The organism is Promicromonospora kroppenstedtii (genome assembly GCF_044389675.1).
GTDB classification, from domain to species: Bacteria; Actinomycetota; Actinomycetes; order Actinomycetales; family Cellulomonadaceae; genus Promicromonospora; species Promicromonospora kroppenstedtii.
This window is the reverse complement of sequence record NZ_JBIRYI010000004.1, coordinates 242,478-298,522: the sequence shown is the minus strand read 5'-3', so window position 1 is coordinate 298,522 and position 56,045 is coordinate 242,478. Positions and strand designations below refer to the sequence as shown.

Here is a 56,045-nt window from a genome sequence, read left to right as displayed (position 1 = left end):
GTACGTGATCTCGGAGATCTTGAGACCACTGTTACCGAGGTACCGATAGTTGACCATGAAGGCACCCTATGCCAGGCCCTCGAATCGAATCGAGCCCCGGCCCGGGGTCAGTGCCGGTCGGTCAGGCCCGTCGGCGCCAGCCACCGCGCAGCCACCTGCACCACCGGGCCGACGCCGAAGGCGAACACGACCGTGGCCCAGCCGAACGTCCCGCCCAGCAGCACCCCGACCACGACCACCGTGACCTCGATGACGGTCTTCACCAGCCACACGGGCCAGCCGGTGCGCTGCACGACGCCGGTCATCAGCCCGTCGCGCGGGCCGGGCCCGAGGCGGGCCCCCACGTAGGCCGCGGTGCTCACCCCGAGCAGCACGGTGCCGCCCAGCGCCAGCGCGATCCCGGCCGGGAGCCCCGGGTGCGGCACCAGCCGTTCGAGCACCCACAGGGCCGGGTCGATGACGAGGCTGATCACGATGATGTTGGCGATCGTGCCGATCCCCGGCTTCTGGCGCAGCGGGATCCAGGCGAGCATCACCAGCAGCCCGACGCCGAGCACCACCCAGCCGTACGCCAGCCCGGTCCGGTCCACGATGCCCTGGTCCAGGACCGCCCATGGCATCGCGCCCTGTCCCGAGTGCAGCATCATCGCGGTCGCGACGCCGAAGCCCACCAGCCCGAGCAGGAGCTGCAGGCCGCGACGCCAGGGGCGCATCAGGACAGGCGCGGCGGCGGGTGCCAGAACCGGGGTGGTGCCGGTCGCGGCGTCGGCCGCGAGGTCGGGGGCAGGCTCGGCCGGGCGGCCGGTGGTCGTCGTCATGCACCCATGGTGCGGGACCATTGGCCTTGTCATCCAGGGCCAATCGCGCAAGAGTGGCCCCTATGTCCGCCGCGACCCCGACCGTGCTGCGTCAGCTCTCCCCCGCCACGACCGCCCGGCTGCTGGGTTCGTGGCACGCGGGCGGGCCGGCGTACATCGCCCTCGCCGACGCCCTGCGGGCCGCCGTCCTGTCCGGCACGCTCGCGCCCAACACCCGCCTGCCCAGCGAGCGCGAGCTGGCCGCGACGCTGCGGGTCTCGCGCACCACCACCTCCGGCGCGTACGCGCGGCTGCGCGAGCTGGGCTTCGCGGTGAGCCGCGTCGGGTCGGGCACGGTCGCCACGCTGCCGCAGCGCAGCGCCGAGCCCGCGCCCGGGCGCCCCGCCGGCGGCGACGCACCCGTACCCGACGACGCGCTGCGGGCCGCGACGCCGGCGGGGGCCGCGTCCGGCGCCGGGCACCTGGACCTGTGGCAGGCGACGCCGCCCGCCCCGCCCGAGCTGCACGAGGCCTTCGCCCGCGCCCTGGAGCGGCTGCCGGCGTACCTCGACTCCGGCGGGTACGAGCCGCACGGGCTGGCGCCGCTGCGCGAGGCGGTCGCCGCGCGGTACCGCGAGCGCGGCGTGCCGACCACGGCCGACCACATCCTCGTGACCACCGGCGCGCAACAGGCGATCGCCCTGCTGGCGCACACCCACCTGCGGCCGGGTGACCGCGCGGTGGTCGAGTCACCGACCTACTTCCACGCCATGGAGTCCATGCGCGACGCCGGGGGCCGGGTGGTCGGCGTGCCCACGGGGCCGCTCGACGTCGACCTCCTGGCCTCCACGGTGCGGCGCGCCCAGCCGCGCCTGGTGTACCTGGTACCGGACTTCCAGAACCCGACGGGGTTCGTGCTGTCCGCGGACGAGCGTGCGGCGGTCCGGGAGATCGCGGACCGGTTCGGCGTCACCGTGGTCGGGGACGAGACGCTCGTCGAGCTCAACCTGTCGGACGAGGCGATGCCACCCGCGTTCGCCGGGGACGGCACGTCGCCGCACGTCGTCTCGGTGGGGTCGGCGTCCAAGGCGTTCTGGGGCGGCCTGCGGGTCGGCTGGGTCCGGGCGCACCCGCAGGTGATCTCGCACCTCGCGCGGGCGCGGCAGTCGGCGGACATCGCGACGGCCGTCCTGGAGCAGCTCGCCGTGGTCGAGCTGCTCGGGCGCCACGAGCAGGTCATGGCGGGCCGGCGCCGCATGCTGCGCGAGCGGCGGGACCTGCTGGTCGGTCGCCTCCGGGAGGTGTTCCCATGGGACGTGCCGACGCCGCAGGGCGGGCTGTTCTGCTGGGCCGACCTGGGCCGGCCCGTCGCGCAGGCGTTCGCCGCGGCGGCGGCCGCCGAGGGCGCCCTGGTCGCGGCCGGGCCGATCTTCAGCCCCGAGAGCACCGGGGCCGCGTCCCGCGTGCGGCTCACCTTCACGCGGTCGCCCGCCGAGCTGACCGAGGCGGTGCCGCGGCTGGCCCGGGCGTGGGCGCGAGTGGCGCCGTCGGGCAGGACGAGGCGCTGACCGCGCCCCTGGCGCGGCTCCGGGCGAGCCTCAGTGGGTCCGCAGCTCCACGCCCGGCGCGGCCTGCGTGCCGTCGTGCAGCAGGCTCGCCTGCACGGCACCGGCCGCCGCGAGCTCGCGCCAGTGCTCGCCGAGCCACTGCTCGGCGTCGTACTGCGCCGTGAAGACGGGCGTGACGGGCTCGGTCAGGCGGCGCCCCTCGGCGTCGTCCAGGGCCCACTCCCACTGCGGACGGATCACTCGTACCTCCCACTTGCCGTGGAGCCCGCCGAACGGGTCAGGGCGCGGTTGATCTCCGACGCCCACAGCGGCCCCTCGTAGACGAACGACGTGTACCCCTGGGTCAGGTCGGCCCCCGCGCGCAGGTACGCGCGGACGTCGTCGGCCCGGGTGATGCCGCCCACGCCGATGATGACGGGTCCGGTGCCGAGGCGCTCCCGCAGGCGCGCGACGACCTCGATGCCCCGGCCCAGCAGCGGCGGGCCGGACAGCCCGCCCGGCCCGCGGTCGTGCCCGATCGTGGTGTTGACGGCGACGACACCGTCCAGGCCCAGCTCCAGCACGAGGTCGGCGACGGCGTCGACGTCGTCGTTCGCGAGGTCAGGCGCGATCTTGACCAGGAGCGGCACCCGCCGCCCGGTGCCGCGGCCGGCGGCCGTGCCGACCGTGGCCTCGTCGGCCGCGGCGCGGACGGCCTCCAGGATCGGCCGCAGCGACTCGGTCGCCTGCAGGTCGCGCAGGCCCGGCGTGTTCGGGGAGGAGACGTTGACCACCAGGTAGTCCGCCCAGGGGGCGAGCAGCCGGGCCGACGTCGCGTAGTCGCCCGCCGCGAACTCCGGCGGCGTCACCTTGGACTTGCCGATGTTGGCGCCGACGACGATCGCGCGGCCCGCGGCGGTGCTCCGCAGCGCCCGCAGGCGCTCGGCGGCGGCCGCCGCGCCCTCGTTGTTGAAGCCCATCCGGTTGCGCACGCCCCGCACGTCGAGCTCGCGCCACATGCGCGGCTTCTCGTTCCCGGGCTGCGGGCGGGCGGTGACGGTGCCGATCTCGACGAACCCGAAGCCGAGCATCGTCAGGCCCCGGATCGCGCGGGCGTTCTTGTCGAACCCGCCGGCCAGGCCGAACGGCGCCGGCACCACGCGGCCGAAGAGGCGCACGCTGCCCGGGCCGCCGGCCCGCTGGCCGAGGTACGGGGCCAGCGCCCCCTGCGCGACGTCCCGCAGCACCGGCACCTTGCCGGCGCGCTCGATCAGCGAGAACGCGAGCTCGTGGGCCCGCTCCGGATCCATCCGGCGGAAGACGCCGTTGAACAACAACGAGTACGGCCAGCTCATGCGGTCCTCTCCTCGGACGTGCTGCGCGACGTCCGCCACAGCCACCACAGCCCCACGAACGGCAGGACCAGCGGCACGTAGCCGTAGCCCTGGCCGAAGCCGGACCAGACGGTCGACTCACCGAACACGCCGGGGTCGGCCAGCGACAGGGCGCCGATCGTGACGACGCCCACCGCCTCGATCCCGACGGTGATCCATGCGGTCACGCGCCAGGCGGGCGTGCCGATCGCGAGCGCGAAGGTCGCGACCACGTACACCGCGGCCGCGAGCGTCGACAGCGTGTAGGCGACGGGGGCCTCGCCGAACTTCACGACGAGCTCGTAGGACGACCGGCCCAGGGCGGCGAACGCCAGGATGCCGTACACGGTCACCAGCACGCGGCCGAAGCCCCGCCCGGTCCGCCGTGCGGCCGTCTTCCCGGTCGGTTCGGTCGGTTCGGTCATCACGCCCCCATCCAGATCTGCCACATGCGCCACTCCAGGAAAGCCACCGTCAGGGACGCCACGAGCAGCACCACCGAGCTCCATCTGGTGCGCTCGGCGAAGGCCCACGCGGCGGCGACCGGCAGGATCACCAGGGTCGTGGCGAAGTAGCCCCAGAACAGCAGCGGATCGCTCGCCCCGCCGCCGCCCGCACCCTGCACGACCGCGACGACACCCTGCACGAGCAGCAGGACCTCGATCGCCGCGCCGCCCCACAGCTGGTTCAGGATCACGGCGCGGTCGCGGGCGACGAACCAGCCGGCCCACCCGGCCAGGGCCACGCAGAGCGCGACCACGAGGAGCAGGAGGCCAAGGATCACGTCCGCAGACTACCGGGCGGCACCGTCCCACCGGCAATCGGATCGTGCGTGACCTGCGCCTCGATCGGCCCGTCCGAGGGTGCTGGGCAGGCCGCCCGCCCGTCCGCTCGGCTGTCCACGGACCGGCGGTCAGAGGCGCGGGATACGATCGGCTGCGTGACCGACGTGACCCTCTCCAGCAAGAATCCCACCGCCGTGAAGGCCGAAGCGCTCGTGGTGGCGACCGCCCAGACGTCGGACGGCGTAGCCGTCGTGTCCGACCAGCTCCCCACCGACCTGCTCACGCAGCTCGAGACGCTCGCCCCGCAGCTCGGCGTCACCGGGGCGCGTGACGAGGTCCGCAAGATCCCCGCCGGCGACAAGCTCGCCGCCGACGTCCTGGTGCTGACCGGCCTGGGCGAGCGCACCGAGGACGGCACGTTCACCGTAGAGACCCTGCGCCGCGCCGCCGGTGCCGCGACCCGCGAGCTCGCGGGCCTCGCCTCCGCCGCCATCGCGCTGCCCGCCTCCGACGACGCGGAGATCACCGCCGTCACCGAGGGTGCGCTCCTGGGCGCCTACGCGTTCAACCGCTACCGGACCTCCGGCAAGGCCACGAAGGACGGGGCGAAGGACGCCAAGGACGCGAAGAACGGCGCCCGGAACGGCAAGGACCCGGTCGCCGCGATCGAGATCCTCACCCCGCTGCACAAGAACGCGAAGGCCAAGCTCGCCGCCGAGCGCGCCGAGATCCTCGCCGCGGCCGTGCACGCCACGCGTGACCTGGTCAACACCGCGCCCAACGAGCTCTACCCGGCCACCTTCGCCGACGCCGCCAAGGCCGCGGCCAAGGACGTCAAGCACCTCAAGGTGACCGTGCTCGACGACAAGCAGCTCGCCTCGGGCGGCTACGGCGGGCTCACCGCCGTGGGCCAGGGCTCGTCACGCGGCCCGCGCCTCGTCAAGGTCGCCTACACGCCGGCCAAGCCGACCGCCAAGGTCGCGCTCGTCGGCAAGGGCATCACGTTCGACTCGGGTGGCATCTCGATCAAGCCGGCCGCCGGCATGGAGGCCATGAAGTCCGACATGGCCGGCGCCGCCGCCGTCCTGTCCACGGTCGTCGCCGCGGCCAAGCTGAACCTGCCGGTCGCCGTCACCGGCTACCTCTGCCTCGCGGAGAACATGCCGGGCGGCAACGCGCAGCGCCCCGCCGACGTCATCACCATCTACGGCGGCAAGACCGTCGAGGTGCTGAACACCGACGCCGAGGGCCGCATCGTCATGGCCGACGGCCTGGTCTCCGCCGTCGAGGACGGCCACGACGTGGTGCTCGACATCGCGACGCTCACCGGCGCGCAGATGGTGGCGCTCGGCAACCGCACGTCCGCCGTCATGGGCACCGACGCGGTGCGCGACGAGGTCAAGGCCGCCGCCGACGCCTCGGGCGAGCTGTTCTGGCCGATGCCGCTCCCCGAGGAGCTCAAGACGAACATCAAGTCCAAGGTGGCCGACGTCGCCAACTCCGGGCCGCGGTGGGGCGGCATGCTCAACGCCGGCCTGTTCCTGCAGACCTTCGTGGGCGACCACCCGTGGGCCCACCTGGACATCGCCGGGCCGGCCTTCAACGAGGGCGGCGCGCACGGCTACACCTCGGGCGGCGGCACCGGCGTGGGCGTGCGCACGCTGCTGAGCTTCATCGAGGGCCGCGCGGCCGCGGCGGCTCTCCCCGCGAAGTAGGACTCCGGCGAGGTACGACTCTGGCGAAGCAGCGGTCGCTGCTTCGCCAGAGTTCTACCTGCATGGGTTCTATCTGCATGGGTTCTATCTGCATGGGTTCTATCTGCATGGGTGCCGTGTCTGCGGGATCACTTCTTGCGCTGCGCGCTGTTCCAGTCGCGCATCCGCTGCGGGTAGCCGGTGAACCGCACGTTGTAGACAGGCACCCCGAGCTGGTTCGCGATGTCGAAGGCGGTGCGCTCGTCGGGCACCCGGCGGCGTGTCCACTCCCCCGTGCTGGCGACGAGCAGGATGGTGCTGGGGATGTCGGTGGTCGGCGGCTCCACGTAGGCCTCGACGCCGATCCGTGAGGAGATGAACTCACCGAGGTGTGCCAGGGTCTGGCGACGCGCGTCGTTGCCGGTCGGGCGCGCGCCGCTCCCGGGCGTGGAGCGCCGCTGGAAGAAACGCGCGAGCGAGCTACGGGACTGGCGGGGCATGCACCGAGGGTACTAGCGAGAACGGCAGTGTCCTAGGCATCTCCACGCACATCGCAGGAAACTCGCACTTCCGAGCCGCCCGCCTTTTCACAACGGCGTCATTTGCGTCAATGTCGCCACGGTCACACCCGACAAGCCGGGTACACGATTGGGGCCACGCCCGCTGAAGTGTCAAGATGGCATGCGGCGCCAACCCGCGCAGCAGACGCAGTCACCTCCGCCATCCATGAGGAGCCAGCACTTGCCTACGCATGACAACCCGGACACGTACGACGTCGTCGTGCTCGGTGGAGGAAGCGGCGGCTACGCGGCCGCCCTCCGCGCCGCGCAGCTGGGCCAGAGCGTGGCCCTCGTGGAGGAGGACAAGCTCGGCGGGACCTGCCTGCACGTGGGCTGCGTGCCCACCAAGGCGCTCCTGCACGCGGCAGAGGTGGCCGACGCCGCCGCGCACGGTGCGCAGTTCGGCGTCCGCACCTCGCTGGACGGCATCGACATGCCCGGCGTGCTCGCCTACAAGGACTCCGTGGTCGCGGGCCTGTACAAGGGTCTGCAGGGGCTGATCGCCTCCCGGAAGATCACCGTCGTCGAGGGGCACGGCACGCTCGCCTCCCCCGGCGTCGTCGAGGTCACCGCGCCCGGCGGGGCGACCACCCGCGTCACCGGCACCCACGTGGTGCTCGCGACCGGCTCGTACGCCCGGTCCCTGCCGGGCCTGGAGCTCGGCGACCGCGTCATCACCTCCGACCAGGCGCTCACCCTGGACACCGTGCCGAAGTCCGTGGTGGTGCTCGGCGGTGGAGTGATCGGCGTGGAGTTCGCCAGCGTCTGGAAGTCGTTCGGCGCCGACGTGCAGATCGTCGAGGCGCTGCCCCACCTCGTACCGAACGAGGACGTCGCGCTCTCGAAGGCGCTGGAGCGCGCGTTCCGCAAGCGCGGCATCAAGTTCTCCCTGGGCGACCGCTTCGCCCAGGTCAAGCAGTCCGACGACGGCGTCAAGGTCGAGCTCGAGTCGGGCGCCACGTTCGACGCCGAGCTGCTGCTCGTCGCCGTCGGACGCGGTGCCCGGACCGCCGACCTCGGGTACGAGGCCGCCGGCGTGCGCCTCGACCGCGGTTTCGTGCTGACCGACGAGCTGCTCCGCACCGGCGTCACCACGCCGACCGGCGGGCAGGTCTGGGCGGTCGGCGACATCGTGCCGGGCCTGCAGCTCGCCCATCGCGGGTTCGCGCAGGGCATCTACGTGGCCGAGCAGATCGCGGGCCAGTCGCCCGCGCCGATCGACGAGGCGGCGATCCCGCGCGTCACCTACTGCGAGCCGGAGGTGGCGTCGGTCGGCGTCACCGAGGCGAAGGCCGCCGAGCTGTACGGTCCGGACCAGGTGGAGACCATCGAGTACAACCTCGCGGGCAACGGCAAGAGCAAGATCCTGGGTACCCAGGGCTTCGCCAAGCTGGTGCGCCGCAAGGACGGACCCGTGGTCGGTATGCACCTGATCGGCTCGCGTGTGGGCGAGCTGATCGGCGAGGGCCAGCTCATCGTGGGTTGGGAGGCGTTCCCTGAGGACGTCGCCTCGCTCGTCCACGCACATCCCACCCAGAACGAGGCACTCGGAGAGGCACACATGGCACTGGCCGGCAAGCCTCTGCACGCCCACAACTGACCATAACGACAAAGGAGACCTCACAGGTCATGTCTGAGAACGTGCAGCTGCCGGCCCTCGGCGAATCCGTCACCGAGGGCACTGTCACCCGCTGGCTCAAGGCTGTCGGCGACGAGGTCGCCGTCGACGAGCCGCTGCTCGAGGTGTCGACCGACAAGGTCGACACCGAGATCCCGTCGCCGATCGCCGGCGTCCTCGAGCAGATCCTCGTCCAGGAGGACGACACCGTGGAGGTCGGCGCCACCCTCGCCGTCATCGGTGACGGCTCCGGTTCCGGTGCCGCCCCGGCGGCCCCCGCGGCCGAGCCCGCCGCCGCGGAGGCCCCCGAGCCCGAACCGGCACAGCCGGCCGAGGCCACGCCCGCCGAGGCGCCTGCCGCCGAGGCCTCCGCGCCCGCCGCCGCTCCGGCTCCGGCCGGTGGCGGCACCGACGTGCCGCTGCCCGCCCTGGGCGAGTCGGTCACCGAGGGCACCGTGACGCGCTGGCTCAAGGAGGTCGGTGACGACGTCGCCGTCGACGAGCCGCTGCTCGAGGTGTCGACCGACAAGGTCGACACCGAGATCCCGTCGCCGGTCGCCGGCAAGCTCCAGGAGATCCTGGTCAAGGAGGACGAGACCGTCGAGGTCGGCGCCATCCTGGCCCGCGTCGGCTCCGGCGCGGCCGCTCCGGCGGCCGAGGCTCCGGCTGCTCCCGCCCCGGAGGCGCCGAAGACCGAGGCTCCGAAGACCGAGGCTCCGGCCGAGGCCACCCCGGTGCCGGACCCGGCCGCGGACTCCCCGGCGCCCGCCGAGGCCGCCTCCCCTGCTCCGGCTGCCCCGGCTCCCGCCGCGCCCGCACCTGCCGCTCCGGCTGCCCCGGCTCCCGCACCTGCCGCTCCGGCTCCTGCCGCACCGGCTCCCGCCGCGGCCGCCGGTCGCGCCGCCGGCTCGTACCTGACCCCGCTCGTGCGCAAGCTCGCGGCGGAGAAGGGCGTCGACGTCGCCACGGTGACGGGTACCGGCGTCGGCGGCCGCATCCGCAAGGAGGATGTGCTCGCCGCGGCCGAGGCGAAGGCCGCTCCGGCCCCCGCCGCTGCCGCAGCGCCCGCCAAGGCCCCCGCGGCCAAGCTCGAGGTGTCGCCGCTGCGTGGCACCACCGAGAAGATGTCGCGCCTGCGGAAGATCGTCGCCGAGCGCATGCTCGAGGCGGTACAGACGCAGGCCCAGCTGACCACGGTCATGGAGGTCGACGTCACGCGCGTCGCCAAGCTCCGGGCCAAGGCCAAGGAGTCCTTCGCCGCTCGCGAGGGCGCCAAGCTGACGTTCCTGCCGTTCTTCACGCAGGCCGCCGTCGAGGCGCTCAAGGCGTACCCGAAGATCAACGCCACGATCGACACCGAGAAGGGCGAGATCACCTACCACGGTTCGGAGAACGTCGGCATCGCCGTCGACACCGAGCGTGGCCTGGTGGTCCCGGTCATCAAGAACGCGGGCGACCTGAACCTCGCCGGCATCGCCCGGCAGATCCAGGACCTCGGTGCGCGCACCCGGGCCAACAAGGTCACGCCGGACGAGCTCTCGGGCAGCACGTTCAACATCACGAACACCGGCTCGGGCGGCTCGCTCATCGACACGCCGATCGTGCCGCTGGGCCACGCGGCCATCCTCGGCACGGGCACCATCACCAAGCGCCCGGTCGTGGTGACCGACGCCGAGGGCAACGAGAGCATCGCGGTGCGCTCGATGTCGTACATCTTCCTGTCCTACGACCACCGCCTGGTCGACGGTGCGGACGCCGCGCGCTTCCTCACCGCGATCAAGAACCGCATCGAAGAGGGCGCGTTCGAGGCCGAGGTCGGTCTCTGACCAGGGTCTCCGGGTCGGCCGGGTAGCCTCGCGCGCCCGACGTCGACCAGCAGGTAGAGCGCTGTGGCCGGTCCCGGTTCGGGGCCGGCCACGGTCGTTCCGGTGACCGCTGCGTTCGGCCCGCGGGTCGTCGGGCAGGCTAGATTCGCGGGATGGACGTAGTGGTGGCCGGGTCCCACGGTCTCGTCGGTTCCGCGCTGGTCGCGGACCTCGTGGAGCGGGGTCACGGTGTGCGGCGCCTGGTGCGCCGGGGCGGGGAGTCCGACGGCGACCCGGCAGCCAGGGCGGTCCCCACCGGGGACGACGGCGCCGTCCGGCAGGTGCTGTGGGACCCGCGGACCGGGGAGCTCGACCCGGCCGCGCTGGAAGGCGCGGGCGCCGTCGTGAACCTGGCCGGGTCCGGGATCGGCGACCACCGCTGGACCCCCGCCTACAAGCAGAAGCTCCTGGGCTCACGCACCACCACCACGAGCCTGCTGGCCCGCACGATCGCACGGCTGGACGAGCCGCCGGTCCTGGTCAACGCCTCCGCGGTCGGAGCGTACGGGGACCGCGGGGACGAGCTGCTGACCGAGGCGTCGGCGCGCGGGGACGACTTCCTGGCGCAGCTGGTCAAGGCGTGGGAGAACGCCACGGCTCCCGCCGCGGAGGCCGGCGCACGGGTGGTCTGGCTGCGCAGCGGCATCGTGCTCGCGCCGTCGGGCGGGGCGCTCGGCCGGATGCTGCCGCTCCTGCGCCTGGGCGTGGGCGGGCCGCTCGGCGGCGGTCGACAGTGGTGGAGCTGGATCACGCTGGCCGACGAGGTCGCGGTGATCCGGCACGTCATCGACGCGAACGTCCGCGGGCCCGTGAACGCCGTCGCGCCCGAGCCCACCACCAACCGGGAGCTGACCAGGGCGCTCGCCCGGGCCCTGTCCCGGCCCGCAGGGCTGGCGGTGCCGCGGTTCGCGCTACGGATCGCGCTCGGGCAGTTCGCCGACGACCTGCTGGCCTCGCAGCGCGTGGTGCCCGCCGTGCTGAACCGAACGGGGTTCACCTGGACACACGCCGAACCGGAGGCGGCGGCCCGCTGGGTAGCGGGCCGCCCGGCCACCGGCGCCTAGCTGCACTGATCGTGCGGACCGTCGACCGCGCGGCCCGCTGATCACGTAGACGGCTGACCGGGTCAGCGGACCTCGCTGACCCGCCAGCCGCCCGGGGTCCAGACCAGCGTCAGGTCCGCCGACTCCTTCGAGGCGGGCACGGCCGTCTCGCCGCCGTCGGACACCTGCATGTGCGCCGTGATCGTGTACTCGATCCGGACGACCGCCTCGATCGGCACCCGCTTGTTCGACGCCTTGCTCTCGCCGGAGTCCGACGTCTGGGTCGTCTTGTTCGACGTCGTGGTCGCGCTCTGCACTGCCGACGCGGCGCCCGGGCCCTGCGTCACGACCTCGGTGGAGCTGATCTCGGCGGAGGCGCCGACCACCTGGGCCTTGTTCTGCTTGAGCTCCTCGAGGATCTGCTGGTCGGCCCGGTAGGCCGGCGAACCCTTGAGGTTGACCATGCTGATGTCGGACACCGCGCCCGCCAGCAGGGCCAGGCGACGCTCGGTCAGCTCGACCGCGGCGCCCGCCGGGTCCTTGGCGTTGCTCACCGGGTTGATGCCGCCCCACACGGGGGTCGAGGGTTCGGGCGACGGCGCCGCGACCGCGGGCTCCTCGCCGCCGAAGGCCTCGGGGATCGCGGTGACGCCCGCGGAGATCCCCGCGACGACGCCGGCCGCGATCATCACGGACGCGAGCACGGTGCCGACGGTGGTGCGCGGCTCGACGGCCTTGGCCCCCGGCCGGGCGCCGGCGCCGCGGCCGGTGATCGGCAGCGTGGCGCGGCGGCGGGCGGTGGCCGCCCAGGTGCGGGCGTCGACGGCGGCGATGGACCCCGTGAGGGTCCGTGCGGCCGAGCGCCACGCCGACGGCGTGTGCGCCCCGAGCGGCACGTGGCCGGCGATGGGCACCGGGCCGCTGATGGCGGCCGAGACGAGCGCTGAGCCGTCCGGGAGCCGCACGGGCACGGGCCGCACGGCGTCGTTGGCGAGCGCGGCGAGCGTGCCGGGCTCGGGCCGGTCGCGCGGGTCCTCCGCGCGGGCGCGGGCCAGGACGGACCGCAGCGCCTGGTCGGCCTTGGAGTCCAGGCTCGGGCCGGGGAAGCCCAGCACGGACTCGACGAGCGTGGCCAGCGAGGTGACGTCGACGGGGTCGTCGCTGTGCTCGGGCAGCGTCACGCGGGGGCGCAGCACGGCGCTGCCGTCGCTGCGGAGCAGCACGTCGGTGGGCCGCACGCCGCCGTGGACCAGGCCGACGCTGTGCAGCGCGGCCAGGGCCTGCGCCACGGCGACGGTGATGCCCGCGCCCTCGGCGGCGGTCAGGGGGCCACGGGAGCCGACGGCGGTCGGCAGGTCGACCGCGCCCGTCCGCGACAGCCGGACATCGAGGTTGTCCGGTCCGTTCGGCGAGATCGCGATGAGCGGCACGAGATGGGGGTGGTCCAGTGTCGCGAGGGTGTCCAGGCGGCGCACCAGAAGGTCCCGAGACGCAGCGTCCGTCGGGACGGCTACGCGGACCAGTTCCGCGGATTCGATGTAGTGCACCCGTTCATGAGAACTCCGTGAACCGGAGCCCGCTCTTTATCCACAGGATTTGCCGAATCGTGAGCCCTGTGGGTGAACTCCTGGGAACGACAAAGGGCCCGGCGGGTGACCGGGCCCCGTTCGTCAGCCCTGGGTGCGCCGACGGCGCCGCACCAGGACCTGCGCGAACGTTGCGTCAGACGTCGACGAGGCGCCCTTCCTTGGCCGAGATCCGGGCCGCGTCCAGCACCTCCGCGGTGCGCACGGCGTCGGCCGGGTCGACCGGCACGTCGGCCTCGCCGTCGAGCCATTCGGCCACGGCCGAGTAGAAGTCCTCGTGCCCGCCGCGGGGCTGCGGCACGGCGGTGCGCTCCCGGCCGTGGGTGAGCCAGCCGTGGGTGCCGTCGGGCTGGTCGTCGTCGAGCACGTCGAACGGCGAGGCGTCGCCCTCGAACGAGTTGACCACGTACGCGCCGCCGTCCCCCAGCACGCGCGTGCGAGGGCCGGGGGCACCGACCAGGGAGCCGGCCCAGAGGCGCGAGACCACGCCCTTGGCGGGCGGCTCCACGCCGAACAGGACGTCGGCGGCCGCCGCCCGGCCCGGGACCACCCCGGGCTTCGTGCCCGGCGCGGCGTGGTGCAGCACGAGGAAGACGTCGTCCTCGGTGGGCGTCGAGAGCGCGCGGGTCTCGGCGTACACGGACACGACCGGCCCGAACAGCTGGGTGGCCGAGTCCACGAGGTGCGGGCCGAGGTCGAGCAGGAGCCCGCCCCCCACGGTGTCGTTCTCCTTCCACCGCTGCTGCGGCTTGGGCCGCCAGCGCTCCCAGTGCCGCTCGAAGGTGTGCACCTTGCCGAGGTCGCCCCGGTCCAGCAGCGCCTTGAGAGTGAGCTGCTCCGGGTCCCAGCGCCGGTTGTGAAACACGGTGAACGGCGTGCCCGATGACGACGCCGCACTCACCACGCGGCGCGCCTCGGCCGCCGTCGTCGCGATGGGCTTGTCGAGCACGAAGGGCTTGCCCGCCAGGGAGACGGCGTTCGCGTGCTCGGCGTGCAGCGAGGAGGGGCTGGCGATGACCACGAGGTCGTAGAGACCGGGCTCCGCGAGCATCGTCGTCAGGTCGTTGAACAGCCGCGCGCCCGGCCAGTCGCCGGCCGCCTGGACGCGCCTTCCGGGGTCGCGCGCGACGACCGCCGTTACCGACATACCCGCAGCTCGCGCCAGTCGAGCGTGAATTTGCCTGCCCGCTCCGCCGTAGCCGACAATCCCGATCCGAAGTGCCATGGCCCCATCGTGCCCCGCGGGGAGCAGCGACGCGAGATTACTGGTCAGCCGCTTAATCCCCGTAACACAACTCTGGCAGACTGGGGCAAGAGGTACGTTTCGCACGTTTTTAGTCTTTGTCCGGCCATCTGCGGTCCGGACCACCGGCCGACAGATTGAGGGGCTCGTGTCCGCCACAGCCAAGAAGTCCAGCCAGAACCGCAAGACCCTGCAGCTCGTGCTGATCGCCGTCGCGGCGCTGGTGCTCGCGGGGAATTTCATCGTCAAGTCCCTGGGTGACGACGTCGCCCCCGCGGAGGGCGCGGAGGGTTCCGCCCTCGCGACGCTGGACACCCTCACGGTGCAGGACGCCGCCACCACGGACGGCTACGACCGCGAGGCCGACTTCGGCAGCGCCTGGAAGGACGTCGACGGCAACGGCTGCGACACCCGCAACGACATGCTCCAGCGGGACCTCGACGACTTCGTGCTGACCGAGGGCGACTCCTGCGAGGTGGCCTCCGGCACGCTCGACGACCCGTACACGGGCGAGACCATCGACTTCGAGCGTGGCGAGCGCTCCGGCGACGTGCAGATCGACCACGTCGTGGCGCTGATGAACGCCTGGACCACGGGCGCGGCCGACTGGGACAAGGACCTGCGCGTCGAGATCGCGAACGACCCGCTCAACCTGGTGGCCTCCGACGGCCCCGCCAACATGGGCAAGGGTGCCAAGGACGCCTCCGAGTGGCTGCCCGAGAACCAGGCGTACCGCTGCGAGTACGTGGCCCGGCAGATCGCGGTCAAGGAGAAGTACGACCTCTGGATCACGCCCGCGGAGCACGACGCCATGGAGGACGTGCTGACGAGCTGCCCGTCGGAGCCCCTCCCGACGCGCTGACCGCTCTTCGTCAGCCAGGGTCGGCCCCTGCCGCACCACCGGGCGGGCTTAGGGTGGCGGGCATGGATATTCGTCATCTCTCCGGGCACGTCGAGTACCACGAGGGCTGGGACCTGCAGCGGCGCACCCACGAGGGCGTCCGCGCGGACGAGCTGGCCGACACGGTCTTCTTCCTCGAGCACGAGTCCGTCTACACGGCGGGGGCGCGCACGCACCGGGACGAGTACCCGACCGACGGCACCGAGGTCATCAGGGTGGACCGCGGCGGCAAGATCACCTGGCACGGGCCGGGCCAGATCGTGGCCTACCCGATCATCAAGCTGGCCAAGCCGTTCGACGTCGTCGAGTACGTCCGCACGCTGGAGCAGGCCGTCATGGACGTGTGCACCACGCTCGGCGTCGAGACCATGCGGGTGGAGGGCCGCTCCGGCGTCTGGGTCGCCGCGGACTCCCCCGATGCCCCCGACGCACGTCTGGAGCGCAAGATCTGCGCCATCGGCGCGCGCGTCGCCAAGGGGGTCACCATGCACGGCCTGGCCCTGAACTGCGACGCCGACCTGACCGCCTTCGACCACATCGTGCCCTGCGGCATCCCCGCGGAGGACGCCGACGTCACGTCCCTGACCGCCGAGCTCGGCCGGCAGGTCACCGTCGACGAGGTGCGGCCGCTCCTGCAGGTGGCGCTGATCGAGCGCCTGGCGCCCCTGCTGGCGGCCGACGAGGCGTCGCCCGCGGCCGACGAGGCGCCGTCGGAGGCCGTGACCGTGACCGCGTGACGAACGCCACTTGTCACCCGCCCGACGCCCGCGCGACGCCGGGCGCGCGAGGCATAGGCTGGGCCAACCCGCTGACCTGGGAGGGATCTGCGTGACCATCGCACCTGAAGGCCGACGCATGTTGCGCATCGAAGCGCGCAACTCGGCCACGCCCATCGAGAAGAAGCCCGAGTGGATCAAGACCCGGGCGGTGATGGGTCCCGAGTACCGCGACATGAAATCGCTCGTCAAGGGCGAGGGCCTGCACACGGTGTGCGAGGAGGCCGGCTGTCCCAACATCTTCGAGTGCTGGGAGGACCGCGAGGCCACCTTCCTCATCGGCGGTGACCAGTGCACCCGCCGCTGCGACTTCTGCCAGATCGACACCGGCAAGCCCGCCGACTTCGACAAGGACGAGCCGCGCCGCGTCGCCGAGTCCGTGCGGACCATGGGCCTGAAGTACTCGACCGTCACGGGCGTCGCCCGCGACGACCTGGCCGACGGCGGCGCGTGGCTCTACGCCGAGACCGTGCGCCAGATCCACGCGCTGAACCCGGGCACCGGCGTCGAGCTGCTGATTCCCGACTTCAACGCCATCCCCGAGCTGCTGGACGCCGTCAACGAGTCGCGCCCCGAGGTGCTCGCGCACAACGTCGAGACCGTGCCGCGCATCTTCAAGCAGATCCGCCCGGCGTTCACCTACGAGCGGTCGCTCTCGGTCATCACCCGGGCCCGCGACGCCGGCCTCGTGACCAAGTCGAACCTGATCCTCGGCATGGGCGAGACGGTCGACGAGGTCAAGCAGGCGCTGCAGGACCTCCACGACGCCGGTTGCGACATCATCACGATCACCCAGTACCTGCGCCCGTCGCTGCGCCACCACCCGGTGGACCGCTGGGTGCGGCCGGAGGAGTTCGTGGAGCTGTCCGAGACGGCGGAGGAGATCGGCTTCCTCGGCGTCATGGCGGGGCCGCTGGTGCGTTCGTCGTACCGCGCGGGCCGCCTGTGGGGCCAGGCGATGACCAAGCACGGCCGCCCGATCCCCGAGGCGCTGTCGCACCTCGCCCAGCCCACCACCTCCCGTCAGGAGGCGGCGAGCCTGCTGGCGCGCTGACCCGGCACGCCGAACGCTCGCAGCGCACTAGAATCGATGACCATGGCCCGAACCTCGTCCGGAGGCGAAGCGCGCGACGACGCGTCCGTCACCAAGCAGAAGAAGCCCAAGAAGCGCCGCTGGTATCACCAGCTGTGGGACGTCTACCAGATGACCCGCAAGCAGAACCCGCTCGTCACCTGGTGGATGCTCGCAGCGTTCGTCGGGGTCGTCGCGGTAGCGCTGCTCATCGGCGTCCTCGCCGGCCCGTGGGTCTACGCGCTCGTCATCGGCGTGCCGTTCGGCGTGCTCGCGGCGATGTTCGTGCTGTCGCGCAGCGCCGAGAAGGCGGCCTACACGCAGATCGCCGGGCAGCCCGGTGCGGCGCGTGCGGCGCTCGGCACCGTCCGCGGCGGCTGGACGTTCGAGGACGAGCCGGTCGCCGTCGACGCCCGCAACCAGGACTTCGTGTTCCGGGGCGTGGGCCGGGCGGGCGTCGTGCTCGTCTCCGAGGGACCGTCGCACCGCGTGACGCGCCTGCTCGACCAGGAGCGCAAGAAGGTCAGCCGCATCCTGTCGAACGTGCCGGTCACGGTGATCCAGTGCGGCGACGGCGAGGGGCAGGTGCCGCTGACCAAGGTCGCGCGCGCCGTCACCAAGCTCAAGTCGACGCTCACCCGCGCCGAGGTGGCCGAGATCAGCAAGCGCCTCAAGGCCATCGGCGGCATGAAGCTGCCGATCCCGAAGGGCATCGACCCCACTCGCGCCCGGCCCGACCGCAAGGGCATGCGCGGCCGCTGACCGGCGCCCGCCAGGCTGCGGCCGTCGTCCGAAGGCCGACCCGCCTGACCTCGAAGGGGGCGTCTCCCGTACGGGAGGCGTCCCCTTCGCGGTGTCCGTCGACCGGCCCTCCGGCGTCCGATGGACGGACGCCGCCGGGCCGCGGCATGTGAGTTCTGGCACGCTGTGATAACGCTGCCGGGGCCACGACCAGCACATCTCCCCTCGGTTACACCGCCGAGAGGCGTGAGAAACACACCGGCAACAATCAGTAACCCGAGAGAAACCACCTGCCCTTAGGTTCGTGGCGATCCGCGTGCAAGCCTGCCCAGCCGTTCGGCGTCGTGCGACGGACTCCCCCTGGACTTATCGAGCGAGCAAGGAGCGCAGATGTTCAAGAACGCCGAGGAGGCGATCGCCTTCACCCGCAACGAGGGGGTGGAGTTCGTCGACGTCCGGTTTATCGACCTGCCGGGCGTCACGCAGCACTTCAACATCCCGGTCGAGCAGTTCGACGAGGACGCCTTCAGCGAGGGCCTCATGTTCGACGGCTCGTCCATCCGCGGTTTCCAGGCGATCCACGAGTCCGACATGAAGCTCGTGCCGGACATCGCGACGGCGTACATCGACCCGTTCCGCAAGGCCAAGACCCTGATCGTGAACTTCTCGATCGTGGACCCGTTCACGGGTGACGCCTACGCTCGCGACCCGCGCAACATCGCGGCCAAGGCCGAGGCCTACCTGAAGTCGACCGGCATCGCCGACACCGTGTTCTTCGGTGCCGAGGCCGAGTTCTACGTGTTCGACGACGTGCGCTTCAAGACGGCCGCGAACGAGAGCTTCTACTCGATCGACTCCGTCGAGGCCGCCTGGAACACCGGTCGTGAGGAGGTGGGTGGCAACCTCGGGTACAAGACCCGGTACAAGGGCGGCTACTTCCCCACCTCGCCGAGCGACCGCTTCGCGGACCTGCGCGACGACATGGTCAAGACCCTCGGCCAGGTCGGCCTCTCCGTCGAGCGCGCGCACCACGAGGTGGGCACCGCCGGCCAGCAGGAGATCAACTACAAGTTCAACTCCCTGCTGCACGCCGCCGACGACCTGATGAAGTTCAAGTACGTCATCAAGAACGTCGCGTTCGAGGCCGGGAAGTCGGCCACGTTCATGCCGAAGCCGATCTTCGGCGACAACGGCTCGGGCATGCACTCGCACCAGTCGCTCTGGAAGAACGGCGAGCCGCTGTTCTACGACGAGAAGGGCTACGGCGGCCTGTCCGACCTGGCTCGCTGGTACATCGGCGGCATCCTGAAGCACGCGCCGTCGCTGCTCGCCTTCACCAACCCGTCGGTGAACTCGTACCACCGCCTGGTGCCGGGCTTCGAGGCTCCCGTGAACCTCGTCTACTCGGCCCGCAACCGCTCCGCCTCGATCCGTATCCCGATCACGGGTTCCTCCCCGAAGGCGAAGCGCATCGAGTTCCGCGCGCCGGACCCGTCGTCGAACCCGTACCTGGCGTTCGCCGCGATGCTGATGGCCGGCCTGGACGGCATCAAGAACCGCATCGAGCCCCCGGCCCCCGTGGACAAGGACCTCTACGAGCTGCCGCCCGAGGAGCACGCGCAGATCGCCCAGGTCCCGACGTCGCTCGGCGGCGTGCTCGACGCGCTTGAGGCCGACCACGAGTACCTCACCGCCGGTGACGTGTTCACGGAGGACCTGATCGAGACCTGGATCGCGTACAAGCGCGAGAACGAGATCGACCCGATCCGCCTGCGGCCGCACCCGCACGAGTTCGAGCTGTACTACGACATCTGAGCCTGATCGGCTAGATTCCGGGCCTCACGAGCCATACCTGGCCCCGTAGCGCACGAAGAGTCCGCACGAGCCGCAACACCTTCCCGGTGGCGGCCCGTGTGGGCTCTTCTGCGTCCGACCCAGTTCACACCGGCTTCGAAGTGCCGAATCAGGGTGGCGTGGCATCGTCGAAGTATGAGCACCGACGAGGCAATGAGCAGTTTCCGATCAGCGGAGGAGTGGGCCGGCCAGGCATACAGCCGCCTCTCCGGACTGACGGGGCCTGACGCGGCGACGACGGAAGCGCTCGCCGATCTGGCTCGAAGCATCGGCGCGCTGGCCAAGGGCCTGGGGCAGATGACGACCGAACCGCCGCCGTGACTGGCATCCGGCTGCGGCCCTGATTGGCTCGGGCTGACTCGGCTCGGGCTGACGGCGGTTGGTTGACCACAGCGGTTCCTGCCGTACGGCGGCCGCTCGTGGCAGCAACTGCTGTGGTCAACCGCCGCCGAGCAGCAATCGCGTCCTTGCGGCGCCGATATCGTTCAGGCGTGGAGACAACGACGCAGGCCCTGGCGATGACGGCGGACGAGCGCGGGGTCCTGCCGCCGGTCGAGGACCTCTCGGTAGTCGCGCGATGAGCGCCGAGAACGCCGGCACCGGCGGCCGGGTCTGCGCCACCTGCGGCATCACTCATTCCGGCCTCGCCATGGTGTTCGGACCGGACGCCCCGGACCCGTGGCTCGCAGTGTCCGACGCCGAGCGCGGCCGGGGAGCTCAACGCCGACATGTGCGTCCTGCCGACCGCCGACGGCTCCATCCACTACTTCGTGCGCGCCCACATCGAGATCCCGGTGCACGACTCCGACGACGGTCCCTTCTGCTGGTCCGTGTGGGTCTCCCTCAGCCAGGAGAGCATGCGGACCCAGGCCGAGCACTGGGACGACCCCGGACGTGGCAACCTCGATCCCATGTTCGCCTGGCTGTGCTCCTCCCTGCCGTACGGGACAGAGACCGTGCCGCTGCCGGCGCGGATCCACACCCGGGAGCCGGGCCGGGTCCCCTGGGTCGAGCTGCAGCCCGACCTCGACCACCCGCTCGTGCACGAGACGCACACCGGCATCACGATGCACCGCGTCGCTGAGCTCAACCGGCTGCTGACCGGGACCGCCTAGCGCGGTCCGGCCCGGCCTGCGTCCCAGGCCACCGGCGGCGTCGTCGCCCCCGCCCACGTCGCCCGTTTCGGGGGATGCCGGGCGCGCCGGCGTCCGCCATCGTGTGGTTTGCGGAGGAGGCGTCGCCTGGCTTCAGGGTGCGCCCGATGGAGCGCGCTGGAGGCGACCATGACGCGGACCGTCGGCCGGATCTCGGTGGACCCGGCGTCCACCCACGCCATCGAGGTCGCCAACCGGCTTCATGTGGACGTGGTGGAGGGGCTCAGCGCCGCCGAAGCGGCCAGCAGGCTGAACATGTACGGCGCGAACCGGCTGGTCGCGGCGAAGAAGGAGTCCGCCCTGCAGGCGTTCGGGCGGCAGTACCGCGACTTCATGCAGATCGTGCTGCTGGTGGCCGCCGTGGTGAACCTGCTGGTCACGGGCGACGTCGGCACGTCGATCGTGCTGGCCGGCCTGACCCTGTTCAACGCGGTCATCGGGCTGCGACAGGAGGCAAAGGCCGAGGAGAGCGTCGCCGCGCTGGCGCAGATGATGAAGACGGTCGCCCGGGTCCGGCGCGACGGTCAGGCGGTCGAGATCGACGCCGGCGACCTGGTGCCCGGTGACGTCGTCCTGGTCGAGGCGGGCAACCGGGTGCCGGCCGACGGCCGGATCACGTTGGCCGCCACCCTGGAGATCGAGGAGGCGGCGCTGACCGGCGAGAGCCTCCCGGTCGCGAAGTCGACAGATCCCGTGGCCAGCGACGACATCCCCTTGGGCGACCGGACCTGCATGGCCTACATGAACACCGCGGTGACGCGCGGGCGCGGCGAGATGGTCGTGACCGCGACCGGCATGAACACCGAGATCGGCCACATCGCGAACCTGCTGGCCAGCACCGAGGCGGACAAGACGCCGCTGCAGAAGCAGTTGGACGGGCTGTCCAAGATCATCGCGTCCATCGCCGCCGTCGCGCTGGTCTTCGTCGTCGTTCTCGGCCTGATCCGTGGCGAGTCGTTCGACGCACTGTTCATCACGGGTGTCGCCCTGGCTGTCGCGGCGATCCCGACCGGCCTGCCCGCCGTCGTGACCGCCCTCCTGTCCATGGGTACCCGCGAGATCGCACGGCGTCACGCGATCGTCAAGCGGCTGCCCGCGGTGGAAACGCTCGGCTCGACGTCGGCGATCTGCTCCGACAAGACCGGCACCCTCACGCTGAACAAGATGACCGCCCGCGAGCTGGCCATCCCGGGCCACCCGGTCTTCGCCGTCACAGGCGAGGGCTACGGCACCGCAGGCGAGATCAAGCACGTGGGTGGGGCGGCCACCGACCTCGACCCGTACCTGCTGCCGATGATCCTGTGCGCGGACGCCGTGCTCGACGGCGAGAACCTCATCGGCGACCCCACCGAGGGCGCGCTGATCGTGCTGGGCGCCAAGGGCGGGCTCGACATCGAGGCCACCCGGCGGGACTACCCACGCCTTGCCGAGGTGCCGTTCGACTCCGAGTACAAGTTCATGGCCACCTTCCACGAGATGGCCGACGACGACGGGCGTCCCGTGGTGCGCTGCTTCGTCAAGGGTGCCCCCGACGTGCTCATCGCGCGCGGCACCAGCTACCGCGCCCCCGACGGCGCCGTCGTGCCGATCACCGACGAGAACAGCGGCCTGGCGCTCGAGGCGAACAACCGCATGGCGAACTCCGGCGAGCGCGTGATGGTCGTGGCCCGGCGCGACATCGACCCGGCGGTCTTCGAGGTCGCCCGGACGAACAGCCGGAACCTGATCGCCCTCGTCAGCGAGCTGACGCTGCTGGCGATGGTGGGCATCGTGGACCCGCCACGGCCGGAGGCCAGGACCGCGATCGCAAAGTGCCGGTCGGCCGGGATCCGGGTCCGGATGATCACGGGCGACCACGCCACCACGGCCGCTGCGATCGCCGCGGAGCTCGGGATCGAGGGCCGCGCTCTGACGGGCGCCGAGTTCGCGGACCTGACCGACGAGGAGCTGCTGGTGCAGCTCCAGGACATCGGTGTGGTCGCGCGGGTGGCGCCCGAGGACAAGATCCGGTTGGTGCAGCTGCTCAAGCGGTCGGGCAACGTGGTCTCGATGACCGGCGACGGCGTCAACGACGCGCCCGCGCTCAAGGCCGCCGACATCGGCGTCGCGATGGGCATCACCGGGACCGAGGTCTCCAAGGAGGCCGCGGTGATGATCCTGACCGACGACAACTTCGCGACCATCGTGAACGCCGTCTCGTACGGCCGCGGCCTCTACGACAACCTTGTGAAATACCTGCGCTTCCAGATGTCCACGCTGGTCGCGTACATCGCGATCTTCCTGGTGGCGGGCATCGCGAACATCGCGGCGGGCACGCCCCTGAACCCGCTGCAGATCCTGTGGCTGAACATGGTCGTCGACATCCCGATCGCCATCGCGCTCGGCTTCGACAAGCCCACCAAGGGGCTCATGGGCCGGCCGCCACGCCCGGTCGGGGCGCCGGTCCTGTCCCGGACGGCCTGGGTCCGGCTGTGCGTGCAGGGCGCGGTCATGACCGCAGGGTCGCTCGTGGCGTACCAGCTCGGGCTCGGCCTGAGCGGCCCGATCGTCGCGGCGACCATGCTGCTCACCACGCTCTCCCTCTTCCACGTGCTCGCCGGCCTGCTGTCCCGCGACCAGCTCGGCACGATCTTCGACCGCGACGCCATTCCCGGGGCCGCGCAGCTGCGGCGGTACGGGCTGTCGCTGCTGGCGATCGTCGCGATCACGACCATCGACCTGCTGGAGCGGATCTTCGGCACCACGGGGCTGGACGGGCAGCAGTGGGGCCTGTGCATCCTGCTGGCGCTGAGCCTGCTGGTGATCGAGGAGATCATCAAGATCTTCCTGCGGCGGCGGGAGGCGACAGAGGTTGCGCCGGGGCCGGTGCCGATCGCGGGGGTGGCGCGGCCGGCGTGAGCGGGGTGGTCAGGTCGCCGACGTCGGCGCGTGTGTGGTGGGGAGCGCTCGACCAGGTGCTCAGGTCTGAAATGATGCGGACCGGGCAGCTGCCGCTGCCTGCCCGTGACGAAGGAGTCTGCCAGCGATGGAGCAGTCCGCGAAAGCGCCGCCGATCCTCCGTTTCGGAACCGTGGATGCAACCGACCTACCCCGTCGTATCGACCTTCTGCGAGTCTCGGGTAGGCCGACAGCGTTGACCGGTGCAGAGGTACATGCCAACGTGGAGGCCGACTTCACGATCCAGGACGGCGAGCACGTCGTCTTCGCCGAGCCGCTGTTTCCTGTGGCCGAGCTGGCCTGGGCCTTGAGCCGATGGATGGACGGGAACGCGCCCGAGCACGACTTCACGTTCGACTCCATGACCTACGACGTTCCGGGTGTCGTGCAGATCATCCGCACCGGGCTCGGGTGGACGGTCGGATCCTGCTTCTCCGGGACGACGACGGCACCGCGTTCCTGGGTGGCCGTTCATCGGGAGCTGCAGACGTTCGTCGACGCGATCAAGGTGGCCACCGCCGTCGCGGTCCGCGATGCCACGGGGTCCATGATCACGTCGATCCTGGCCATGTGCCGCGCGTTCGACATGCCGCTCGCCGAGGGCAAGGCGTTCGTGGCGGATGCCGTGGGCGGGATCGATCCGGTGAACCGACGCCTACATGACATTGCCGAGAGTTACCTCAAGACCGGGGTACTGGGAATGCGTGTGACCGTGCTGGCCGGAGCGAGCCGGGCGTCAGAGGTGGTGGTCGACAGCCCAGCAGGACGGCTGCGTGGTACCTGGGACGGGCCGCTCCCCGGCGTGGGCGAGACGACCGACACCGGGGTGGATACAGATGGGCCGTGTTCGTGGGCCGACGCGCTCTTCGTATCCGACGGTGCCTCTCTGACGGCGGACGACGAACGGTCGTGGCTGCGCGGTGTGGTCGAACGGATCGATCCCGACAGTGTCCTCCTCCTGAGGTCCGGACCCGCAGTCACGCCTGTCGAGATGATCGGCACCCCGCCCGCAGGCGCGGTCGGAAGTTCCGTGGCCATCCCGGTCTCCGGCGTCCGGTTCTTTCCGACGGGGGTCTGATGCCAGGGCATGAGTTCGCCGCGGGCGAGTACCGCTTGAGGTTGATACACGGTGGCCTAGCCCACTGGGCGTCCGTGACCGTCGCGGCGCAGCGCTCCTCGACGAACGCCGTCGTCGTCGGTACCGCGCCGTTCGCCTGGCGTCTCGACGCCTACGGTCCATTCGCTTACCGCCTCGACACCGACACGGAGGAGATCGACGAGGCCGTCGACGGCGTGCGGCGCGCACTCGACGTGCTTCCGGGCGACAGTGGTTCGTTCCTCGTCGTCGTGGTGGCCGTCCAGACATCGAACGTAGACACCTGGCCGGGCGACGTCCGGTATGCGGCGGGCCAGGCCCTGTGGAGCGCGGTCGGCCACCAGCGAACCGACTCGCGGAAAATCAGCGAGGGCAGGCTCGTGTTCCCCGATAAATCAATCGACGTCACAGTCGGCTGACACGCCGGCCGTCCTACGGAATCAAGTTCTCTACATGGCTGTCGACTATGTCGAGCAACCGCGTCGAGATCGGTCGCCACCTCACGAGCGACTCCGACAGCTGAAGTCCTGTCAGCGCCGTGGCTTCCCGCCGCCGGAACATACAGCACCTGGCCACTCTCGACAGCGAGGACGACGTACCCACCGACGTTGTCCGACCCGAATGTCACGACCTCAGTAATGGTGCCGTCAAGGTCTACCTGACGCGGGTGCCCTCGCTCGTTCGCCTCGTCGAGCCACGTGGCGGGATGGATCAGACAGCCGTTGTCGAAAGTGAGGAGTGAGGCCTCGTCGATCGCCCCGTAGAGCATCACGAGCGGCTCAGGGGTCGCAGTTGGGAACTTCGCCGGGTGCTGCGTCGAAGCTGCGGCAACGAAACTGGTGCCCGGGGTTCCTTTCTCGCGCCCCTTCCGCAATGCCTTGAGATACCGGAGAGACGCCGCCAAAGACTCCCGCCACCACTCGAAGTCGAGCGGTGGCCGGTACCCAACCTCGACCTCGTCGGGCTCGCCGACCAGGTCGGCATACTGGTCGATGTCCAGTGCCGCACCCGCACGGCCGAGCCAGGCCAAAGCGTCCGGCCCCCCGGGCGTGAGTGTGGCACGCGACCGACGCCCGACGCCCGACATTTCGACCAAGCAGTTGCTGCCAGCGCCAGGGCGATCCTGGCAGCAACTGCGTGGTCAAGATCTCTGGCTCGCATGGGCCGAACAGTCCAGGCCACGCATCAACCGATGCGCACGACGCGGGCCCAGCCCGGCGGCGCCGGAGGTTGGTAGGCACGCTTCTCCTGCCATCTGCTCGGCCGGGGAAACAGCCCCACGACGGTCCGGCACGATGGACCGGACGACGGCCAGGCCGTCTGCCCGTCGGTCAGAACGACGAGCGTGTCGGGCTTCTGGCTACGACCGAGGGCCGCCTCGATCCCTGTCCGCAGGTCCGTGCCCCCGCCGCCGACCAGCGGGATACCCTCCGCGTCGCAGATACGGCCGACCGTGTGCACGGCCGCGTCGCAGGACAGCACGGTGACGAGGTCGCGGCGTCCGCCGAGGGCCTTCAGGATCGCGGCGACTTCTAGCAGGGCGCTGCCGAGCTCGTCGTCGCTCACCGATCCCGAGGTGTCGATCACGACGCTGACGCGCGGCGGTCGGCGGCGCAGGCTCGGCAGGATCACGCCGGGCAACGAGGTGCTCCTCCGCGCCGGGCGCGCGTAGGTGTAGCTGTCGCCGACACCATTGCTCGTCACCGCCGACCGGATGGCCGCACCGAGCAGGTCGCGCCAGGGCTGCGGTGGGTGGACGACGTCGTTGGCCCACCGTCGCCAGCCCTCGGTCGCGTCACCGGGCGCACCGACGATGCCACGGGCGACCCGGAACCGGACGGCCTCCCGCTCCGACTCGGTCAGGCCCCGCGCGCCCCGCTCCCCCAGGTCCCATGCGCGGTCCTGCCCGTCGGCGCCGCTACCGCAGTCGTGCCAGGCGTACGGGTCGGTCAACGGCCCGAGGCTGATGTCGTTGATGTACTCCTCCAGCAGGAGCCCCGCTTTCAGGTGCAGCCGGTCGGGCGTGACGGCGCCATCGGGCAGGGCAAGGTCCTCGTCGAAGATGTCGTCGTTGATCTCGCAGTCCGCCGCCAGGTTGAGCCGGAAGCGCCAGGACCGCTCGCCGGCGCCGTTGCCCGCCCGGACAAGGCGGTCGCCTCGGCCGTGATGGTCACGGAGCAGATGGGAGACCTCGTGAACCCAGACTCCGGCGAGCTCCTCCCGTGTCATCCGGTCGACGAACGCGGGCGAGACGTAGCAGCGCCAGTACCGGTCGACGGCCATGGTCGGCACTGCGGCGGAGGGCACGACGTCGAGTGCGAACAGGGCGGTCGCCAGATACGGACGCAGGCCGCAGGCCCGGAGGCGGGCCGCGTAGAGCTTCTCGGTGTTCATCGTCGTCACGCCCCCACGGGCAGCAGGCCTGCGTGCTTGCCGAGAGGGACCGCCACCGCGAGCCGTTCGATCGCGGCGGGGACGGTCCAGTCCGGCCGGCGGAGCGTCGAGAGCGTCATGACGGGTGTCACGAGCAGGTCGGGGGCGCCGGTCTCGAGCGCCCTGACGAGCACCTCCCACGCAGCGTGCCAACGCTCCTGGTCCGGCTGCTTCTTCACCGCGAGCACCACTGCGTCCAGGACGGCGAGGCGCAGGTCGCCCCGATCGGGCAGCACGGCCGAGGCGGGGTCGGCGAGAAGCGTCTCGGGGTCGGGCAGGTCGAGCCGGTCGATCGACGCGAGGAGCTCGAACCCCGGCCCGTCACCCACGGCCCCCTTGACGAGGAGCGAGAGCACGTCGCGGTCCACACCAGCGGCGGTGGCGAACGCGACCAGGCGGAGGGCCGTATCCCAGCTCCGCGGTGAGGGCCACGCGCCGCCGCGGCGGGTCTCGCTGGTGGGCAGCTGGTGCATCAGCGCAGGTCGCGCCTCCAGGAAGGTGCAGACGGCCCGGCGGGCGAACGCGACGGCATCGGGAAGCTGCTCCGGTTCGAGCCGCGGGAGCACCGCGCGCGGCCAGGTCCCGCCCAGGCCCCGGACGACGACGTCGGGGTCGTGCCGCCACGGCAGGTGGACGAACCGGTTGGCCAGCGGGGCACTGAGTTCCCAGCCGTCGGCTGCGGAGCCGCGCGGGTTTGCCGCGGCCACGACGCGGACGCCGTCGGGCAACCGCAAGGCACCGACCTGACGTTCGAGGACGACACGAAGGAGCGCCGCCTGCACGGCCGGCGGGGCGGTCGACAGCTCATCGAGGAACAGCAGCCCGCGACCGGCCTCGGCCAGGTGGACCGCCCAGTCCGGCGGCGCCATCGGCACGCCGAGCCGTGCCGGGTCGTCACCGACGACCGGCAGCCCGTTGAAGTCGGAGGGTTCGTGCACGCTCGCGATCACCGTGGTCAGCGGCAGGTCGAGGGAGTCGGCGAGCTGCGTGATCGCCGAGGTCTTGCCGATGCCCGGCTCGCCCCAGAGCAGCACGGGCACGTCTGCGGCCACCGCGAGGGCGAGCGCGGTGAGCTGGGGTTCCGGACGCGGCTCGGTCGTTGCGCCGGTCAGCAAGGTCAGGAGGTCGGATGCGACAGAAAGTTGAGAAGTCATGGGTCACCTGTGAGAGGTAGGGGTCCGGTCGGTGCCGGGCAGGTCAGTGGGCGGCCGCGAGGAGGCGGCGGGTGCGACGATCACGCTGTCGCCGCGGAGTCCTGGAGGCGATGAGGGACGCACGAAACGCGATGTCGGTGGCGAGTGCTCGGCCTGGGTACGGTTCCGGGTCCGGATGGAGCATCGCCGGGAGCAGGCCGGCACGATGGACGCCGTACGCGACCCGCCCAGCGGCCGCCGCGGCCAGCTCGTCCTGGAGGTCGCCGGCACGAAGAACCGCCTCCGGTCCGAGGAGCGACTCGACCACGGACAGTGCGGACTCCACGTCACCGTGGTCGAGCCGTGCCCGGACGTCCGCGAGCGCCGTCGGGGCGCGGTGCAGCTGGTCGATGACATGCAGGCACGGCAACGGCGTGCCGCCGAGCTGGGCGAGCAGCTCCTCGTGCCGGATCTCGTCCGCGGAGTGGTCGAGGGCGGTGAGCACACCGGCGACGACTGCCAGCCGGTGTACCGCGCCGCGACACTCCACCTGTCGTGTGCCGGGTGGGGGCGCGAGGCGGCGGGGCTGGGCACTGTCAGGTGCGAGCGCCGCTGCGACCAGGGGGTGCAAGTCGCCGGGCGCGATCAGCCCGGCCCTGAGCAGCAGGACGTCGGGGGGCACCCAGGTGGCGGCGTCGGGGAGCACGACGACGTCGGCGCCCGAGGTATGGCCCGTCTGGCGCGCGCGGGACCTCGACCGGACGGCCCGCGTGCCGTCGATCAGCGCCGCCAGGTCTTCCGGTGTCGGTGGCTGCGGCGAGCCCTGGCCGTCCACCCGGAGCACAAGACGCTGTCCGCCCAGCCGCACCACGATGCCGTCGTCAGGCACACCGTCAGCGACCAGGAGAAGTGCTGCCTCGGTGGCCCAGCTGGCCACCGCCCAGTCCGCCGGAGCGCCGTCCTGCCCGGCACCCGCGCGCTGGGCGAGCTCGGCGCTTTGCCGGACGTCCCAGAGGTGCCGGTGCAGGTCGAGTCGGTAGCGGCGGTCAGGGTGGGGTGCGGCCCGTGCCTCACCGTCCCACCACGCGAGGCTCATGCGCTGGGGCCCCGCCGCCCAGGCGGGCGGAGTGCGCACCACGAGATGCGCCGTCCGACCATCAGGAAGGGCGTAAGAGGTCAGCGCGGAGGTCACGGACGGCCGGAGCAGCCCGTCGGGCATCATCCGCGGCATGTGCCAGCGGAGAAGGTCGGGTGCGAGGTGGCGCAGGTCCGCCCGGACGGTGGCCGCGAGCTCGACGCCGTAACGGCGCCGAAGGGCACGCAGGTCCACGTCGACGTCCATCCGCGCCGCCGCGCACGCGCCTGTCCAGTCACCCACCAGGCGGCGGGTTGTCGCGGTCTCGATCAGGGGCGGCGGGACGGCATATTCACGTACCCGCTGCCAGGAAAGGAGCCGGAGGTTCTCGGTCGACCTCAGTGAGTGCATCAGCACTCACCTTCGGTGTACCGGACCCCCAATCTGGTGATCGTGAAGGTCATCATCGGGAGGGAGGCTAGCAGGCCGGATGCGTGACCGATAGCCTCCCGTCGCGCCTCGCCTGGACGCACTTTGTCCTACGCTCTGGCACGTGAAGCGCACCGAACAGCACGAAGGAGCTCAGGATGTCCTCCGTGCCGACGATTCGTCGCCGTGGAGCCGCTACTTCGGGATCGACCACTACCGGCCCGTGTATCAGTGCGGAATCGGCACGATCGCGACGTCGCACGGCGCCCGCCTCAGTGCGCTCTTCGGCCGCACCCTCGCGCGTACCTGGGTGCTCTGGGACGTCGAGGACGACTCGTGGTTCTGCGACGCACCGGTGCTCTTCGACTTCGGGGACGAACAGCTGGAGATCCAGCACAACAAGCTCGACGAGCTCTCGATCACCTGGAACACGATCGACGCGCTCAGCCCCGTCACCTGGCCCGACAGCGCACTCGCCTGGCGCAACGACGCGATTCCGGACCTGAAGCGCCTGCACGGGCAACGGGTCGTTGCCGGCCAACTCCTCGAGTGGCGAGTGCAGGGACCAGACCTCGCGAACGGCATGGTCGCCGTGTGCATCACCTTTGAGCACGGCGAGGTCCTCGTCCACAACGCACTCGACGAGAACGGACTTGAGTTCGGACGGCCCCGCGGGGAGTACCGGGCTTGGTCCGCCGACTCTTGACCATGCGGTTGCTGCCAGGACCGCCCTGGCCCTGGCAGCAACTGCATGGTCCGATATGCGAAGCCCGCCGTGGTGCCCCGCGCCACCTCGCCCCCGCCCCCGCCCTACACCCCCTCCCGCACCGCCTCGAACCGGTCGTGCTCCGTGCGGCACATGCCCTCGCCGTGCGTCAGCCCCGGCAGCTCCCGCTGCAGCCCTGCCACGCCCGCAGCCGGGATCTCCCCGCGCATCACCACGATGCCCCTGGCTCCGACCCGCGACTCGAACGGCACCCCGCCCAGCCGGCCCACCAGCGACGCGACCGGGCCCACGGTGTCCTCCGGCAGCTCGATCACGAACCGGTGCACCGGCTCGCACAGCACCGTCCCTGCGCGGCGCACCGCGGCGGCGAGCACGCGCGGCGCCAGGCCGCGGAAATCGGCCCCCGTGCTGGACATCGCCTTGTTGAACTTCTGGTGCATGTGGCTCTGCCGGGGCGAGTAGCCCGAGTGGGTCATCACCACGCGGGCATCCGGCACGGGGAACCGCAGCGGTCCGCGGGCCAGCTCGCGGCGCACGGTGTCCTCCGTCCCGTCGAAGAACGCCGGCGGCATCGACCCGCGCTCGCACTCCAGCTCGAACGTCACGCCGCTCCCCGGCACCCCGGGCTCCACCCGCAGCCCGATCGTGGCGTGGAACTCGTTCCCGTTCTGCTTCTTGATCTCCAGCGCGTGCCCCGTCCCGACCAGCCGCTCGGTGCGCGCCGTCCGCACCTCGCCGAACCTCGCGTCGACGCCGTACTCCCGCTGCAGGATCGCGGCCAGCACCTCGCGCTGCACCTCCCCGTACAGCGACACGGTGATCTCCTCGTCGCGCCGGCGCACGCGGATCAGCGGGTCCTGCTCCGCCAGCTCGGACAGCGCCGCGTACAGCCGCCCGCGCTCGCCGGGCGCGGCGTCCACGACCGTCTCGTACGACGGCGGCGGGAACTGGCTCGACCGCTCGTCCCCCGGCAGCCGGGGCCCGACGACGTCGCCCACGCGCGCCGTCGCCAGTCCCTGCACGACGGCGATCTGGCCGGCCTGCGCCGTCGTCCGCGCCTCGAGCGTTCCCCGGTGGGCGACCCGCAGCCCCGTGACCCGCTCGGAGCGGCCGTGGCCCAGCTCGATCCGGTCGCGCACCCGCAGGGCGCCCGACCGCATCCGGACGAACGCCCGCTTGCGCCCGTCCTCCCGGTCGATCGCGAAGACGACGCCGGACGGCGCAGCGGTGTCGACGCCGGACGGCGCGTCCTCGCGGCGTCCGACCAGGGGCGACGCCGTTTCCGAGCCGGTGTCGGCGGCGGACACGACCGGAAGGTACGTCCCGAGCGCGGCGATCAGCTCCGGCACCCCGACGCCGGTCACCGCCGACCCGAACAGCACCGGGTGCGCGGCGCCGCGCCGGGACTCGTCCGCGAGCCAGGCCCGCAGGCCGTCGTCGGGCAGGGACTCCACACGCGCCGCGGGCGTGCCCGCGGCGTGCACGCGCTGCAGGGGCAGCACGTCGGGGCTGAGGCGCCGCGCGACGGCGTCGGCCACCGCGTCGGGGCGGGCGCCGCGCCGGTCGATCTTGTTCACGAACACGATCAGCGGCAGCCGCAGGCGCTGCAGGGCGCGCATCAGCACGAGCGTCTGCGCCTGGACGCCCTCGACGGCGGACAGCACGAGCACCGCGCCGTCGAGCACGGCGAGGCTGCGGTCCACCTCGGCGATGAAGTCCGGGTGGCCGGGGGTGTCGAGCACGTTGACGACGACGTCTCCCGCGGGGAAGGACGCCACAGACGCGCGGATGGTGATCCCGCGCTCACGCTCCAGCGCGAGCGAGTCGGTGAGGGTGTCGCCGCCGTCGACGGAGCCGAGGCGGTCGATCACGCCCGCGTGGTGCAGCAGGCGTTCGGTCAGGCTGGTCTTACCGGCGTCGACATGGGCGACGATCCCGAGGTTGAGGTACGACAAAAGCAGTCACGTCCGTGGTCAGGTGGGTCAGGGCACGGGGCGTGACAGCTGTCATCGGTGTTCCAATCTCTCGGGTTGCCTCCGACCCTGCCGGTAGGGCGCGGGTCCGGGCAACGGTTTATTCGACGGCGGCCTCCTCCAGCCCGGCCGTGAAGCCAGGTCGGTCGGCGCCGGGGCGCGGCCGTGCGACGTCGGCGTCGGTCACCACGGCCCGCCGCACGGCCTCGGCGACGATCAGGTCGGCGGTCTGCTCCGGCGTCTGCTCGCCGGAGTCCAGCCACCAGCCCAGGTCGCCGAGCTCCCGCTCCTGGTTCCGGGCCAGGGGCGCGACGTCGTAGTCCACCCGCGTCTCGACGGCCCGCGTCGCGTTCCGGTGCCGCGCCACCGCCAGCGGCGGACACAGCACGACCAGCATCAGGGGCCGTGCCCGCAGCCGCCCGTGGACGTAGGCCAGCTCCGCCCGTGTCTCGACGACGGTGTCGACCACCGGCGTGAACCCGGCGTCCGCGAAGTCGTCCGCGGTGGAGCAGGCGGCCGTGGCCCGCAGCCGCAGCTGCGCCAGACCGTCAGGCCCGGGGTTCCAGCTGCCCTGCTCGTCGATCATGTTCGCGCGGCCGCTGACCAGCATCATGCCGAACACGTCGCCGTCCACCCGCGCGGCGCGTGGCAGCCGCTCGGCCACGAGCTGGGAGACGGTCGTCTTGCCGGCGCCGGGCGTGCCGGTGAGCAGGATGCATCCGGGCAGGTGCTCCGGTCGGATCATCGGTGCGCTCCATCGGTGGTCGGGTCGGTTCCTGGGTCGGACAGCGGGTCGGACGGCGGATCGGCGGTCGGGCCGGACGGCGCGGCGTCCCGCCACGCCCAGCGCAGCGCGTCGGGCAGCAGCACGCCGGCGTGGTTCGGGTTGTGGCCGCCGTCGCCCAGCACGAACCGGAAGTCGTAGCCGGCCTCCGCGAGCGCCGCGGCGACCCGGAGGTTCTCGGCGAGCCAGTTGCGTTCGGGCCGGTCCCAGCCGAGGTCCCGGTGGCCTGCCTGGAGGAAGACCCGTAGCGGCTTGCCGGGTTCGGTGGCCAGCGCCGCCGGGTAGGGGTTCCCGCCGGGCATCTGGGCGAAGCTGGACAGGAAGCCGAACACACGGCGAAACCGGTCGGGGCGGTGCCACGCCGCGGTGAACGCGCAGTTCCCGCCGCTGCTGCCGCCCACGATGCCCCAGCGGGCGGGGTCGTCGGTGACGGCGTACCGGCGGCGGACCTCGGGGATCACCTCGGTCAGCAGGAAGGTGACGTAGCGGTCGTCGGCGGCGTCGTACTCGGTGTTGCGGTTCTTGCGCGCGGCAGGGTCCGGACGGTCCTGGAGGACGCCGGGGTCGACGAAGACGCCGATGGTCGGCGGGATCGCGCCGACGTGGACCAGGTTGTCCAGCACGATGCCGCCGCGGACGTCGCCGTCGGGGTCGAGGTACCACCAGCCGTCCTGGAACACGAGGAGCCCGGCGGGGTGCGCCGGGTCGTAGGCGGCGGGCACGTGGATCCACACGGTCCGCGTCGTACCGGGGTAGACGGCACTGTCGGTCAGGCTCACCTCGACGGTCTCGCCCGCCGGTACGTCGGGGCGGCGTCGGGAGTCGGGCCCGAGCTCGTACCGGACGTCGACGAGCTCGACGGGCAAGGGCCGAAACGGAACGTCAGAGGTCACGCCCCGACGGTAACGACGGCAGCGGCCGGCGGTCCCGGCCTTTTCGCGCAGCCCACCGTCTGCCGTCGGGAGCCCGGAGCCCGCCACCGGTAGCCTGCCCGCATGATCGTGTGGCTGAACGGACCCTTTGGCGGCGGCAAGACCACGACGGCGACGCAGATCGACGTGCTCCTGCCCGAGGCAGTCGTCTTCGACCCCGAGAGTATGGGCCCCCCGCTGGTGCCCACGCTGTCGGGGATCGAGCCCGTCAGCGACTTCCAGGACTGGCGCCCGTGGCGTGAGCTGGTCGTCGCCGCGCTGACCTCGCTGGACCGCCACACCGGGCGCACCGTGATCGCCCCGCAGACCGTGGTCGTGGAGCAGTACTGGGACGAGATCACCGCGGGCCTCGCGTCCGCCGGTGTGCCGCTGCGGGCGTTCACCCTGGACTGCACGCCCGACGAGCACGAGCGTCGCATCGCCGGCGACACGGTCACGAACTCCACCATCGAAGAGATCAAGGTCAACGACGACGGTGTGGGCTGGCGCCGCCATCGCGCAGCTGACTACCGCGCAGCCCTGCCCTGGCTCACCGCGCGCACCGAGGTCATCGACACGACGACCCTGCGGCCGGCCGAGGTCGCCAAGGAGATCGCGACCCGCGCGGCCCTCACGGCTTGACCGACGCCGCCCACCGGCAGTCGTCGACCACAGCAGTTGCTGCCGCTGCGGACCGTCAGTGGCAGCAACTGCTGTGGTCAACGCCGGGTGTCTTCGGCCAGGCCCGCCTAGCGCGGCGGGCGGCGGCGGTAGTAGGCGACCGTCAGGACCGCGAGCAGCGGGCCCCAGGCCAGCAGCGGCGTGTAGCAGACCGCCAGCAGCACCTTCTGCGCGAGCGTCGGGAAGAGGAAGTCGAGGTTCCCGCCAAAGGTCCCGTTCATCAGGTTGACCGCTGCGAACGTCCAGATCACGGTGAGTGCGATCGACCCGAGCGCGGCGGCGGCGGTCGCGGCGAGCCTGTGCACCGACCGGCCGCCGACCACGGGAAGCCAGTCCGGGAGCACCTCACCCCACCGCTGGACGAGCCCGAGGGACAGCAGGGCCAGCAGCTCCGCGACCAGCGAGAGCCCGACGATCTGGACACGTTCGCCGAGCGGGATGGCGACGGCGGTGCTCGCGACCGGCAGCCCGAGCACCAGGGCGATCCGCCAGAGACCGGACGGCACGGTGAGCAGGGCGACGGCATGCGCCAGACGACGGATACCGGGGCCGGCCTCCCCGGCAGGCGGAGCTGTCCGGGCCGGCGGGGCTGTCAGGGACGACGTGGCTGTCGCGACGGTTGGGGTGTTCATGCCATCGATGCTCGTCGCGCGGACGCGCTACCCGGATCCCCCGCCGTCGTGAGCTCGCTCCCCCGACCGGGTGACCGACCATGCACCTGCTGCCAGGGAACTCACCCGCCTGGCAGCAGGTGCATGGTCGTCTGTCGCGCGACCGGGCACAGCCTCACTCCGCCCCGTAGAACACCCGCTCCATCACTGCCCGCGCCCGCCGCGCGACCCGCAGGTACAGCTCCTCCAGCTCCGGGCCGGTGCCGACGTCGCCGAGCAGGCGCGCGATGCCGGTCAGGGCGTGGCTGTCGTGCGGCAGCATGTCGACACCTGAGCCCGTGGTGCGACCGGACCACAGCACGATCGCCGACCGCAGCCGCGACGCCAGGACCCAGGCCTCCAGCAGCACCTCGGCGTCGTCGTCGGACAGCAGGCCGGCCTGCCGGGCCGCCTCCAGCGCCGAGACGGTGCCGGTCGTGCGCAGGCCCGGCACCTCGAACGCGTGCTGGAGCTGCAGCAGCTGGACCGTCCACTCGACGTCGGACACCCCGCCGCGGCCCAGCTTCAGGTGCCGCGCCGGGTCCGCACCGCGCGGCAGGCGCTCCGACTCGACGCGCGCCTTGATGCGCCGCACCTCCCGCAGCACCGACGCGTCGGGCCCGCCCTCCGGGTAGCGCAGCGGGTCGATCAGCTCTGTGAACCTGGCGCCCAGCGACCGGCCGCCCTCGGCACCGGGCCCCAGGTCCAGCTCGCCGCCGACGTCGGCGGGCGCGCTCCCGTCGTCGGGCAGCGACGCCTCGACGGCGCCCTCGCCGGGGCCGCCGGCCGCGACCACGCTGAGCGTGCCCGACAGGGCACGTGCCCGCAGCAGCGCCTGCGCTTCCCAGGGCGAGGACCAGCGGTCGTAGTACTCCACGTAGGACTCGAACGACCGCACCAGCGGCCCGTTGCGGCCCTCGGGTCGCAGGTCGGCGTCCACGGGCAGGCCCGGCTCCGGCCCGACGGCCGTGAGGATGCGCCGCATCCCCTTGGCCACGGCCAGGGCGTAGTCGTTGGCCTCCTTGTCGCCGGCGCCGCCCACCGCCTCGTAGACGAACATGATGTCGGCGTCCGAGCCGTAGCCCATCTCCTGTCCGCCGAGCCGGCCCATCGCGACGATGAGCAGTCGCGCGGGCTCGTCGCCCCGCGCGACCTTCCGTTCGGCGCGCGCCTCGTGCTCGGCGATGCGCAGCCCACCCGCCAGGACGACGTCGGCGGCGTCCGAGATGGCCTTGGCGGCGTCGACGGGCCCGAGCTCGCCCAGCACCTCCGCCACGCCGGTGCGGGCCAGCTCGCGGCGGCGGAGAGCACGCAGCGCGATCGTCGCGTTGTCGACCTCCTGGGCGCGGCCGAGCAGCGCGTCGGCCTCCGAGGCCAGCCGCCGCACCCCGCGGGGCGCCAGCGAGTCGGACTGCGCGAGCCACCGCACCGACTCCGGGGACCTGCCGATCGCGTCGGCGAGGTACCGCGACGACGACAGCACCTGGGCCAGCCGGGACGCCGCCTCCGCAGAGTCGCGCAGCAGCCGCAGGTACCAGTGGGTGGAGCCCAGCGTGTCCGACAGCTTGCGGAACGCGAGCAGGCCCTCGTCCGGGTCGGCGCCCTCGGCGAACCAGCCGAGCAGCACCGGCAGGAGCTGCCGCTGGATCGCCGCGCGCCGCGAGACGCCGTCGGTCAGGGCCTGGACGTGGCGCATCGCGCCCGCCGGGTCGCGGTAGCCGATCGCTGCGAACCGGGCCATGGCCGCTCGCGGCGCGAGCGACGCCTCGCTCGTGGACAGCAGCGCGGTGGCCGGCAGCAAGGGCCGGTAGTAGACGGCCTCGTGCAGGTCGCGTACCTCGCGCTTCACCGACCGCCACGTCTTGACGAGGTCGTCCGCACCGCCGTAGCCCAGCCCACGGGCCAGCCGGCGCAGCTCCGCCTCGGCGGTCGGCATGAGGTGGGTGCGGCGCAGCCGGAAGAGCTGCACCCGGTGCTCCAGCGCCCGCAGGAACCGGTAGCACTCCCCCATCCGACGCGCGTGCTCACGGCCCACGTAGCCACCCTTCGACAGGGCCGCGAGGGCGTCGAGCGTGGTCCGCGAGCGGATGTCCTCGTCCGCCCGGCCGTGCACGAGCTGCAGCAGCTGCACGGTGAACTCGACGTCGCGCAGGCCGCCCTTGCCGAGCTTGATCTGCCGGTCCGCCTCGGCCACCGGCACGTTGTCCTCGACGCGCTTGCGCATGGCGCGCGCGTCCTCGACGAAGTTGGGCCGCTCCACGGCCTGCCACACCAGCGGCCCGACGGCGGCGGTGTACGCCTCCCCCAGCGCCAGGTCGCCCGCCACGGGACGAGCCTTGAGCAGCGCCTGGAACTCCCAGGTCACGGCCCACCGCTCGTAGTACGCGACGTGGCTGGCCAGCGTCCGTACGAGCGGGCCCTGCTTGCCCTCGGGCCGCAGTGCCGCGTCGACCTGCCACAGCGCGGGCTCGGCCGAGGGGCCCGAGCACACCTGGGCGAGCCGCCCCGCCAGCCGGGTCGCGACCCGCAGGGCGTCGTCCTCGTCGCGGGCCGGCGTGCCGTCGGGCAGCACGCCCGGCTCGGCCACGTAGATGACGTCGACGTCCGAGATGTAGTTCAGCTCGCGGCCGCCGGTCTTGCCCATGCCCAGCACCGCCAGCCGCACGCCGGCGGCATGGTCCTCCTCCTCGGAGCGCGCGACGGCCAGCGCGCCCTCCAGCGCGGCCGCGGCCAGGTCCGCGAGCGCCGCCGCGACGGCGGGCAGCACAGCGGTCGGCTGGGGCGCGGTCACATCGGTCGCGGCGATCCGCAGCAGCCGGGCCCGGTAGGCGCGGCGCAGGCGGTCCGTGTACGACGGCGAGGTGCTCTCGCCGGAAGCGGTCTCGCCCGGCAGGCTCCCGCCCGGCCCGGTGCTGTCCGACCCGGAACCACCCGGTGCGCTCTCGCCCGGACCACCTGGCACGTGCGTCCCCGCGACCGGCTCGGCGGACTCCGGGTCGGCGTCGACGGCGCGCAGCAGCTCGGCGCGGACCTCCGCGGCAGGAACTCCGGTCCCCGGGGTGCGGTCGCGGATCAGGTCGAGCAGTGCGGGGTGCCGCACGAGCTCGTCGCCGAGCGCCGACGACGCGCCCAGCACGCGCAGCAGCCGGTCGCGGACGGTCGGGCGGGGCCGGGTGTCGCCGTCGCCGTCGTCGCCCTCGTCGTCGTCCGAGGAGGCACGGTCCGCCTCCAGGATCTCGCCGTTCGCCGCCAGGACCGCCCGGAGCTGGTCCGGGGCGGCCGCCGCGAGGCGGACGAGCTGCAGGAGGGCGAGGTCAGGGTCGGCGACGCCGGCGAGCGAGCGCAGCAGCGCGACGTCGCCGGGCTCCAGCACGACCGCGCCGCGGTCGGGCCCGGCGGCGAGGTCCGCGCCGCCGGTGCCCGGGGGCCTGGCGTCCAGGACGGCGACCAGGTCGGGATCCCGCCAGAGCGAGGCGGACCGGGTGAGGTCGGCGAACCCGGCCCGGATCAGATGGGTCGTGAGGGTCTCGGGTCGGCGGCTCTGCACCCCCCGACCCTACGACGCGGGCGGGGCGTGCAGCACCCCCTGGTTCCCGAGGTCAGAGCTGCAGGAACCGCTTGAGCTCGAAGGGCGTGACCTGAGCGCTGTAGGCCTCCCACTCCTCGCGCTTGTTGCGCAGGAAGTAGTCGAAGACGTGCTCGCCGAGGGTCTCGGCCACGAGCTCGGACTTCTCCATGAACTGGATGGCCTCGTCGAGGTCGCGCGGCAGCGGCGCGATGCCCAGCGCGCGGCGCTCGGCAGGGGTGAGCTCCCAGACGTCGTCCTCCGTGTGGTCCAGGAGGTCGTAGCCCTCCTCGATGCCCTTGAGGCCGGCGGCGAGGATCACGGCGAACGCCAGGTACGGGTTGGCGGCCGAGTCCAGCGCGCGGTACTCGATGCGTGCCGAGTTGCCCTTGCCCGGCTTGTACATGGGCACGCGGACCAGCGCGGAGCGGTTGTTGTGGCCCCAGCTCACGTAGCTCGGAGCCTCCTGCCCGCCCCAGAGCCGCTTGTAGCTGTTGACGTACTGGTTGGTGACGGCGGTGATCTCACCCGCGTGCACCATGAGTCCCGCGATGAACTGGCGCGCCGTCTTGGACAGCTCGAACTGAGCGCCGGGCTCGTAGAACGCGTTGCGGTCGTCCTCGAACAGCGACACGTGGGTGTGCATGCCGGAGCCGGGCTGGTCGGCCAGCGGCTTGGGCATGAAGGAAGCGAACACGCCCTGCTCGAGCGCCACCTCCTTGACCACGGTGCGGAACGTCATGAGGTTGTCCGCGGTGGTCAGCGCGTCGGCGTACCGCAGGTCGATCTCGTTCTGGCCGGGGCCGGCCTCGTGGTGCGAGAACTCCACCGAGATACCCATGGACTCGAGCATCGTGATCGCGGCACGGCGGAAGTCGTGCGTCGATCCCCGGGCCAGGTGGTCGAAGTAACCGCCCTGGTCGACCGGCTCCAGCTTCGGGTCGGCCTTGGTGAGCTGGTTGAACAGGTAGAACTCGACCTCGGGGTGCGTGTAGAAGGTGAACCCGCGGTCGCTCGCCTTGGCGAGGGTGCGCTTGAGCACGTTGCGCGAGTCCGCCAGCGACGGCTCCCCGTCCGGCGTCAGGATGTCGCAGAACATGCGGCCGGTACCGTGCCGCTCGCCGCGCCACGGGAGCACCTGGAAGGTGGTCGGGTCGGGCTTGGCGACCATGTCCGCCTCGAACACCCGGGTGAGCCCCTCGATGGCACTGCCGTCGAAGCCGATGCCCTCGCTGAACGCCGACTCGAGCTCCGCGGGTGCCACTGCTACCGACTTCAGCACGCCGAGCACATCGGTGAACCAAAGCCGGATGAAGCGGATGTCGCGCTCCTCGACCGTGCGGAGCACGAACTCCTGCTGCCTGTCCATGGGCCCATCTTGCACTAAACCTGTTACAGGTGCGTGTACCGAGCATGGACGACCGGTCGTAGGCTTTCCAGCGGCACCGAGGCCCGTCGAACCACAGGAGGACCATGTCCGCCCACACCTCACCCACTCAGGGTCCCAAGCGGGTCCGCGTGCATCACCTGGCCGAGGCCAAGGCCAAGGGTGAGAAGCTCGCGATGCTCACCGCGTACGACGCGGTGACCGCGGCGATCTTCGACGCGGCCGGCATGGACATCCTGCTGGTGGGTGACTCCATCGGGAACGTCATGCACGGGCACAGCACGACGATCCCCGTGACGGTCGACGACATGATTCCCGCCGCGCGCGCCGTGGCCCGCGCGACCAAGCGCGCCTTCGTGGTGGTCGACCTTCCGTTCGGCTCCTACGAGGCCGGGCCACAGCAGGCCCTGGAGACCTCCGTGCGGATCTTCAAGGAGACCGGCGCCGACGCCGTGAAACTGGAGGGCGGCGTCCGCTCGGCCCCGCAGATCCGTGCGCTGACCGACGCGGGCATCCCCGTCGTCGCGCACCTCGGCTACACGCCCCAGTCGGAGAACCTGCTGGGCGGTCCCCGCGTGCAGGGCCGCGGCGACGACGCCGTCGAGCGGCTGGCCGACGACGCGAAGGCCGTCGAGGAGGCGGGCGCCGTCGCCGTCGTCCTGGAGATGGTGCCCACCGACGTCGCCGCGCGGATCACCGAGATCGTGCGCATCCCGACCATCGGCATCGGGGCGGGGCCGCACTGCGACGGCCAGGTGCTGGTGTGGACGGACATGGCCGGGATGACCGACTGGTCACCGCGGTTCGCCCGCCGCTACGCCGAGCTCGGCGCCGCGCTGCAGCAGGCCGCGGAGGACTACGTGTCCGAGGTCAAGGACGCCTCGTTCCCGGACGAGGCGCACTCGTTCGAGAAGTAGGCGCACGTGTCAGACGTGCGGGTCACCCCGGTGACCCGCACGTCTGACGCGTCGGCCGTTACTTGTCGCGCCAGTCCTTGTCGTCCTGCTCCCAGGACTCGTTGCGCGACTTCGCGCTCTCCAGCGCTCGCTCGGCCTCGGCGCGGGTGCTGTACGGGCCCATGAGGTGCGACCAGGCCGAACGGCGACCCACCTCGACCGCCTTGGTCTCGGTGTTGTACCAGTACTGCTCGTCGGTGCTCATGAGACGATCCTGACATGAGCGACCTGGCGTTCGGCATAGACATCGGTGGTTCGGGCATCAAGGGGGCGCCCGTCGACCTCACGGTGGGCGACTACGCGGAGAAGCGGACCCGCATCCCGACCCCGCAACCCTCCACCCCACAGGCCGTGGCCGACGTGCTCGCGGAGCTCGTCGACGCCTACCACCTGCCCGACGACGTGCCGATCGGCGTCGCATTCCCCGCTCCGATGCAGCACGGCGTGGTGCGCTCCATGGCCAACCTCGACCAGTCCTGGACCGGCGTCGACCTGCCGGCGCTCGTGCAGCGCGCGACCGGCCGGCACGTGGTCGCGGTGAACGACGCCGACGCGGCGGGCGTGGGCGAGGTCCGCTACGGCGCGGCCCGCGACACCGACGGCGTGGTGCTGGTCGCGACGCTCGGCACCGGCATCGGCTCGGCCCTCGTGGTGGACGGCGTGCTGGTGCCGAACACCGAGCTGGGGCACCTCGAGATCGACGGGCACGACGCCGAGTCGCGCGCGGCCGACTCTGCGCGCGAGCGCGAGGACCTGTCCTGGGAGGCCTGGGCGGAGCGACTGCAGCGCTACTTCGGGGTGGTCGAGGACCTGCTCTCCCCCGACCTCATCGTCGTGGGCGGCGGCGTGAGCAAGCATCACGAGAAGTACCTGCCGCACCTGCACCTGCGGGCGCCGATCGTCCCGGCTCAGCTGCGCAACGCGGCCGGCATCGTCGGGGCGGCGGCCCTGGCCGCGGGGCGCTGAACCAGGGCACTTCGACACGGCGCTGAACGAACGACGCCACGGCAGCGCGCCCGGCCGCCGGGCCGGGCGCAGTCATTTCCGGGGGCGGGTCAGGCCTCCCGCGCGGCGCCGCCGTGCGCGGGCTGCGCGAACAGTGCGTCCACCCCGAGCATCTCGATGACGTTCCGGACCACCGCGGGCGGCTCCGGAAGAGAGACGGTCAGCCCGTCCTGCGTTCCGTAGGTGTACATCTGCATGAGGAACGCGACGCCGGTCGAGTCCATGAAGGTCACCTTGGACGTGTCGATGACGACCGCCTTCGCCCGCTCGAGGGCGTTGGCTATGGCAGCACTCGACTCACCGCGCAAAGAGACATCGATCTCTCCCCACATGCTCACGACGCTCGTACGGGCCTGTTCTTCGAACATGATCCCGCCCGTGCGCCCCCTGTTGTCGAATTCGGTGTTGCTCACTTGCATCGCCCCTGTTCATTGCTCCCCGACATGGCCGCCGGAACGGGTCGCCCGACCCCCCGGGCAACTCTGGGAGATTGCAACGCCTTCGTCGCGATCACGGGCAGCCTACATCCGTGAAGATCGCAAGTGGAACAGCCAGTAAGGGTTACATTTCAAGAACCCCAATGGTATAACCCGGTATTTCTCCGGGCAAACTAGCACAAGACTGCCGGTCAGATCGGACATATAGATACCGAGTTGGACATACGTCCAAGTAAAAAATTCACCAGAACTAATTCTCTGACGACCGATTTGGGCCATCCGGGCCCTCTGCGGCACCGGGATTGCGAACGTTCGGTGCGCTTTCCTTCTCCCACGCGTCGAGCTGCATAGTGAGCGCCTTGGCGAGCTCGAACACCTGCTGCGGGGGAATGCGCACGCGCGAAACCACCCGGCCCGGCACGGTGATCGAGGTGACTTCACCCGACTCGGGGTCGGACACCGGGCTCGGGGGCTGCTTCACGGCGATGAAGTCCAGGATGAACGACGTCGGCGTGTGCCAGACGGAGGCGAAGTCAGCCGGTACGCCGGTCTCCATCTCGTCGGGTACGTCGATCTGGAACTCCTGGGGCAGCTCGTCGGACGACACTGAGGCTCCTCGATAGGCCGGGCGGTGCACCCGACCGTACCGTGGGGCAGGTTGGTGCGACAGTGGAAACGGACTCGAGGGACATATGGTTCCGGACCAGCACCTGAACCGGATCCCAGGTCACAAAAAGATGCCGCGCCGTCCGGGTCCGCGGGACTAGACTCGCGCGTTCGCGCGGAACGTCCCGCGACGAGCTTCCCCGGCGCCGGCAGCCCTTGTTCCCGCACCTGCGCCGCCACCCCACCCCCGAGACCCTGGAGGTCCTCCCATGCCCGCCGACGCGTCCGAGCTCGCCACGGAGCGGGAGTTTCTGGCCGAAGCCAGGTCACAGCTCGGGCGGATGCGCGACCGGGTCGCCGCTCTCGACGGCAGCTACGCGGGCAACTGGGTGAGCGCGGAGATCCTGGAAGCCACGCTCGCGCGCAGGATGGAGCAGCTCACCGACGACCCGGAGATCCCGCTCTTCTTCGGCCGCATCGACCTCGTCGCGGGCGAGACCTCCCCCACCGGCGAGTCCTTCCACATCGGGCGCCGCCACGTGTCCGACCCGGACGGCGAGCCCATGGTCGTGGACTGGCGCGCTCCCGTCAGCACGCCGTTCTACCGGGCCACGGCCAAGGAGCCGATGGGCATCTCCGCACGGCGCCGCTACGGGTTCGCCCGGGGCCATCTCACGGCGTTCGAGGACGAGTCGCTGACCCGGCCCGAGCTGACCGGCGACCTTTCCGACGGCGACCTTTCCGACGGCGACGGCGACGCGCACTCGGAGATCCTCGAGGCCGAGATCGAGCGCCCGCGCTCGGGCCCCATGCGCGACATCGTCGCGACGATCCAGCCCGAACAGGACGTCATCGTGCGCATGCCGCTCGAGAGCACGCTCGTGGTCCAGGGTGCGCCGGGCACGGGAAAGACCGCCGTGGGCCTGCACCGCGCGGCCTACCTCCTGTACGCGCACCGCGACCAGCTCACACGCCGGGGCGTGCTCGTCGTCGGGCCGAACAAGAGCTTCCTGCGGTACATCCGCGACGTCCTGCCCGCCCTGGGCGAGATCCACGCCCGCCAGGCGACCATCGAGGAGATCGTGGGCGACCACGCCCCGGTCCGCGCCACCGAGCCCGCCGACGTCGCGACCCTCAAGGGCGACGGGCGGCTGGCCGAGGTATTGCGCCGCGCTGTCTGGTCCCACGTCGGCACCCCGGAGGAGACCCTGGTGCTGCCCCGCGGCTCGTTCCGCTGGCGAGTCGCGGCGTACGAGGCGCGCGAGGCCGTCGAGCAGGTCCGGGCGCGCGACGTGCGCTACGCGCTGGGCGCGGCCCAGCTCCGGCACGCCCTCGCGCACCGGGTGCTGGTGCAGATCGAGGAGACCGGCGACGCCCTCGACGACAAGGCGTGGGACGTGCTGGCCCGGACCAAGCCCGTGCGGGACTACGCCGCCGCCGTCTGGCCCGCGGTCGAGCCGCGCCGGCTGCTCCACCGGCTGCTGTCCGACCCGGAGTTCCTCGCCGAGCACGCCGACGGCGTCCTCACCGAGGACGAGCAGGCGCTCCTGATCTGGGCGCGACCGCCGCGCACGGCGGGCTCCGCCCGCTGGACGACGGCCGACCTGGTGCTGCTCGACGAGATCACAGACCTGCTGGACCGGACCGAGTCCGTGGCGCACATCGTGGTCGACGAGGCGCAGGACCTGTCCGCGATGATGCTGCGTGCCCTCGGCCGGCGGGCCGCCACCGGCTCGCTCACCGTGCTCGGCGACCTCGCCCAGGCCACCACGCCCTGGGCGGCGCGCGACTGGGCCGACGTGCTGGAGCACCTGGCCAAGCCCGACGGGCACGTCGAACAGCTCACGGCCGGGTTCCGCGTGCCCGCCGACGTGATCGAGCTCGCCGCGCGGCTCCTGCCGAGCATCGCGCCCGGCCTGGAGCCGCCGCGGGCCGTGCGGCGCGCCCGCGGACGCCTCACGATCACTCCGGCGCCGCTCGACGACGTGCTGGTCGGCGTCGGCATCGCGGACCTGGAGGGCTCGGTCGGCCTGATCGTGCCCGACGCCGCCGTGCCGCAGGTCCGCGACACGCTCGCCGCCGTCGGCCTGACGTACGCCGTCGTGGGCGAGCAGGACGACGCCGAGCCGGACGCGGGCCCAGTGGCCGACGGTGACGGGCCGGACGGGGATGCGGCCGACGGGGCGCCGGACGACGGTTCCGAGTTCGACTTCCACCTGGACCTGGTGCCCGCCTCGCTGGCGAAGGGTCTGGAGTTCGACCACGTGGTGCTGCACGACCCGGCCGCGATCGTCGCGGGCGAGCCCAACCACGCCACCGGGCTGCGCCGCCTCTACGTCTGCCTCACCCGAGCGGTCACGTCGCTCGTGGTGCGGCACGACGACGACCTGCCGCCCGAGCTCGGTCTCGGGGACCGGGACGAGATGGTCGCGGTCACGGGCGTCCGGTACCCCCTCGGGACGGCGTGAGCCGAGCTCAGGGCTCGACGGGCTCCCCCGTCGGGTCGTCTGCCACCAGCGGGGCCAGCTCGGCCCCGCCCACGGGCTCGGCCACCCACGAGACCAGCCGCCAGCCGCTCTCGGGGTCACCCTCGACCTCGACCGTGCCGGTGTTGGCCAGCGGCGTCCGCTCGGCGTGGTCGACGTCCACGCCACCCACGCGGGCGGCCGCCCACGCGCGGATCGCGGCGCCGTGCGAGACGGCGACGACGCTGTCGGCACCCTGCGCGGCGAGCTGCGCGATCGCGTCGTCGTACCGCTGCAGGAACGCGCGCCCGTCGGGCGCGCCCGGCATGGCACGGCTGACGTCGCCACGCGCCCAGGCGAACAGGGTGTCGAGGTAGCGCAGGTGCGCCTCGTGCGAGTCGGCCATCTCGAGGTCGCCGGCCTCGATCTCGCGCAGGCCGGGGAGCTTCACCGGCTCGATCCCGCGGTCCTTCGCCAGCGGCGCGGCCGTGAACGACGTCCGGATCATGGACGAGACCGCGATCGCGCCGATCTCGCGGTCCCGGAGCGCGCCCGGGACCGCGGCCGCCTGCTTCTCGCCGAGCAGGGTCAGCCCGGGGCCGGGAACCGCGGTGTCGAGCAGGCCCTTCACGTTCGACGGGGTCTGTCCGTGACGCAGCAGCAGAAGTCGCATGGGCGCATTCTCCCTGACGGCGCCCGATAGGTCCGCACTCGTCCGTGGCTCAGCCGTGGGGTCAGCCGTGCCAGGTCCGGCAGCAGGTCCGGTGTCCCCTCCCGCCCGACGGACCGGACGACCGGATGCTAATTTCGAGAGGTGGCTGACGACGCGCCGCACGGCCCGCTGATCGCCCGTCCGGCGCGGTGGGCGCTGGGCCGGGTCGAGCGTACTGGCGGGTTCGTCACCCGCATGACCTGGCACCTCGTCGACGGCTCGTCGGTCCGCTGGGCGTCGCGAGCCGTGCGCCGCCGGGGCCGGGTCGAGGTCCGCGACGCCAGCGGCGCCCTGGCGCGCGTCGTCGGGGCGGAGCCCACCACCGCGGCCCGCCTGGCCCGGGCCAACGTGGTCGCGGGCGTGGCCTTCATGATCGGCGGTGCGATGTTCGCCCTGGGCCCGCTGCTCGCCCAGCTCGGCGTCGGCAGCATCCGGGCCGTCGACACGGTCTACCTGGTGGGCGGGCTGTTCTTCAGCACCGGCGGTTACGCCTCGGTGGTGCAGGCGTCGAACGCACCCACCGCGATCGACGAGCACGGCACCCTGAGCGCCACGGCGTGGCGGTGGTGGGCCTGGCTGCCGCGGCAGATCGGCTGGCTCAGCGTGGCCGTGCTGTTCGCCGGCACCCTGTTCTTCGGGGTCAGCCTGGTCGCCGCTTTCGCGTCCGACCTGACGGCGCGGCAGTCCAACGGCTGGATCTGGCTGCCCGACATGACGGGCTGCGTCTGCTTCCTCCTGTCGGGGCACCTCGCCCTGCTGGAGGTGTGCCACGGTCGCATCGGGGTACGGCCGCGCGAGCTCGGCTGGTGGGTGGTGGCCGTCAACCAGGTGGGCTCGGTGTTCTTCTTCCTGGCCGGGCTCGCGGCGTTCACCCGGCCGGCGACCTCGACCGTGGTCGCCGCGGGACTGGTCAACTGGGGCACGCTCGTCGGAGCGGTCTGCTTCGTCGTCGGCGGGGCGCTGCAGCTCGGCGAGCGCCCGGACCAATGAGTGCCCGGCCCCGGAAGTTCGCCCGCCCACCGGTCGACGACGTCCGGGGCCCATGCTTGACTCGAAAGCATGGGCACGCGTGACGAGCGCACGACGGCGCTGTACGGCAACCGCTTCCTGACCGAGGAAGTTCCGTCCACGGTGTTTCCGGACACCGGCATGAGTCCCACCGACACCATGCGGATGCTGGGCGAGGACCTCGCGCTCGAGGGCGACCCGATGCGCAACCTCGCGACCTTCGTCACCACGTGGATGGAGCCCGAGGCTCAGCGGATCATCGCGGAGAACCTGCACCGCAACTTCATCGACCACGCCGAGTACCCGATCTCGGCGGAGATCGAGCAGCGGTGCGTGCGGATGCTCGCCGACCTGTTCCACGCGCCCGGCGAGACCACCGGCTGCCGCACGCAGGGGTCGTCCGAGGCGATCATGCTCGGCGCGCTGTCACTGAAGTGGAAGTGGAAGGAGCGGCGCCAGGCCGCCGGGGAGCCCGTGGACCGCCCCAACCTCGTGTTCGGCGGCGACGTGCACGTGGTCTGGGAGAAGTTCTGCCGCTACTTCGACGTCGAACCCCGGATCATCCCCCTGGGCGTGGACAAGTACACGATCGGGCCCGACGACGTGGCCCCGTACCTCGACGAGAACACCATCGGCGTGGCCGCGGTGCTCGGCACCACGTTCACCGGGCACATGGACGACATCGTCGGCATCAACCAGCTGCTCCTGGACGTCAGGCGTGATCGCGGGCTCGACATCCCGCTGCACGTCGACGGCGCCAGCGGCGGTTTCGTCTGGCCGTTCCTGTACCCCGACTCCCGCTGGGACTTCCGGCTGGAGCAGGTGCGGTCCATCAACGTGTCCGGCCACAAGTACGGACTGGTCTACCCCGGGATCGGCTGGCTCGTCTTCCGCGAGACGTCCGACCTGGCGCAGGACCTCGTCTTCTACGAGAACTACCTGGGCAAGACCGACGCGACCTTCACGCTGAACTTCTCGACCGGCGCGGCCATGGTGCTCGCGCAGTACTACAACTTCGTGCGGCTCGGGCGCGAGGGCTACACCTACGTGATGACGCAGATGCAGCAGAACGCCCGGGTGCTGGCGGCCAACCTGCGCGACACCGGCCGGTTCGAGGTGATCGGCGACGACGCCGAGCAGCTCCCGCTGGTGGCGTTCCGGCTCGCGGGCGACCACGTCGGGTACGACGAGTCGGACATCGCCTGGCAGCTCTCGGCGGAGCGCGGCTGGATGGTCCCGGCGTACACGCTGCCGCCGGACGCGCAGGACGTGAAGATCCTCCGGGCCCTGGTCAAGGAGACCATGAGCCGGGCGCAGGTCGACCGGCTCACCGAGGACATCGAGGAGGCGTGCAAGACCCTCGACCTGAAGGGCGGCGCGCACCCCAAGGAGCGCCGTCAGGCCAAGACCGGCACGGGTTACTGAGGCGCGGGCAGCGGGTCGTCGTCGTAGGCGGGCAGGCCGTCGATGCTCGTCCGGTTCTTGGCCCGGCGGTACTCCTGCTGCCCTTCCTCGCCCTTGCGCTCGAAGTACGGGCCGACCAGTCCGCGCTCGCCCTCGTAGGACATGAGCGGCACGCCCCAGCCGCAGCTGTCGGAGACCCGCTCGACGTCCACCACGACGACGGCGCGGGCGCCGGGAACGTCGGTGAAGCGGGCCGCGAGCGCCGCGTACCCGTCGTCGTACCGGCTGACGACGCGGCCGGTGCCGTGCAGGCGGACGATGTTCGGCGGGCCGTCGAAGGCGCAGAACATAATGGTGATGCGGCCGTTCTCCCGCAGGTGCGCCACGGTCTCGCTGCCGCTGCCCGTGCCGTCGAGCCAGGCGAACGTGTGGTCGTCCAGCACGGCGAACGTGCCGGGTATGCCGCGCGGCGAGAGGTTGACGTGCCCGTGCTCTGCCAGCGGCGCCGTGGCCACGAAGAACATGGGCTGCCGCTCGACGAACTCGCGGAGCCGGCCTTCGATCCGTTCGTGCAGCTTCATGCCCGCATGCTGCCACGGCGCCGGGCGACGGCGTCTACCTGCCCACGCGGCGTCGGACGGCGATGAGGAGCGCGCCGAGGAGCACCGCGGCCGTCGCGGTTCCCGCCAGGACGGCGGCGGGCGAGCCGGTCACGGCGAGCGAGCCCGGTCCGTCGTCGGGCGTGCCGGGAGTTCCCGGCGTACCCGGGGTGCCCGGGGTGCCAGGCGTGGGTGTGGCCGACGGCGCCGGGGTGCTCGGCGACGGAGTGTCCGACGGCGAGGGACCGGGGCTGCTGGGGCTGGGGCTCGGGGTGCTCGGGCTGGGGCTCGGGGACGGCCCGGGGGTGCTGGCAGACGGGGAGGGGCTGGGGCTCGGGCCGGGCTCCTCGTCGTCGCACAGGAGCAGGCCACCGAACGTGTGGTGGTGGATCTCGCCGCCGCCCGAGGTGGTGACGCCGTCGGCGAACCACTGGCCGTTGGTGGTGATCCCGGAGGCGAACTCGACCGTGGCGTTCGGGGCCCAGATCGCGCCCAGCTCCAGGCCGTCCACGGTGACGGTCCCGGTCACGGCGGACAGGTCGAGCATGATGTAGCGCGCGTAGTCCTGCTGCTCGCCGCTGCCGGCGGACCAGCCCTCGAAGTCGAGCGGCCCGATCGTGGTGGTGCCCTCGGGCACGCGGATCACGAGCGGCGCCTGCGCCGTCGGCACGTAGCCGTCGGCGCGGTCCATCTTGACGGTCGCGCCGGCGACGTCCGCGTAGTCGATGACGTTGGGCATCGTGGTGGAGAAGCCGGAGACGTAGACGAGCCCGCCCTCCTCCTCGACGGTCACGGCATTGGACAGCTCCGGGTTGCCGTACATCGAGGCGAGGCACTCGTTCGTCCGCTCGACGTCCGCCTCCAGATCGGGGAAGTAGTCCGCGACCGCGGCCTGCTCGGTCTGCAGGTCGGAGACGGCGAAGTCGGCGTACGGGGCGGCCTTGAGGTCGAGGAACCCGCCCTCCGGGTTGGTCACGCGGGGAAAGTCGCCGCCCGCGTTGTTGCCTACGCCGCCGCCGCGCACCTGGGCGGTGAGCCCCGTGGTGTCCGCGAGCTTGGCGAGCGCGTTCGCCTCGGGGCTGGAGGTGGCGATGGTCCCGGAGTCGTCGCGGTTCGAGATGTCGAAGGAGCCGGTGCCGGTGAACGTGCCGGCGAGGATCCGCACCGGGGCGCCGTCGACCAGGGGCACGGTGTAGTCGGCCCGGCCTGCCGACTGGTGGAGCACGTCGTATCCGTTCGGGTCGTCCGACGAGATGCTGCCGAAGGCGGCGACGGAGCCCTCCAGCTCGGCGTTCCCGAGGTGCGCGTTCCCGGTCGTGAGGATCGTGAAGTCGCTGTTCACGTCGAACGGGTTGTACGTCGAGACCGCGGCCTGCGCGGCGATCACGCCCGGGACGCCGGCCAGGGCGCCCAGCCCGGCGATCGTGGCCATCCCGGCCAGCCCGACGACGGCGGCCGCGGCCGCCACGACGCGCCCACGACGAACACCGCTCCTGAAGAAACTCACGTGTGTGCCCCCTGCACTCCGGCCGCGCGAGGACCGCGACCTCGGCGGCGCAGACGCGCCGTCGCTGGCGACCATAACGCCGGGCCAAAGAACCCGAAACTGCCAAACCGACGTTTGGCGCAAACGCATACATCGGTCTGGATATATCGGGCTGACTGGATTGCTCGTCGGATGCTCGGAGGTTGGAGTGCTCGGAGGTTGGAGTGCTCGGGCACCGGAGTGGTCAGGGGTCGGGGTGGTCAGGGGTCGGTCCGAGGTGCCCGATAGTGTCGGCAGCATGCTCCTGCTCGAGACCGAACGCCTGCTGCTGCGGCCCTGGCGCGTGTCCGAGGCCGCCGTGCAGCACGAGATGTGGACCGAGCGCGACCCTCGCGTGCCCCCGCACCGCCGGATCGGCGCCGACGGCCGGCCGACGGTCGAGGACGTCGCCCGGTGGATCGAGGACACCGCCGAACCGTCGACGCTCGGGCTGCCGGCGCTGGAGCTGAAGGGCTCGGGGGACGTGATCGGCTACTGCGGCCTGATCACCGGCTCCCAGGTGCCGGACGACGAACCCGAGCTCGCGTTCGAGCTGCTGCGCCGCGCCTGGGGCCACGGGTACGCGACCGAGGCCGCGTGGGCGGTGCTCGGCTGGGCACGGGAGTCGGGTTACGAGCGGCTGTGGGCCACGGTCCGGGCCTGGAACGACGCCTCGCTCCGCGTGCTGGCGAAGGTCGGGTTCACCGAGTCGGGGCGCGTCGAGCCGGACGCGGTGCACGGGGACTCACTGTTTCTCACCAGGGAGCTGTGAGGGCGCCGTCCGTCACTCGGCGTCGGAGAAGCCGTCCGTCACTGGGCGTCGAAGAACATGTCCGGGCGCCCCAGGAACCTCTTCCAGAGGGCGACCGACTCCAGCTCCGACCAGGTGCGCTCGGCGATGCCGTCGTCGGTCATCTCCAGGATCTGCGCGCCGGGGATCGCCGCGACCAGCGGGGAGTGCGTCGCGTAGATGACCTGCGCGTCGTGGTCGGCCACGAGGTCCTGCAGCCGGTACAGCAGCTGGAGGGTCGACTCGAACGACAGCGGCCCCTCGGCCTCGTCGAGCAGGTAGAGGCCGGGGCCGGCGAACCTGCCGGAGATCGCCTGGAGGTAGGACTCGCCGTGGCTGACCTCCGTCGAGAGCTTGTCACCGTAGCCGCTCACCCCGGCGCCGGTCATGAACTCCAGCATCCCGGCGGCGGTCTCGGCGCGCAGGTAGAAGCCCTTCGCCTTCTGCCGGAGCATCCGGGCCCCGGCGATCGACCGGTCCAGCACGAGCGCCTCGCCGAGCGGGCTCGGCTCCAGCTCGCTCGCGTACCTACGGCCCCCGTGGCCGCCACGGACGTCGATTCCGTACTGCTCCGCGATCGCCTCGAGCACGGTGGACTTGCCGGACCCGTTGGCCCCCATCAGGACGACGATCCCGCTGGTCAGCCGCACACCGCGGGCCGCGATCTCGGCGACGGCCGGCACGGTCCACGGCCACACGCCCCGCTCGACCTGGGCGGGCCTGACGCTCAGTCGCTCGATCAGCACCCGGACAGGCTACCGACCCTCGGGGTCCTCCATCCGGGACCGGAGCACGTCGAACTCACAACCTGGTGCGTCGGGGTCGAAGCCATGCTCGATCAGCCAGCGCGACGCCGTCAGGCTGCGCAGCGACCACCAGGCACGGATCACGTCCCGGTCCACGTCGTCGCCGTAGCCGGCGAGCAGGTCGTCGAGGCGCTCCTCGTGTCCGAGCGTCAGGATGGCGAGGTCGAACATGGCGTCGCCGGGGGCCGCCTCGGACCAGTCGATGACGCCGGTGACCTCGTCGCCGTCGACGAACACATGGGTGATCTGCAGGTCGCCGTGGATGAACGCGGGCGTCCACGGCCGGAGCGCGGCCTCCGCGATCTCGCGGTTGCGCCGCACCACCTCGGCGGGCAGCGCGCCGCTGGAGAGCAGCCACTCGCACTCCGTGTCGAGCTCGGCCGCGACGTCGTCGAGCGCGCGCCCCGGCCACGGCGGCAGGGGCGCGTCGTGCAGCTTCCGGATCGCGGCTCCCGCCGCTGCCCACGCGGCCGACGACGCCTCCGACGGCGCGCCGAGCACGCCGAGCGCCGTGCCGGACACGGCGGCGATCGCGAGCGCAGGGGGTTCGCGCCAGAGGATAGCGGGGGTCGGGATCGGCGCCAGGGCCATGGCCCGCACCTCGACGTCGGCGTGGGCCAGGTCGCCGTCGACCTTCAGGAAGATGTCGCCGACGCGCAGCGTCGCGCGCTGGCTGTGGGCGACGACGACCTCGACCTGATCCGTGCCAGCCTTGTCCATGCCGGCCATCCTGACGGAGGCGGCCGCGGATCTCGCCGTTTTTTGCGCTAGTCGCGTCCCCTGTCGAGCAGTGCCCTGGCCATGCGGTCGACGTTGTCGGCGAGCTGGTAGACGCCGACGACCAGCTGAATGGCGCCAACGATGATCGCGGTGCCGCCGATGAACACGAGGAGCACCAACGTCTCCGAGTTGGGCACCATGCGAAGCCCCAGGATGAGGAAGAGGGGACGGCCGCGCCACCGAGGATCAGGCCGAGCCCCAGTGCGAGAGAGCCCGCGGAACCGTGGACCTTCTGCTCCGTGGAGTCGGCGTTCGCGGAACCGATCGTCTCGTCGCTCATGGGGTGAAGGGTGCCATCGAACCGCACGGGAAACTACGAAAGCACGCCCGCGCGGCCCGGCCGTCAGCGCCGGACCCGGCGGTCCACCGCGATCCAGTTCGTCTCCCACGTCGCGCCGTCGTCGGCCGAGAACGCCTGCTCGAACCTCGCTTCGTCCTTGCTCACGCGGGTGATGAGGAACCGCACCTTGATCGGCCGGTCGCCGAGGTGGTCGTCGCCGTAGAACGTGCCGACGCCGTCGTGGAATCCGCCGTACACCGCCGGGGCGAGCAGCCCGTCGCGCATGTTGACGAACGTGAGGCTCCACCGCTGGGCCTGCGGTTCGTACAGCCTGAGGTTGAGCGCGTCGATCCGGCCGTCCGGCCCCGAGACCTCGAACTCGACGACGTTGGCCCGCCCGTCGGAGAGCGGACGCACGATGCTGGTCCCGCTGAACTCGAGCCACTCGTCCGGGGACTCGGAGAGCGGGTCGGCGAGCACCCGCACCGACGATCGCCAGGTGCCGATCTCCCAGTCGAAGTCCCGTTGGCCGTCGACGGCGGTGGACGTGGGATGTGGTGAGGCGTCACCCGCCGCCGTCGTCGCGAAGAACGCCATCGTGAAGAAGAAGGTGGCGGAAAGTCCTGCGGTCAGGATTTTGCGGTATGGAATGGTCATGGGTTCGACTATCGAGCGGAGCTCTGTCGTGAACAAGAAGGCACCTGCGGGTAACCCCTCGCGCCCCAACCCCTTGCCGGGCTGCCCGATGGCGGCGGCGTTCAGCGCGATCGGTGGCAAGTGGAAGCTGACGCTGCTCTACTGGCTCGCCCACGGAGAGTCCAACTTCGCCGGTCTGCGCCGCAGGAGCGCGCCCATCACGCCCAAGGTGCTGGCCGAGCAGCTGCGCGAGCTCGAGGCCGACGGACTCGTCGAACGCGTGGTGACCGGGCCTGTCCCGGCGCCTGTCATCTACCGGCTGACGCCGTACGGGGCGACAGTGCTGCCCGTCGTCGAAGGGGTCAGGGTGTGGGGTGAGGCCCACCTGGTGCGTACGGATGGCACGGCGGCGTCGGACCTGGCGATGAGTTGCGCCGACACGATCGGGTAGCCGGTACGGATGGTCGTGCCGATGAGTTCCCCGCGGTGCGCCGGTCTGCGCTGGGAGACCCGACCGACGGAAGGTACAGAGCCATGCGGAAACTGCTCTACGGCATGAACCTGAGCGTGGACGGCTACATCTCCGCGCCCGGCGACGACCTGGGCTGGAGCGAGCCGAACGACGAGCTGTTCCAGTGGTGGCTGGGCGAGGAGCGGGCCATCGAGCTGTTCCTGTACGGGCGCCGGCTGTGGGAGACCATGAGCTCGTACTGGCCGACGGGCGACCAGCAGCCGGGCGCCACTCCGACAGACATCGAGTTCGCGCGGAACTGGCGGGACACACCGAAGGTGGTGTTCTCGTCGACCCTCGACGAGGTCGACTGGAACGCCCGGCTGTTCGCCGGCGACGCGGTCGCCGAGATCGCCCGGCTCAAGGCCGGGGACGGCGGGCCGATGCGGGTCGGTGGAGCGAAGCTGGCCGCGGCGGCCATGCGGGCCGGGCTGATCGACGAGTACACGATCGTCACCCATCCGGTCCTGGTGGGTGGTGGCGCACCGTTCTTCACCGTGCTGGACAGCTGGGTGAACCTGAACCTGGTGGAGACGCGGGCGTTTCCTGGCGGAGTGGTCATGAACCGGTACGAGACGAGGCGCTGAACCACGCTTACCGGCGTTCACCGCCTGTGGCGTCAAGGATCTGGCCCGTGACCCAGCGGGCATCGCGGGAGGCGAGCAGGGCGACGACGTCCCCGACGTCGGCGTGGCGGCGAGGAACTGCGCGAGTTCTCGCCGGATGACCGCGGTCGATCCGAGAGGGTGACAGCGTCGACGGGCCGGAAGCCCCAGCGGCGACGGCGGAACTCGTCCCCAACGAGCGAGCGACGAGGTCGACGTCGTGCTGGAAGGCGCCGGCAACCTGGGTATCGACGGATCGCGGATCGGGGAGCTCGGTCCACCCGGCACGTTCCGGTGGGCGCAACAACGGCCGGGATCGATGGAACCCCACCGACCCCGGCCGCTCTCAAGGATCGCCGAGCCGCGCGGTCGCGCTACGCGCCGTATCCCCCGTCGATCCTCAGCACTGCGCCGGTGACGTACGAGGCCTGCGGGCTGGCGAGGAAGACGACGCCGGCGGCGATCTCCTCCGGCCTGGCGTACCGCCCCATCGCCGCCGTCGGAAGGAACATGGATGCCGCAGGGCCGTC

54 protein-coding genes (2 of these 54 cut by a window edge) are annotated in these 56,045 nt (G+C 71.8%); 25 read left to right on the top strand and 29 right to left on the bottom strand.

Annotated elements, in window-relative coordinates; translation table 11 throughout:
* Positions 1-57, bottom strand: partial view of an aldo/keto reductase family protein gene (locus tag ACH47X_RS08845; RefSeq protein ID WP_397403383.1) — the beginning only. It extends 957 nt beyond the left edge of the window; the window shows 57 of its 1,014 coding nt (coding positions 1-57); the start codon lies at positions 55-57; the stop codon falls past the left edge of the window.
* Between the two features lie 50 nt (positions 58-107).
* Complete coding sequence (gene yczE, locus ACH47X_RS08840; protein WP_397403381.1) at positions 108-818, bottom strand: membrane protein YczE; 711 nt, start codon at positions 816-818, stop codon at positions 108-110.
* 62 nt (positions 819-880) lie between these two features.
* On the opposite strand from yczE, the gene yczR reads away from it, so the two are divergent.
* The gene (gene yczR / locus ACH47X_RS08835; protein ID WP_397403379.1) at positions 881-2,365 is read left to right on the top strand and encodes a MocR-like transcription factor YczR; all 1,485 of its coding nucleotides are present in this window, start codon (positions 881-883) and stop codon (positions 2,363-2,365) included.
* A gap of 30 nt (positions 2,366-2,395) precedes the next feature.
* Here the strand turns inward: yczR and ACH47X_RS08830 are convergent, their stop codons facing one another.
* The 4 genes from ACH47X_RS08830 to ACH47X_RS08815 are packed head-to-tail and all read right to left on the bottom strand — an operon-like array spanning position 2,396 to position 4,501.
* A complete protein-coding gene (locus ACH47X_RS08830) occupies positions 2,396-2,605 on the bottom strand; it encodes a hypothetical protein (RefSeq protein ID WP_036959922.1) in 210 nt (69 codons plus the stop codon).
* On the bottom strand, positions 2,602-3,699 hold the full coding sequence (locus tag ACH47X_RS08825) for a quinone-dependent dihydroorotate dehydrogenase (protein ID WP_397403377.1): 1,098 nt from the start codon (positions 3,697-3,699) through the stop codon (positions 2,602-2,604). The genes ACH47X_RS08830 and ACH47X_RS08825 overlap by 4 nt, the downstream gene beginning before the upstream one ends.
* The gene (locus ACH47X_RS08820; RefSeq protein ID WP_051433305.1) at positions 3,696-4,142 is read right to left on the bottom strand and encodes a hypothetical protein; all 447 of its coding nucleotides are present in this window, start codon (positions 4,140-4,142) and stop codon (positions 3,696-3,698) included. Before ACH47X_RS08820 ends, ACH47X_RS08825 begins: the two co-directional genes overlap by 4 nt.
* The gene (locus ACH47X_RS08815) at positions 4,142-4,501 is read right to left on the bottom strand and encodes a hypothetical protein (protein WP_397403374.1); all 360 of its coding nucleotides are present in this window, start codon (positions 4,499-4,501) and stop codon (positions 4,142-4,144) included. Before ACH47X_RS08815 ends, ACH47X_RS08820 begins: the two co-directional genes overlap by 1 nt.
* Positions 4,502-4,657: 156 nt before the next feature.
* Here ACH47X_RS08815 and ACH47X_RS08810 point away from each other — a divergent pair, with 156 nt between their 5' ends.
* A complete protein-coding gene (locus ACH47X_RS08810; protein ID WP_397403372.1) occupies positions 4,658-6,217 on the top strand; it encodes a leucyl aminopeptidase in 1,560 nt (519 codons plus the stop codon).
* 128 nt (positions 6,218-6,345) lie between these two features.
* On the opposite strand, the gene ACH47X_RS08805 is transcribed toward ACH47X_RS08810, so the two are convergent.
* Positions 6,346-6,696: a hypothetical protein gene (locus tag ACH47X_RS08805; protein WP_036968685.1), complete on the bottom strand. Its 351-nt coding sequence runs from the start codon at positions 6,694-6,696 to the stop codon at positions 6,346-6,348.
* A gap of 226 nt (positions 6,697-6,922) precedes the next feature.
* On the opposite strand from ACH47X_RS08805, the gene lpdA reads away from it, so the two are divergent.
* The 3 genes from lpdA to ACH47X_RS08790 all read left to right on the top strand — a co-directional run bounded on the left by lpdA (position 6,923) and on the right by ACH47X_RS08790 (position 11,303).
* On the top strand, positions 6,923-8,356 hold the full coding sequence (gene lpdA, locus ACH47X_RS08800) for a dihydrolipoyl dehydrogenase (protein WP_397403369.1): 1,434 nt from the start codon (positions 6,923-6,925) through the stop codon (positions 8,354-8,356).
* A 29-nt stretch (positions 8,357-8,385) separates the two neighbouring features.
* Positions 8,386-10,200, top strand: a complete 1,815-nt coding sequence (gene sucB / locus ACH47X_RS08795) for a 2-oxoglutarate dehydrogenase, E2 component, dihydrolipoamide succinyltransferase (RefSeq protein ID WP_397403367.1) — start codon at positions 8,386-8,388, stop codon at positions 10,198-10,200.
* Positions 10,201-10,352: 152 nt separating this feature from the next.
* Complete coding sequence (locus ACH47X_RS08790; protein ID WP_397403365.1) at positions 10,353-11,303, top strand: TIGR01777 family oxidoreductase; 951 nt, start codon at positions 10,353-10,355, stop codon at positions 11,301-11,303.
* A gap of 62 nt (positions 11,304-11,365) precedes the next feature.
* Here ACH47X_RS08790 and ACH47X_RS08785 read toward each other — a convergent pair whose 3' ends face one another.
* The gene (locus ACH47X_RS08785) at positions 11,366-12,757 is read right to left on the bottom strand and encodes a hypothetical protein (RefSeq protein ID WP_397403363.1); all 1,392 of its coding nucleotides are present in this window, start codon (positions 12,755-12,757) and stop codon (positions 11,366-11,368) included.
* 247 nt (positions 12,758-13,004) lie between these two features.
* Positions 13,005-14,093 carry a Gfo/Idh/MocA family oxidoreductase gene (locus tag ACH47X_RS08780; protein ID WP_397403361.1) on the bottom strand — a complete coding sequence of 363 codons (1,089 nt, stop codon included), beginning with the start codon at positions 14,091-14,093 and terminating at the stop codon, positions 13,005-13,007.
* Positions 14,094-14,259: 166 nt separating this feature from the next.
* Between ACH47X_RS08780 and ACH47X_RS08775 the strand changes: the two genes are divergently transcribed.
* The 10 genes from ACH47X_RS08775 (at position 14,260) to ACH47X_RS08730 (ending at position 25,061) form a co-directional block, all read left to right on the top strand.
* Positions 14,260-14,973 (top strand): HNH endonuclease family protein, encoded by a 714-nt coding sequence (locus ACH47X_RS08775; RefSeq protein ID WP_397403359.1) that lies wholly within the window; start codon positions 14,260-14,262, stop codon positions 14,971-14,973.
* Positions 14,974-15,035: 62 nt separating this feature from the next.
* Positions 15,036-15,749 carry a lipoyl(octanoyl) transferase LipB gene (gene lipB, locus ACH47X_RS08770; RefSeq protein ID WP_397403357.1) on the top strand — a complete coding sequence of 238 codons (714 nt, stop codon included), beginning with the start codon at positions 15,036-15,038 and terminating at the stop codon, positions 15,747-15,749.
* 91 nt (positions 15,750-15,840) lie between these two features.
* On the top strand, positions 15,841-16,842 hold the full coding sequence (lipA, locus tag ACH47X_RS08765) for a lipoyl synthase (protein WP_026365492.1): 1,002 nt from the start codon (positions 15,841-15,843) through the stop codon (positions 16,840-16,842).
* Between the two features lie 42 nt (positions 16,843-16,884).
* On the top strand, positions 16,885-17,622 hold the full coding sequence (locus ACH47X_RS08760) for a DUF4191 domain-containing protein (RefSeq protein WP_036968665.1): 738 nt from the start codon (positions 16,885-16,887) through the stop codon (positions 17,620-17,622).
* A 369-nt stretch (positions 17,623-17,991) separates the two neighbouring features.
* Entirely contained in the window at positions 17,992-19,416 is a 1,425-nt protein-coding gene (gene glnA, locus ACH47X_RS08755; protein ID WP_397403355.1) for a type I glutamate--ammonia ligase, read from the top strand.
* A 174-nt stretch (positions 19,417-19,590) separates the two neighbouring features.
* Positions 19,591-19,776, top strand: a complete 186-nt coding sequence (locus ACH47X_RS08750; protein ID WP_036968655.1) for a hypothetical protein — start codon at positions 19,591-19,593, stop codon at positions 19,774-19,776.
* A 314-nt stretch (positions 19,777-20,090) separates the two neighbouring features.
* Positions 20,091-20,570, top strand: a complete 480-nt coding sequence (locus ACH47X_RS08745; protein WP_397403492.1) for a DUF2199 domain-containing protein — start codon at positions 20,091-20,093, stop codon at positions 20,568-20,570.
* 168 nt (positions 20,571-20,738) lie between these two features.
* A complete protein-coding gene (locus tag ACH47X_RS08740; RefSeq protein ID WP_397403353.1) occupies positions 20,739-23,507 on the top strand; it encodes a cation-translocating P-type ATPase in 2,769 nt (922 codons plus the stop codon).
* Between the two features lie 127 nt (positions 23,508-23,634).
* On the top strand, positions 23,635-24,624 hold the full coding sequence (locus ACH47X_RS08735; protein WP_397403351.1) for a DUF7878 domain-containing protein: 990 nt from the start codon (positions 23,635-23,637) through the stop codon (positions 24,622-24,624).
* Positions 24,625-24,698: 74 nt separating this feature from the next.
* Positions 24,699-25,061 carry a hypothetical protein gene (locus ACH47X_RS08730; protein WP_397403349.1) on the top strand — a complete coding sequence of 121 codons (363 nt, stop codon included), beginning with the start codon at positions 24,699-24,701 and terminating at the stop codon, positions 25,059-25,061.
* Positions 25,062-25,827: 766 nt separating this feature from the next.
* On the opposite strand, the gene ACH47X_RS08725 is transcribed toward ACH47X_RS08730, so the two are convergent.
* From ACH47X_RS08725 to ACH47X_RS08715, 3 genes are read right to left on the bottom strand one after another with little or no spacing between them, the layout of a single operon-like run.
* Complete coding sequence (locus tag ACH47X_RS08725; RefSeq protein ID WP_397403490.1) at positions 25,828-27,036, bottom strand: vWA domain-containing protein; 1,209 nt, start codon at positions 27,034-27,036, stop codon at positions 25,828-25,830.
* Between the two features lie 5 nt (positions 27,037-27,041).
* Positions 27,042-28,229 (bottom strand): AAA family ATPase, encoded by a 1,188-nt coding sequence (locus tag ACH47X_RS08720; RefSeq protein ID WP_397403347.1) that lies wholly within the window; start codon positions 28,227-28,229, stop codon positions 27,042-27,044.
* Between the two features lie 43 nt (positions 28,230-28,272).
* Positions 28,273-29,694, bottom strand: a complete 1,422-nt coding sequence (locus tag ACH47X_RS08715) for a hypothetical protein (protein WP_397403345.1) — start codon at positions 29,692-29,694, stop codon at positions 28,273-28,275.
* A 142-nt stretch (positions 29,695-29,836) separates the two neighbouring features.
* On the opposite strand from ACH47X_RS08715, the gene ACH47X_RS08710 reads away from it, so the two are divergent.
* Positions 29,837-30,418 (top strand): hypothetical protein, encoded by a 582-nt coding sequence (locus ACH47X_RS08710; protein ID WP_397403343.1) that lies wholly within the window; start codon positions 29,837-29,839, stop codon positions 30,416-30,418.
* A 104-nt stretch (positions 30,419-30,522) separates the two neighbouring features.
* Here ACH47X_RS08710 and ACH47X_RS08705 read toward each other — a convergent pair whose 3' ends face one another.
* The 3 genes from ACH47X_RS08705 to ACH47X_RS08695 form a co-directional block, all read right to left on the bottom strand.
* Positions 30,523-32,394: a GTP-binding protein gene (locus ACH47X_RS08705; protein WP_397403341.1), complete on the bottom strand. Its 1,872-nt coding sequence runs from the start codon at positions 32,392-32,394 to the stop codon at positions 30,523-30,525.
* Positions 32,395-32,512: 118 nt separating this feature from the next.
* On the bottom strand, positions 32,513-33,157 hold the full coding sequence (locus ACH47X_RS08700) for an AAA family ATPase (RefSeq protein ID WP_397403339.1): 645 nt from the start codon (positions 33,155-33,157) through the stop codon (positions 32,513-32,515).
* Positions 33,154-34,089: an alpha/beta hydrolase gene (locus tag ACH47X_RS08695; protein WP_397403337.1), complete on the bottom strand. Its 936-nt coding sequence runs from the start codon at positions 34,087-34,089 to the stop codon at positions 33,154-33,156. The genes ACH47X_RS08700 and ACH47X_RS08695 overlap by 4 nt, the downstream gene beginning before the upstream one ends.
* 102 nt (positions 34,090-34,191) lie before the next feature.
* Here ACH47X_RS08695 and ACH47X_RS08690 point away from each other — a divergent pair, with 102 nt between their 5' ends.
* Positions 34,192-34,749 carry an AAA family ATPase gene (locus ACH47X_RS08690; RefSeq protein WP_397403335.1) on the top strand — a complete coding sequence of 186 codons (558 nt, stop codon included), beginning with the start codon at positions 34,192-34,194 and terminating at the stop codon, positions 34,747-34,749.
* 107 nt (positions 34,750-34,856) lie between these two features.
* Here ACH47X_RS08690 and ACH47X_RS08685 read toward each other — a convergent pair whose 3' ends face one another.
* From ACH47X_RS08685 to ACH47X_RS08675, 3 genes are all read right to left on the bottom strand, one after another.
* The gene (locus ACH47X_RS08685; RefSeq protein WP_397403333.1) at positions 34,857-35,420 is read right to left on the bottom strand and encodes a hypothetical protein; all 564 of its coding nucleotides are present in this window, start codon (positions 35,418-35,420) and stop codon (positions 34,857-34,859) included.
* 154 nt (positions 35,421-35,574) lie between these two features.
* Positions 35,575-38,985 carry a bifunctional [glutamine synthetase] adenylyltransferase/[glutamine synthetase]-adenylyl-L-tyrosine phosphorylase gene (locus ACH47X_RS08680; RefSeq protein WP_397403331.1) on the bottom strand — a complete coding sequence of 1,137 codons (3,411 nt, stop codon included), beginning with the start codon at positions 38,983-38,985 and terminating at the stop codon, positions 35,575-35,577.
* A 52-nt stretch (positions 38,986-39,037) separates the two neighbouring features.
* Positions 39,038-40,372, bottom strand: coding sequence for a glutamine synthetase family protein (locus ACH47X_RS08675; protein WP_020014259.1), 1,335 nt, complete (start codon positions 40,370-40,372; stop codon positions 39,038-39,040).
* A gap of 104 nt (positions 40,373-40,476) precedes the next feature.
* On the opposite strand from ACH47X_RS08675, the gene panB reads away from it, so the two are divergent.
* Entirely contained in the window at positions 40,477-41,307 is an 831-nt protein-coding gene (panB, locus tag ACH47X_RS08670; protein ID WP_142037298.1) for a 3-methyl-2-oxobutanoate hydroxymethyltransferase, read from the top strand.
* 58 nt (positions 41,308-41,365) lie between these two features.
* Here the strand turns inward: panB and ACH47X_RS08665 are convergent, their stop codons facing one another.
* The gene (locus tag ACH47X_RS08665; protein ID WP_036968633.1) at positions 41,366-41,551 is read right to left on the bottom strand and encodes a hypothetical protein; all 186 of its coding nucleotides are present in this window, start codon (positions 41,549-41,551) and stop codon (positions 41,366-41,368) included.
* A 14-nt stretch (positions 41,552-41,565) separates the two neighbouring features.
* Between ACH47X_RS08665 and ppgK the strand changes: the two genes are divergently transcribed.
* A complete protein-coding gene (ppgK, locus tag ACH47X_RS08660) occupies positions 41,566-42,312 on the top strand; it encodes a polyphosphate--glucose phosphotransferase (protein ID WP_397403328.1) in 747 nt (248 codons plus the stop codon).
* Positions 42,313-42,401: 89 nt separating this feature from the next.
* Here ppgK and ACH47X_RS08655 read toward each other — a convergent pair whose 3' ends face one another.
* Together ACH47X_RS08655 and ACH47X_RS08650 are read right to left on the bottom strand one after the other, a co-directional pair.
* Positions 42,402-42,770: an STAS domain-containing protein gene (locus ACH47X_RS08655; protein WP_397403326.1), complete on the bottom strand. Its 369-nt coding sequence runs from the start codon at positions 42,768-42,770 to the stop codon at positions 42,402-42,404.
* A gap of 268 nt (positions 42,771-43,038) precedes the next feature.
* On the bottom strand, positions 43,039-43,395 hold the full coding sequence (locus ACH47X_RS08650) for a DUF3467 domain-containing protein (RefSeq protein WP_036968624.1): 357 nt from the start codon (positions 43,393-43,395) through the stop codon (positions 43,039-43,041).
* Positions 43,396-43,663: 268 nt separating this feature from the next.
* Here ACH47X_RS08650 and ACH47X_RS08645 point away from each other — a divergent pair, with 268 nt between their 5' ends.
* Positions 43,664-45,862 carry a HelD family protein gene (locus ACH47X_RS08645; RefSeq protein ID WP_397403324.1) on the top strand — a complete coding sequence of 733 codons (2,199 nt, stop codon included), beginning with the start codon at positions 43,664-43,666 and terminating at the stop codon, positions 45,860-45,862.
* Between the two features lie 7 nt (positions 45,863-45,869).
* Here the strand turns inward: ACH47X_RS08645 and ACH47X_RS08640 are convergent, their stop codons facing one another.
* Complete coding sequence (locus ACH47X_RS08640; RefSeq protein WP_397403322.1) at positions 45,870-46,532, bottom strand: histidine phosphatase family protein; 663 nt, start codon at positions 46,530-46,532, stop codon at positions 45,870-45,872.
* A 141-nt stretch (positions 46,533-46,673) separates the two neighbouring features.
* Between ACH47X_RS08640 and ACH47X_RS08635 the strand changes: the two genes are divergently transcribed.
* Both ACH47X_RS08635 and ACH47X_RS08630 read left to right on the top strand, forming a co-directional pair.
* A complete protein-coding gene (locus ACH47X_RS08635) occupies positions 46,674-47,561 on the top strand; it encodes a hypothetical protein (RefSeq protein WP_397403320.1) in 888 nt (295 codons plus the stop codon).
* Between the two features lie 69 nt (positions 47,562-47,630).
* Positions 47,631-49,004 (top strand): glutamate decarboxylase, encoded by a 1,374-nt coding sequence (locus ACH47X_RS08630; protein WP_036962963.1) that lies wholly within the window; start codon positions 47,631-47,633, stop codon positions 49,002-49,004.
* On the opposite strand, the gene ACH47X_RS08625 is transcribed toward ACH47X_RS08630, so the two are convergent.
* Together ACH47X_RS08625 and ACH47X_RS08620 are read right to left on the bottom strand one after the other, a co-directional pair.
* The gene (locus ACH47X_RS08625) at positions 48,998-49,564 is read right to left on the bottom strand and encodes a pyridoxamine 5'-phosphate oxidase family protein (RefSeq protein WP_397403318.1); all 567 of its coding nucleotides are present in this window, start codon (positions 49,562-49,564) and stop codon (positions 48,998-49,000) included. The two genes, ACH47X_RS08630 and ACH47X_RS08625, sit on opposite strands and share 7 nt — an antisense overlap.
* A gap of 34 nt (positions 49,565-49,598) precedes the next feature.
* Positions 49,599-51,089 carry a collagen-binding domain-containing protein gene (locus tag ACH47X_RS08620; RefSeq protein ID WP_397403316.1) on the bottom strand — a complete coding sequence of 497 codons (1,491 nt, stop codon included), beginning with the start codon at positions 51,087-51,089 and terminating at the stop codon, positions 49,599-49,601.
* A gap of 277 nt (positions 51,090-51,366) precedes the next feature.
* Here ACH47X_RS08620 and ACH47X_RS08615 point away from each other — a divergent pair, with 277 nt between their 5' ends.
* Entirely contained in the window at positions 51,367-51,879 is a 513-nt protein-coding gene (locus ACH47X_RS08615; RefSeq protein ID WP_397403314.1) for a GNAT family N-acetyltransferase, read from the top strand.
* 38 nt (positions 51,880-51,917) lie between these two features.
* On the opposite strand, the gene ACH47X_RS08610 is transcribed toward ACH47X_RS08615, so the two are convergent.
* The 4 genes from ACH47X_RS08610 to ACH47X_RS08595 form a co-directional block, all read right to left on the bottom strand.
* Positions 51,918-52,643 carry an AAA family ATPase gene (locus ACH47X_RS08610; protein WP_397403312.1) on the bottom strand — a complete coding sequence of 242 codons (726 nt, stop codon included), beginning with the start codon at positions 52,641-52,643 and terminating at the stop codon, positions 51,918-51,920.
* Between the two features lie 9 nt (positions 52,644-52,652).
* Entirely contained in the window at positions 52,653-53,423 is a 771-nt protein-coding gene (locus ACH47X_RS08605; RefSeq protein WP_397403310.1) for a phosphotransferase family protein, read from the bottom strand.
* Between the two features lie 47 nt (positions 53,424-53,470).
* Positions 53,471-53,623 carry a hypothetical protein gene (locus tag ACH47X_RS08600; RefSeq protein WP_397403308.1) on the bottom strand — a complete coding sequence of 51 codons (153 nt, stop codon included), beginning with the start codon at positions 53,621-53,623 and terminating at the stop codon, positions 53,471-53,473.
* Positions 53,624-53,826: 203 nt separating this feature from the next.
* Positions 53,827-54,420, bottom strand: a complete 594-nt coding sequence (locus ACH47X_RS08595) for a hypothetical protein (RefSeq protein WP_397403306.1) — start codon at positions 54,418-54,420, stop codon at positions 53,827-53,829.
* 28 nt (positions 54,421-54,448) lie between these two features.
* On the opposite strand from ACH47X_RS08595, the gene ACH47X_RS08590 reads away from it, so the two are divergent.
* Together ACH47X_RS08590 and ACH47X_RS08585 are read left to right on the top strand one after the other, a co-directional pair.
* Complete coding sequence (locus ACH47X_RS08590; protein ID WP_397403304.1) at positions 54,449-54,850, top strand: winged helix-turn-helix transcriptional regulator; 402 nt, start codon at positions 54,449-54,451, stop codon at positions 54,848-54,850.
* Between the two features lie 83 nt (positions 54,851-54,933).
* A complete protein-coding gene (locus tag ACH47X_RS08585; protein ID WP_397403301.1) occupies positions 54,934-55,497 on the top strand; it encodes a dihydrofolate reductase family protein in 564 nt (187 codons plus the stop codon).
* A 392-nt stretch (positions 55,498-55,889) separates the two neighbouring features.
* On the opposite strand, the gene ACH47X_RS08580 is transcribed toward ACH47X_RS08585, so the two are convergent.
* Positions 55,890-56,045, bottom strand: partial view of an SDR family oxidoreductase gene (locus ACH47X_RS08580; protein ID WP_397403488.1) — the 3' end only. 177 nt of this gene lie beyond the right edge of the window; the window shows 156 of its 333 coding nt (coding positions 178-333); its start codon lies off the right edge, out of view — the gene reads right to left on this strand; its stop codon occupies positions 55,890-55,892.

Coding starts and splice junctions, on each gene's coding strand:
- yczE (WP_397403381.1), bottom strand. CDS start 818: ATGACGACGACCACCGGCCGCCCGGCCGAGCCTGCCCCCGACCTCGCG.
- yczR (WP_397403379.1), top strand. CDS start 881: ATGTCCGCCGCGACCCCGACCGTGCTGCGTCAGCTCTCCCCCGCCACG.
- ACH47X_RS08825 (WP_397403377.1), bottom strand. CDS start 3,699: ATGAGCTGGCCGTACTCGTTGTTGTTCAACGGCGTCTTCCGCCGGATG.
- ACH47X_RS08820 (WP_051433305.1), bottom strand. CDS start 4,142: ATGACCGAACCGACCGAACCGACCGGGAAGACGGCCGCACGGCGGACC.
- ACH47X_RS08805 (WP_036968685.1), bottom strand. CDS start 6,696: ATGCCCCGCCAGTCCCGTAGCTCGCTCGCGCGTTTCTTCCAGCGGCGC.
- lpdA (WP_397403369.1), top strand. CDS start 6,923: ATGAGGAGCCAGCACTTGCCTACGCATGACAACCCGGACACGTACGAC.
- sucB (WP_397403367.1), top strand. CDS start 8,386: ATGTCTGAGAACGTGCAGCTGCCGGCCCTCGGCGAATCCGTCACCGAG.
- ACH47X_RS08790 (WP_397403365.1), top strand. CDS start 10,353: ATGGACGTAGTGGTGGCCGGGTCCCACGGTCTCGTCGGTTCCGCGCTG.
- ACH47X_RS08780 (WP_397403361.1), bottom strand. CDS start 14,093: ATGGCACTTCGGATCGGGATTGTCGGCTACGGCGGAGCGGGCAGGCAA.
- lipB (WP_397403357.1), top strand. CDS start 15,036: ATGGATATTCGTCATCTCTCCGGGCACGTCGAGTACCACGAGGGCTGG.
- ACH47X_RS08760 (WP_036968665.1), top strand. CDS start 16,885: ATGGCCCGAACCTCGTCCGGAGGCGAAGCGCGCGACGACGCGTCCGTC.
- glnA (WP_397403355.1), top strand. CDS start 17,992: ATGTTCAAGAACGCCGAGGAGGCGATCGCCTTCACCCGCAACGAGGGG.
- ACH47X_RS08750 (WP_036968655.1), top strand. CDS start 19,591: ATGAGCACCGACGAGGCAATGAGCAGTTTCCGATCAGCGGAGGAGTGG.
- ACH47X_RS08740 (WP_397403353.1), top strand. CDS start 20,739: ATGACGCGGACCGTCGGCCGGATCTCGGTGGACCCGGCGTCCACCCAC.
- ACH47X_RS08735 (WP_397403351.1), top strand. CDS start 23,635: ATGGAGCAGTCCGCGAAAGCGCCGCCGATCCTCCGTTTCGGAACCGTG.
- ACH47X_RS08725 (WP_397403490.1), bottom strand. CDS start 27,036: ATGAACACCGAGAAGCTCTACGCGGCCCGCCTCCGGGCCTGCGGCCTG.
- ACH47X_RS08720 (WP_397403347.1), bottom strand. CDS start 28,229: ATGACTTCTCAACTTTCTGTCGCATCCGACCTCCTGACCTTGCTGACC.
- ACH47X_RS08715 (WP_397403345.1), bottom strand. CDS start 29,694: ATGCACTCACTGAGGTCGACCGAGAACCTCCGGCTCCTTTCCTGGCAG.
- ACH47X_RS08700 (WP_397403339.1), bottom strand. CDS start 33,157: ATGATCCGACCGGAGCACCTGCCCGGATGCATCCTGCTCACCGGCACG.
- ACH47X_RS08690 (WP_397403335.1), top strand. CDS start 34,192: ATGATCGTGTGGCTGAACGGACCCTTTGGCGGCGGCAAGACCACGACG.
- ACH47X_RS08685 (WP_397403333.1), bottom strand. CDS start 35,420: ATGAACACCCCAACCGTCGCGACAGCCACGTCGTCCCTGACAGCCCCG.
- ACH47X_RS08675 (WP_020014259.1), bottom strand. CDS start 40,372: ATGGACAGGCAGCAGGAGTTCGTGCTCCGCACGGTCGAGGAGCGCGAC.
- panB (WP_142037298.1), top strand. CDS start 40,477: ATGTCCGCCCACACCTCACCCACTCAGGGTCCCAAGCGGGTCCGCGTG.
- ACH47X_RS08665 (WP_036968633.1), bottom strand. CDS start 41,551: ATGAGCACCGACGAGCAGTACTGGTACAACACCGAGACCAAGGCGGTC.
- ppgK (WP_397403328.1), top strand. CDS start 41,566: ATGAGCGACCTGGCGTTCGGCATAGACATCGGTGGTTCGGGCATCAAG.
- ACH47X_RS08655 (WP_397403326.1), bottom strand. CDS start 42,770: ATGCAAGTGAGCAACACCGAATTCGACAACAGGGGGCGCACGGGCGGG.
- ACH47X_RS08645 (WP_397403324.1), top strand. CDS start 43,664: ATGCCCGCCGACGCGTCCGAGCTCGCCACGGAGCGGGAGTTTCTGGCC.
- ACH47X_RS08640 (WP_397403322.1), bottom strand. CDS start 46,532: ATGCGACTTCTGCTGCTGCGTCACGGACAGACCCCGTCGAACGTGAAG.
- ACH47X_RS08630 (WP_036962963.1), top strand. CDS start 47,631: ATGGGCACGCGTGACGAGCGCACGACGGCGCTGTACGGCAACCGCTTC.
- ACH47X_RS08625 (WP_397403318.1), bottom strand. CDS start 49,564: ATGAAGCTGCACGAACGGATCGAAGGCCGGCTCCGCGAGTTCGTCGAG.
- ACH47X_RS08615 (WP_397403314.1), top strand. CDS start 51,367: ATGCTCCTGCTCGAGACCGAACGCCTGCTGCTGCGGCCCTGGCGCGTG.
- ACH47X_RS08605 (WP_397403310.1), bottom strand. CDS start 53,423: ATGGACAAGGCTGGCACGGATCAGGTCGAGGTCGTCGTCGCCCACAGC.
- ACH47X_RS08600 (WP_397403308.1), bottom strand. CDS start 53,623: ATGGTGCCCAACTCGGAGACGTTGGTGCTCCTCGTGTTCATCGGCGGC.
- ACH47X_RS08595 (WP_397403306.1), bottom strand. CDS start 54,420: ATGACCATTCCATACCGCAAAATCCTGACCGCAGGACTTTCCGCCACC.
- ACH47X_RS08585 (WP_397403301.1), top strand. CDS start 54,934: ATGCGGAAACTGCTCTACGGCATGAACCTGAGCGTGGACGGCTACATC.